Genomic DNA, 49181 nt, shown 5'->3' with positions numbered 1-49181 from the left:
TATAGGTGACTGGTGATCAGACTTGTGCTGTTCCTCTGACGGCCGGGGCGGGCCGCCGCGCCGCCCCCCTGGCCGGGGGGTTCGGCGCCGGCCGCGCCCGCGGCGGTGCCGTCGCCGAGCTCGGGCACCGGTTGGCCGCGGCCGACGGCCTGGTGCACGCGACGCCCGTCGGAATGGCCGAGCACCCCGGCCTCCCGCTGCCGGCGGCGATGCTGCGCCCGGAGCTCTGGGTCGCCGAGATCGTCTACCGGCCGTTGGAGACCCCGTTGCTGCGGGCCGCGCGGGCGCGCGGTTGCCGCACCCTCGACGGCGGCCGGATGGCCGTGCACCAGGCCGCGGAGGCGTTGCGGCTGTTCAGCGGCCGCGAGCCGGACCCGGCGCGGATGCTGCGCCACCTCGCCGAGCTGGTCGGCGCGGAGTCTGCGGGTCCGGCCGAGGGGGGTGCCGACCGTGTCGCGTGAGCCCCGGACCGCCATCGCCACGGTCTGTCTCTCCGGCGCGCTGGAGGACAAGCTGCCCGCCGCGGCGGCCGCCGGGTTCGACGGCGTCGAGGTCTTCGAGCCCGATCTGGTCGCCTCGCCGCTGCCGCCGGGCGAGGTGCGGCTGCGCTGCGCCGACCTCGGCCTGTCGATCGACCTCTACCAGCCCTTCCGCGACCTGGACTCGACCGACCCGGAGCGGTTCGCGGCGAACCTGCGGCGCGCGGAGCACAAGTTCGACGTGATGGAGGCGCTCGGCACCGACACGGTGCTCGTCTGCTCCTCGGCCGCGCCCGACGCCGTCGCCGACGTCGACCTCCTCGCCGAGCAGCTCCACGCCCTGGCCGAGCGCGCCGCCGCCCGCGGGCTGCGGATCGCGTACGAGGCGCTGGCCTGGGGCCGGCACGTGAACACCTACGACCGCTCGTGGGAGGCCGTCCACCGGGCGGACCACCCCGCGCTCGGCCTGTGCCTGGACAGCTTCCACATCCTGTCCCGCGGGTCGGACCCGGCCGCGATCGCCGACATCCCTGGCGACAAGCTGTTCTTCCTCCAGCTCGCCGACGCGCCGCACCTGTCGATGGACGTGCTGCAGTGGAGCCGCCACCACCGGCTCTTCCCCGGCCAGGGCGCGTTCGACCTCCCCGGCTTCCTCGCCCCGGTGCTCGCCGCCGGCTACGCGGGGCCGCTATCGCTCGAGGTGTTCAACGACGTCTTCCGGCAGGCCGACCCGGGCCGCGCGGCCGTGGACGCCCACCGGTCCCTGCTGGCGCTCGCCGAGGCCACCGCCGCGCGGGGCGAGGGCGCCGATCCCGTGGCGGAAGCGGCCCCCGAGCTGCACGGACACGCCTTCGTCGAGCTCTCGGCGGACGAGTCGCTGGCCCCGGTGCTGGCCGCGCTCGGGTTCGCCCGCACCGGCCTGCACCGCACCAAGCCGGTGGAGCGGTGGGAGCAGGGCGGGGCCCGGATCCTCGTCAACCGCTCCGGCGGCCCGGTCGCGGTCGCCGCGCTGGCCGTCGAGTCGGCCGACCCGCCCGCCGCCGCGCGGCGCGCGACCCGGCTGAGCGCACCCGTCCTGCCCCGGGAGCGCGGGCCGGCCGAGGCCGACCTCGCCGCCGTGACTGCGCCCGACGGCACGGCGCTCTTCTTCTGCCGCACCGGCGCCCGTGCCGTCGAGGGGGCGGACTGGACCGGCGACTTCGTGCCCACCGGCGAGACCGCGCCGGGGATCGGGGTGACCGGGATCGACCACGTCGGCCTGGCCCAGCCGTTCGACCACTTCGACGAGGCCGCGCTGTTCTACCGCACCGTGCTGGGCCTGGAACCGGACGCGACCGGTGAGTTCGCCGCACCGTTCGGCCTGGTCCGCAGCCGCGCCGTCGTCGACGCGCAGCGCCGGGTCCGGCTCGCGCTCACCGTGTCGCTGCTGCGGCGGGGCGAGTGGGCGCCGGGGGTGTCCGAGCCGCAGTACGTCGCCCTGGTCGTCGACGACGTCCTCGCCGCCGCCCGCGCCGCCCGCGCGGCCGGGGCGCCGCTCCTGGCGATCCCGGACAACTACTACGCCGACCTCGACGCGCGGCTCGCCCTGTCGAAGGACCGGCTGGCCGCCTATCGCGACCTCGGAGTGCTGCACGAGGAGACCGCCGGGGGCGCCTACCTGCAGGTCTGCACCGAGGTGCTGGGCGGGCGGGTGTTCCTCGCGCTGGTCCAGCGCGTCGGCGACCACGACGGCTACGGCTGGACCGACGCCCCGGTCCGGATGGCGGCGCACCGCCGCCGGCGGCTCGCTCGGGAGCGCGTGCGCGCCTGAGCGGGGCTGTGAGTGAATGGGGGCGTGCAGACCCGGGTCCTCGTCGTCGACGACGACCCGGCCATCGCCCGGGCCCTGCGGATCAACCTGACCGCGCAGGGCTACCACGTGACCCTCGCCGGCGACGGGGCCACGGCGCTGCGGGCGGCCGCGGACCGGCACCCGGACGTCGTCGTCCTCGACCTGGGCCTGCCCGACCTCGACGGCGCGGACGTCATCGCCGGCATCCGCGGCTGGAGCCCGGTCCCGATCATCGTGCTGTCCGCGCGGACCGACTCCGGGGAGAAGGTGGCCGCGCTCGACGCGGGCGCGGACGACTACGTCACCAAACCCTTCGGCATGGACGAGCTGCTGGCCCGGCTGCGCGCGGCCGTCCGGCGGGCGGGGGCGGCCGCGCCGACCGGTGAGCCCGTGCTGCGGCTGGGCGAGCTGACCGTGGACCTGCAGGCCAAGCGCGTCCACCGGGGCGACGCCGAGGTGCACCTGACGCCGACCGAGTGGGGCATCCTGGAGATGCTCGCCGGGCACCGCGGCAAGCTCGTCGGGCAGCGGGAGCTGCTGCGGCAGGTGTGGGGGCCGCACTACGAGGAGCGCACCAACTACCTGCGGGTGTACCTGGCACAGCTGCGGCGCAAGCTCGAACCCGACCCCGCGCACCCGCGGTACCTGATCACCGAGGCGGGGATGGGCTACCGGCTCGACGTCTGATTCCCGCCGGAACTCCGGCGTCGCCGCTGGTGGGGTGAAGGCATGGATCTCGCGGAGGAGCTCGACGGCACCGGTGTCGCGCACGTCCCGGGCGTGCTGTCGCCGGAGGAGTGCGCCGGGGTGGCGGCGCTGTTCGCGGACGACGCGCGCTTCCGCAGCACCGTCGTCATGGCCCGGCACGCGTTCGGCGAGGGGACCTACCGCTACTTCGCCGACCCGCTCCCGGACGTGGTGCAGCGGCTGCGCGAGGACTGGTACCCGCCGCTGGCGGAGATCGCGAACCGCTGGGCGGAGCGTCTCGGCGAGCGCACCTTCCCGCCGACGCTCGCCGGGCTGCGGGCGGAGTGCGCGGAGCGCGGCCAGCGCCGGCCCACCCCGCTGCTGCTGCGGTACGGGCCGGGTGGGCACAACCGGCTGCACCAGGACGTCTACGGCGACCTGACCTTCCCGCTGCAGCTGCTGGTGATGCTCAGCCGGCCCGACGTCGACTTCACCGGCGGCGAGAGCGTGTTCGTGGAACAGGTGCCGCGGCAGCAGTCGCGGCCGATCGTCGTGCGGCCGGGGCAGGGCGACGCCGTGGTGTTCCCGGTGCACCACCGCCCCGTCCGGGGTTCGCGCGGGGACCACCGCCGGCTGCTGCGGCACGGGGTCTCGGCGGTGCACACGGGGGAGCGGGTCGTGCTGGGGATCATCTTCCACGACGCGCCGTAGTGACCGCCCGGGAGTGACGACGGTCGTCACGCCGGCCGGACCGGGTGGGGCAGGGCCCCGCATGCGACGATCCGGTCCGTGGACCCGACCGCGACCGAGGACGCCCCCCGCTGGTTCCGGACCGCACTGGCCGAGCCGCCGGCGCACCGCGACACCGAGGTGGAGGGCGCCCGCGTGCACTACCGCGCCTGGGGCGAGGAGGGCCGGCCCGGGCTGGTCCTCGTGCACGGCGGTGCCGCGCACTCCGGCTGGTGGGACCACGTGGCGCCGTTCTTCTCGGCCGGCGCCCGGGTCCTCGCGCTCGACCTGACCGGCCACGGCGACAGCGACCACCGCGGCGCCTACGACCTGGACCTGTGGGCGCGCGAGGTCATGGCGGTGGCGGCCGCGGGCGGCATCGCCGGACCGCCGACCGTGATCGGTCACAGCATGGGCGGCTGGGTGACCGCGACCGTCGGCGCGCGGTTCGGCGCCGAGGTCGACGGCATCGTGATCGTCGACTCGCCGCTCAACGAGCAGCCGCCCGAGGAGGAGCGGCTGCGGCGCAAGACGCGCACGGCGAAGGTGTACGACGACCGCGAGACGATCCTCGGCCGGTTCACCACCATGCCGGCCCAGGAGATTCTGCTGCCGTACGTGCGCCGGCACATCGCCGAGGAGTCGGTGAAGGCGGTGGCGAACGGCTGGAGCTGGAAGTTCGACCCGAGCCTGTTCGCCGAGCGCGTGCTGCTGCGGGACCTGCTGCCGGAGCTGAAGTGCCGCGCCGGATTCCTGCGCTCCGAGTTCGGGCTGGTCCCGGACACGATGGCCGGCGAGATCGACGCCCTGCTCGGCCACCGCGTCCCGATCGTCGACCTCCCCGCCACGGGCCACCACCCCATGCTCGACCAGCCGCTGGTGCTGGTCACCGCGCTGCGCGCCCTCCTCCGGCAGTGGGCGGTGGACTCGCTCCCCGACTGAGGTTCGTGGGGCCCGATGGGGCGAGGGCGGCGAGGGCGCTCATCAGGGAGGTGCCGGGGTCGCCGACGGGGTCGGCCGAGCCGATCCGCTCGACGATCCGGGCCCCGATCTCCGTGGTGCTCGCGCCCATCGCCGGGCCGGCGAGGGCGGGCAACGACGCCAGCACCGCGGCCGTCGCGCCCTCGACCGCCAGGGCCGCCTCCCGTTCGCCGAGCGCCGCGAGGCACAGGGCGGCGGAGAGGGCGGCCGCGGCGGGGTTGGCGAGCCCCTTGCCCGCGATGTCCGGGGCCGAGCCGTGGACCGGCTCGAACATGCTGGGCGCGGTGCCGAGCGGGTTGTGGTTCGCGCTCGCCGCGAGGCCCAGCCCGCCCTGCACCGTGGCGCCGAGGTCGCTGATGATGTCGCCGAAGAGGTTGTCGGTGACCACGACGTCGAACCGGCCGGGGTCCAGCGGCAGGTGCAGGCACATCGCGTCGACGTGCACGTAGTCCCGCTCGACGTCCGGGAAGTCCTCGCCCACCTCCGCGACGACCTCCTCCCACAGCCGGCCGGCGTGGGTGAGGATGTTCGTCTTGTGGCACAACGTGAACCGCTTCCGGCGGGCGCACGCCAACCGGAACCCGAACTCCACGATCTCCCGGGTCGCCGGGACCGTGGACACCGAGTGCTGCAGGGCCACCGCCTCGGCGGTGCCGGCGTGCACGGTCTCGCCGCCGCCGGTGTAGAGCCCTTCGGTGTTCTCCCGCAGGATCACCAGGTCGCAGTTCTCCGGCGTGACGCCGCGGACCGGGGACTCGACGCCCGGGTAGAGCCGGACCGGCCGCACGTTCACGGACTGCCGCAACGCGATCCGCAGCGCGACGATGAGCCCGCGCTCCAGCACGCCCGGCGGCACCCGTGGGTCGCCGACCGCGCCGAGCAGGATCGCGTCGTGCCGGCGGAGGGCCTCGCGGGTCTCGCCGGGCAGCACGATCCCGGTGCGCAGGTAGGGCTCGGCGCCGAGGTCGTAGTCGGTGGTCGAGGCGGTGAAGCCGAACCGGGCGGCCGCCGCGCGGACACAGTCCACCGCGACGGCCGTGACGTCCGGCCCGATCCCGTCCCCGCCGACGACGGCCAGGTCGTACATCCGCTGGGCCGATGATTCGCTCACGCGCGGCCCCCGGCCAGCGCGAAGTCGCGCCAGTCCTTGCCGCCCACCGGTTCCGTGTCCACCCACAGCGCGGTGATGCACTCCGGGCAGACGTAGGCGACGGTCGCCAGGTCGGCGTGCACGTCCACCCGCGACCCCAGGTCCTCCGGCCCGAGCACGACCCGGCCGACGATCGCCTCCCAGCCGTCGCCGAGGGGCCCGAGGACGGTGTCGCAGTGCCGGCACGCCGCGTGCCGCGTCCCCGCGTCGTCGGCGAAGGTGACCAGTGAGGCGCCCCAGATCCCTCGTGAGTGACGATCACCGCTATGGCGACCCTCGGCACTCACAAGCGCAACCATTCGCGCCCGCCGAGCATCCCGGATCGACGCACGCAGGGACTCGGTGCCGGCCGGGTCGACCACTCCCGACGAGGAGAAGGCCACGCCGTACAACCGCGCCGCCGCGTCCAGCGACACCGCCCCGGCCTCCACGTCCGCGGCGACCCGCGCCGGGTCGCGGAGCAGCGGGTCGCCGTAGCCCCCGCCGTTCTGGACCGTGCACTCGAAGACGTCCCCGTGGGCGATCCGCGCGGCGGGGGAGACACCCGGCAGCACCTGGTGCTCGCCCGCCAACTCGGTCAAGGCGCCCACCGGACGCCCGGAACCGAGGTGGTCCAGCACCCCGGAGCCGGTGACCCGCTCGAACCGCGCGCACGAGCCCGGCAGCCCGCCGAACAGGCCGGTGCGGTTCGGCACGGCGACGCCGTGCGTGCCCAGCACGCCCGTCACCTCGGTGGTGTCGATCGGGGTCAGGGCGAACTGGATGCCGTTGCCGCCGCGGAACGTGCCGGCGCCGCCGGAGTCCGGGACCTGCCGCCGCCACAGGTAGAGCAGCGGGTGCCGCATCTCCTGCTGCTCGACGTCCGTGGCCCCGCCGGCGAGGATCACCATCGCCCCGCCGGCGTCGACCCCGTCGCGGAAGGAGAACGCCGGCCCGCCCCACAGCAGCGAGTCCATGTACATCGAGGCGAACGGCTCGCCGTGCTGGTCGATCCCGCCGAACTGGTTGAGCTGCCACGAGCCGTCCGACGGGCCGAACGCGTGGTTCTCGTACTTCTCGCTGAACGACAGCATCTTCGCGATCGTGCCGCCCGCCGAACAGGTGGCGGTCCAGTTCGCGCCCGCCGCGCCGCCGGACACCGGCATCGGCTCGACGGCGGTGACGCACAGCCCGTCCGGCGCCACGACCTCGACCGGCCGCATCAGCCCGTGGTTCCACGCGATGTCGGACCCGAAGGTGCACAGCATGAGCGTGGCGACGGCGCCGAGCAGGCCGCCGCGCGTCGTCATGCCGTAGGCGGGGGACTGGGGGCTGGAGTCGGAGAAGTCGAAGACGATGCGGTCGCCCGTCTTCGTCATCCGGCACGGGACCTGCAGCAGCTCGATGTCCCCGTCGGCGGTCCCGGCCGGCCGGTCCAGGTAGGACGTGTGCTCGTACACCCCGTCCGGCAGCTCGCGCAGCATCGCCCGCAGCTCGGCCTCGGAGTTGTCCAGCGTGCGCTCCATGGTGGCCCTGACCTGCGCGGCGCCGTAGCGGTCGCACAGCTCGTGGAAGCGCTGCTCGGCCACCCGCAGGCCCGCCAGGAAGGCGCGGAAGTCGTTGGCGACCGTGTCGTGCATGCGGGAGTTGAGGACGATCGTGTCCCACAGCTCCTGGTTGAGCACCTCCCGGCGCACGATCCGGCCCGGCGGGATCCGGATGCCCTCCTGGAACACGTCCGTCGCCGTGGTGCACCAGCTGCCCGGGTCCATGCCGCCCAGGTCCACCTGGTGCGCCATGCAGCCCAGCCACGCCACGATCTCGCCGTCCCGGAAGACCGGCTTGCAGAACTGGACGTCGTTCTGGTGCATGGCCGCGAGGTACGGGTCGTTGATGATGAAGACGTCGCCCGGCTCGATGTCGTCGTAGCGGTCGAGGAAGACCTCGATCGCCATGGCGCCCGTGTAGATGGGCGTGAGCAGGTACGTCCCGATGATCGCCATCTCGCCGGCGGCGGTGTAGATGCCGAAGTTGTAGTCCGTGGCGTGCACGACCGGTGAGCCGGAGACGTGCTCGACCGTCGTGGCGCCCTCGGAGTTGATGGACCAGAGCTTGTGCCGGATGACCTCGTAGGTGACCGGGTCGACTGCGGTTGTCATTCTCGTTCTCCCTCAGCGGTTCCGGACGACTCAGCGGTTCCGGATGACGATGTCGCCGGAGCCGTCCACCTCGGCGTCCTGGCCCGGGCCGATCACGACCGTGGTGTCCCGCAGCTCCACGATCGCCAGCCCCTCGATGTGCAGCCCGTCGTGCAGGTGCTCGGCGCGGTAGACCGTGGCGTCGCGCCACTCACCGCCGGAGAACACCCGGCGTAGGCCGGGCTCACCGGCCTTCGCGCCCAACGCCCCCGTGTCGAAGTCCGCCTTGGGCACCGGGCTCGTGGCCACCACCCGGAAGGTCGTGATCTCCACGCCGCCCTCCAGGAACGCGGCGCCCTTGCCGAACCGGCCCTCGTAGACCTCGACGAAGCGCTCGACCATGCCGTTCACGTCCGCCGCGGTGAGCACGTCGGACTCGAACGGAACCGTGAGCACGTGGATCTGCGCGCGGAAGCGGATCTCCACCGAGCGCACGTAGCGGATGGAGTCCTCGGCGGCGCCCGCCGCCACGAGGTCCCGGCGGGCGCGGGCCGCGAGCTCGTCGAACGTCGCGTCGAGCTCGGCCGGCGGGAGCGCGGACGCGTGGTCAGTCGTGCCGGGCGGGGTCTGCATCGGCTTGGACAGCTCCTCGACCATGGTCAGGTCGGAGCAGCCGATCCCGAACGCCGAGTGCACGGACGCGGTGATCGGCACGACGATCTGCGGACAGCCCAGCTCGGCGCCGTAGGAGAAGGCGTGCAGCGGGCCCGCGCCGCCGTAGGCGAACACGGCGAAGTCCGTGGGGTCGTACCCCTGCTCGACGGTCACCTGCCGCACCAGGTCCGCCATGCGGGCGTCGACGATCGTCTTGATGCCCTCCGCGGCCTGCTCGACGGTGAGTCCGGTGGGTTTCGCGACGTGCTCGTCGATCGCGGCACGGGCCTTGTCGACGTCGAGGGTGAGCCTGCCGCCGAGGAAGTTGTCCGGGTTGAGGTAGCCGAGCACGAGGTCGGCGTCCGCGACCGTGGGCAGGGTGCCACCACGGCCGTAGCAGGCGGGACCGGGGCGTGCGCCCGCCGACTCGGGGCCGACCTGCAGCACGCCGCCCCGCACCGAGGCGATCGAGCCCGCGCCCGCGCCGATCGCCCGCACCGCCACCGAGGGCAGGGCGAGCTCGTCGCGCCCGATCAGGGTGGTGTTGGACATGACCGGGCGGCCGTCGAGCACCAGGCCGACGTCGAAGCTGGTGCCGCCCATGTCCGTGGTCACCACGTTGCGGTGGCCGGACCGCGCGCCGAGGAACTGCGAGGCGACGACCCCGCCGACCGGCCCGGACATCACCGTCGCGGCCGCGCGCTTCTCCACCTCCGCGAAGGTGGCCAGGCCGCCGTTGGACTGCATGAGCAGCGGGTCCGCGCGCAGCCCGGCCGTCGCCAGCGTCGACTCGAAGGAGTCCAGCGAGGTCTTGAGGACGGGGCGCAGGCTGGCGTTCACCGCCGTCGTCAGCGTGCGCTCGTACTCGCCGATGCGGGGCAGGAACTCCGACGACAGCGTGACGCTCGCGCCCGGCACCTCCTCGGCGATGATCTCCGCGACCCGGCGCTCGTGGGCCCCGTTCGCGAAGGACCAGAGCAGCGAGACCGCGAAGACCTCGGCGCCGGCCTCACGGAGCTCGGCGACCGCGCGCCGGACGTCCGCCTCGTCCAGCGGGGAGACCACGCGCCCGGCGTAGTCGATCCGCTCGGTGACCTCGGCGGTCAGCCGGCGGGGGACGGCCGCGGGCTGCTTGACGAGCGTGCGGAAGCGCTTGACCTCCTCCTCGTCCAGCCCGATCCCCTTGAACCCCCGCATGATCGTGAGGGTGTCGCCGAAGCCGCGGGTCTGGATCAGGCCCACCTTCTTCGTGCGGCCCTCCAGCATCGCGTTGGTGGCGATGGTGGTGCCGTGGGCGAACACCTCCACCGCGCCGAGCAGCTCCGCGAGCGGGACGCCGCGCTCCTCGGCCGCGAGCTCGAGGGTGTCCAGGACGCCCTGGGCCGGGTTGTCCGGCACGGTGGAGGACTTGTAGCGGCCGACGCTTCCCGTCCCGTCGATCACCACCGTGTCGGTGAAGGTGCCGCCGATGTCGGAGGCGACGTAGTAGGTGGGCATCTCACTCCCTTGGTCGGGCCCGGAGTTCGGCGATCGTGGCCTCGATGTGCGCGCGGGCCAGGCGCTCGGCCGCGGGGCCGTCGCCGGCCTCGATCGCGCCGACGATGGCGGTGTGCTCGGCGACCGCCCGAACCGCGCTGTCCCGCTCGACGAGCGCGACGGGTGCGAACACCTGCGCGGTCATCCGCAGGACGGGGGTCTGGGCGACGACGAACTCGTTGCCGGACAGGTGGACCACGTCCTCGTGGAACGCGACGTCGAGCGCCGTGTAGGTCTGCGGCTCCCACGGGTCCAGTGCCGCCCGCTGCCGCGCGACGACGGCGTACAGCTCCCGCACCCGGCTCGCCGGGGCCGGGCGCTCGGCGGCGAGCCGCGCGGCCAGCCCGTCCACCACCGCGCGCAGCTCGTACGCGGCGAGCAGGGTGGGCAGGTCCCCGGTGACGACGCGGGCGCCCTGGCCGGGGATGAGCCGGACCAGCCCGTCCTGCTCGAGGGCGCGGAGGGCCTCGCGCAGCGGGGTGCGGCTGACGCCCAGCTCCGCGGCCAGCTGCTCCTGTCGCAGCCAGGTGCCGGGCGGGTACCGACGGGCGTAGATGCGCTCGCGCAGCAGGGACGCGAGCTCGTCGACGAGGGGGACGACGGTGGCCACCGAGACCTCCCTCCGTCGTTGGATACAGCGATCCGACCCTGGCCGATCGGCGACGGTCACGTCAAGGCATGCCCATGAATGCACCCGTTGAGCTGGGGTTCTTGACGTCGTCGAGGCGCGACGGGCATGCTGCGGCCCCGGCAGCTGGTCGGACCAGCTCGCCGGAGCACCGCCGTCGCCAGTGTTGTCGCAAGGGAGCCGCCCCATGCTCGAGAGCCCAGCCGGACTGCCGATCGGAACGGAATGGCGCACCGACCTCGACACCGCGCCGGTCGTCTTCCCGTACGACGGCTCGGTGGTCGCGCAGGCCCCCGTCGGGACCGTCGAGCACGCCCGGGCGGCCCTCGAGGCCGGTGTCGCGGCGGTGCGGCCCGTCGGCAAGCTGAGCTCCGCGGTGCGCCGGCAGATCCTCCTCGACGTCGAGCGGGAGATCGCCGCGCACCAGGACGAGCTGGTCGACCTGCTGATCCTCGAGACCGGCAAGACCCGCGCGGACTGCGTCGTCGAGGTCACCCGGACGCTGTTCACCTGGTCCGCGGCCGCCGAGGAGGTCTCGCACCTGCACGGCGAGACCGTGCCGCTGGACATGCAGGCCTCCGGCGCCGGGATGGTCGGGTTCTGGCAGCGCAAGCCGATCGGGCTGGTCATCGGGGTCGCCGGGTTCAACGGGCCGTTCCTGCTGGCCAGCCACAAGATCGCGCCCTCGGTGGCGGCGGGCTGCCCGGTGATCTGCAAGCCCGCGCCCGCCACCCCGTTGGCCACCCTCTGGCTGGCGGACGTCGTGCGCCGCGCCGCCGTCGCGAACGGCGCGCCCGCCGAGATCTGCCAGGTCGTGACGGGGGACGCCGAGGTCGGGCGCACCCTGGTGACCGACCCGCGGGTCGGGGCGGTGTCGTTCACCGGCTCCGCCGCCGTCGGGCACCAGATCGCGCGGGACGCGGCGCCGCGGAAGACGTTGCTGGAGCTGGGGTCCAACGCCGCGCTCGTCGTGGACGTCGACGCCGACCTCGACGCCGCGGCGGCCGCCGTGCTGCGCGGCGGCTTCTACTTCAACGGCCAGGCCTGCATCGCGGTGCAGCGGATACTGGTGTGCGAGCCCGTGCTGGACGCGTTCGTCGGGAAGCTCACCGCCCGCATCGGCGAGCTGACCGTGGGGGACCCGCGGGACCCCGCCACCCGCGTCGCGCCCTTGATCAACCAGGCCGCGACCGACCGCGTGCTGGAGTGGCTCGCCGAGGCCGAGCAGGCCGGGGCCAAGGTGCTGCACGGCGGGCGCGTCGTGGACCGCACCGTCGAGCCGACGATCCTGCTCGACGTCCCCGAGACCGCGAACGCCTGGTGCGAGGAGATCTTCGCGCCGGTCGTGGCGATCCGCTCGGTGCCGGACCTGGAGAGCGCCCTGGAGGCGGTGAACCGCTCGCGGTACGGCCTGCACGCCAGCGTGTTCACCCGGTCCTTGGCCACCGCGTTCGCCGCGATCGAGGAGCTCGAGGTGGGCGGCGTCGTGATCAACGAGGTGCCCGGCTTCCGGTCGGACATCATGCCCTACGGCGGGGTGAAGGACTCCGGGATCGGCCGCGAGGGCCCGCGGTTCGCGATCGAGGAGCTGACCGTGACCCGGATGGCGATCATCCGGCCGTCCTGAGAGGACTGTTCATGGACTACGGCAACCTGTTCCGGCTCGACGGCAAGCGCGCGCTGCTGATCGGCTCCGGCGGGATCGGGCGCGAGGCGGCGCTCGCGCTCGCCGCGCACGGCGCGCAGGTGATCTGCGCGGACCGCGACCCCGCCGCGGCGAAGGCGACCGCCGACGCGGTGTCCGGCGAGTCCCTCGAACTGGACATCACCGACCCCGAGGCGGTCTCGCGGACGGCGGACCAGCTCGGCGACCTCGACGTCGTCGTGCTCACCGCGGCGACGAACGTGCGCAAGCGGATCCTGGACTACAGCCCGGAGGAGTTCGACCGGGTCGTCGACCTCAACCTGCGCGGCACGTTCTCCGTGTTCCGGGCCTTCGGCGCGAAGATGGTGGCGCGGGGGAGCGGCAGCATCATCGGCTTCTCGTCCATCCGCGGGCGGACCGTGGAGCCGGGGCAGTCCGTCTACGCCGCGACCAAGGCGGGGCTGGAGATGCTGGTGCGCACCGCCGCCGTCGAGTTCGGGGAGGCGGGGGTGCGGGTCAACGCGATCGCGCCCGGCGTCGTCGAGACGCCGTTGACGCAACAGATCAAGAACGACCCGGGCTGGTACCAGGCGTACGCCACGAAGGGCGCGCTCGGCCGCTGGTCGAAGCCCTCGGAGCTGGCGGGGGCCGTGGTCTACCTGGCGTCGGACGCGTCGAGCTTCGTCACCGGCTCCACGCTCGCCGTGGACGGCGGGTGGACCGCCGTGGACGGCCGCTTCACGCCCCCCACCTGAGAAGTGCCGACCTGACAGACTCCTCGCCGTGACGCTGCCGCAGACCCGCGCCTTCCAGAAGGTCGTGGACTACGTCGAACACGCGATCGCCGGCGGCGAGCTCGCGCCCGGCGACCGGCTGCCCAGCGAGCGGGAGCTGGTGGAGCGCTTCGGGATCGCGCGGTCCTCGGTGCGCGAGGCGTTGCGTGTGCTGGAGAGCATGGAGCTGGTGCGCTCGCAGCCGCGGGACCCGCGCGGGCCGCTGGTGCTGCCCGCGTCCACCGGGCCGATCCGGCGCACGTTGGCGATGCTCACCGCCACCAACGCGGTGAGCCTGCCCGAGCTCGTCCAGTTCCGGATGGTGGCCGACGCCGCGGCGAACCTGATGGCCGCCACCCGCCGCACGGACGCGCAGCTGCTCGGGCTGGAACGGAACATGGCGCGGATGCGGGAGTCGATCCCGCTGGGCTACAGCGCCTTCAGCCGGCTCGACCTGGAGTTCCACGAGCTCATCGCGCAGGCGGGCGGGAACACGCTGGTGCGGCTGTACGGGGACGTCACGCGGGAGTCGGTGCTCACGCTGATCCAGCAGACGATCCTCGACGCCGGCGACCGGGAGGCGCTGATGCGCCGCTCGGTCCGCCATCACGCCTCGGTCTACGCGGCGATCGCGGACCGGGACGGCCCCCGCGCCTCCCGCCTGGCCCGCGAGACGCTCTACGCCTACTACGCGGACCACGTGGACGAGGCCGACCGGGCGGTCATGGCCGACCTCGTCCGGGAGTGCGGCGGCACCGTTCCGTCCTGACCGCTCGTGAGTGGCAATAGTCGCTATAGCAGCTATTGCCACTCACAGCTTCGCGACGGAGGGCCTGACCAGGCCGAGATGATCTCGCAACGTCCGCCCGGTGTACTCGCGCCGGAACAGACCGCGGGCCTGCAGCTCCGGGACCACGAGCCTCGTGAAGTCGTCGACGGAGCCGGGGGCGAAGGCGGGCATGATCACGAACCCGTCCGCGCCGCCCGCGGAGTACCAGCGCTCCATCTCGTCCGCGACCGTCGTCGCGGACCCGACGAGCATCGGGAAGGACAGGCTCGCGGCGTACTCCACGGCCAGCTCGCCCAGCGTGATCCCGCGCTCGATGGCGTGCCCGATGACGTACTCGAAGCGGCCCTTCGAGCCACGCAGCTCCGAGCGCACGTCCGGCACCGGGCCGTCGACGGGGTGCTCGGCCAGGTCGTAGTTCATGGAGGCCGACATGAACGTCAGGCCCGCCACCGGGTGGACGAGCGACCGCAGCTCGCGCTCGACCGCCTGCGCCTCGGCGTCCGTGTCGGCGACGATCGGCACGATCCCCGGCAGCACCTTCGCGGAGTCCGGATCCCGGCCGGCCGCGGAGACGGCGGCGCGGAACTGCGCGCGGAAGTCCTGCGCCCGCTCCAGGGTCGGCGCCACCGCGAACACCACCTCGGCGGTGCGGGCGGCGACCTCCTGGAACGTCCCCGACGCCCCGGCCTGCACGATCACCGGCCTGCCCTGCGGCGAGCGCGGCAGGGTCAGCGGCCCGGCCACCCGGAACCAGTCACCGGAGTGGTCGGCGCGGCGAACCCGGGTGGGATCCACGTAGGTCGCGCCGGCGCGGTCGAGGACCACGGCGTCGTCGTCCCAGGTGTCCCACAGGGCCAGCACGGCGTCGAGGAACTCCGCCGCCCGGTCGTAGCGCGTGGAGTGGTCGAGGTGGGCGTCCCGGCTGAAGTTGCGGGCCTCGCCGTCGGACACCGACGTCACGGCGTTCCAGGCGGCGCGCCCGCCGCTGACGTGGTCGATCGTGGAGAACATCCGGGCGACGTGGAAGGGCTCGGAGTACGTCGTCGACGCCGTCGCGGCCAGCCCGATCCGCGAGGTCGCCCCGGCGAGGGCCGTGAGCAGCACGACCGGGTCCCGGTGCACGTTCACGCGGGTGCGGAGGACCTCGTCCGGGGTGCCGCCGTAGACGTCGTCCACGGCGAGCTTGTCCGCGAGGAACGCCAGGTCGAAGCAGGCCTCCTCCGCGGTCCGCGCCAGCCGCCGGAACAGCTCGACGTTGGCGCCGGTGTCCATCCCCGAGCGGGGGTGCCGCCAGCCACCGGCGTGCACCCCCGACTCGGACAGGTAGAGCGCGAGGTGCATCAGGAGACGGCCGCGGGCGACAGGTCCTGCACCGCCTCGGAGACCTCGACCTTCTTGCGCAGCACGCCGAACGCCTCGTAGTTGTCCGCGACCGTCTGGATCTCGCCGACCAGCGCCTGGTCGAGCGGGACCAGGGAGCGGTTGGCGCGCTGCGACATCAGGTCCGCGACCGCGGCGGGCCGCTGGGTCAGCTTCGTGTAGATCGCGGCGTTCTCGGCCGGGTGGTCGGCGGCCCACTGCACGGCCTTGCCGTAGCGGGAGATGAAGTCCTGCATGGCCTGCTTCTTGCCGGCGTCCTCGAGTGCGTCGGTGTTGGCGTCGAGGAAGGTCAGCCCGGGGGCGAGCCCGTCGGGCCCGCGCAGCACACGCGCGCCCTGCTCCTGCTCGGCGACCGCGGTGTACGGGTCCCAGGTCGACCAGGCGTCGATCGCGCCCGACGACATCGCCGCGGCGGCGTCGACCGGCTGCAGGAAGGAGATGGTGACGTCGGAGTCCGTCAGCCCGGCCTCCTTCAGCGCCTGCAGGAGCAGGTAGTGGCCGACCGAGCCCTGGGTGGTCGGGGAGACCGTCCTGCCCTTGAGGTCCGCCACCGACCGGATGGGCGAGTCCTTCGGCACGATGACGGACAGGCCGTACTGCTGCGGGACCTTGGTCGCCGCGACGATCTTGATGTCGTCCGTGGAGGACAGCGCGGTCAGGGTCGGGGCGTCGCCGGCCACGCCGATGTCGACGGCCTTGCCGCGCAACGCCTCCAGCACCGGGGCGGCCGCGGGGAACTGCGCCCACTCGACCTTGTAGGGCGCGCCCTGCAGCGCGCCGGAGGCCTCGACCAACGCCTGCTGGATCCCGGCCTGGTCCCCGACCTTGAGGGTGACGGTGGACAGGTCCACCGGCCCGTCGTCCGCGGCGGAGCCGCCGGAGCCACAGGCCGCCAGCGCCAGGGTGGCGGTGGCCAGTACAGCGGTGAGCAGACGCTTCACGAAGGGTTCTCTTTCAGGGGGTAGAGGGCGGGGAGGTTCACGACGATCCCCTCCTGGGTGCTGCGGGAGATGACGACCACGGCCGGGTTCTCCGGGTCGGGGTTCTCCTCGCGGTGGGGGACGAACGGCGGCACGAAGATGTAGTCGCCGGGCTCGGTCTGCAGGGCGACCTCGCCGGTGCCGTCGTGGAAGACGAACCGCGGGTTCCCGCTGACGATGTAGATCGAGGTCTCGGCCTCGCCGTGGTGGTGGTCGCCGGAGTTGGTGGCGGGCGCGACGTGCGTCTCGCCGGTCCACAGCTTCTCCGAACCGACGGTCTTGCCGCTGACCGCCTCGCGGCGGGTCATGCCCGTGGTCTGCATGGTGTCGCCGGTCAGGTCGGCGTTCTTGATCAGATGCACCCGGGCGCGGTCGGGCAGCTGGGCCTGGGCAGCGGTGAAGTCGGGGTGGAACGCGTCAGCCATGGTTGCTCCCGGTGGTCAGTTCGAGGACGGAACGTTCCTCGAGATACTCGCGCACGGTGCGCTCGAGGTCGCCCCACGGTGCGCCGGCCGGGACGGTGGCGATGGCGCCCTCGGTGGCCCGGACGACGTCCGCGAGGGTGATCTCGGCGGCGTCCCGGGCCAGCTGATAGCCGCCCTCGCACCCGCGCCGGCTGATCACCAGGCCGGCCTTGCGGAGCTGGATCATGATGTTCACCAGCGAGTTCAGCGGGATCTCGCGGGTGCGGGCGATGTGCTCGCAGCGGACCGGGCCGGCGTCGTCCACGATCAGCTCGGCGATGGCGCGCAGGGCGTAGTCCAGCCGCGCCGAGACGTGCAGCGGCGCGGCCTTGCGAGACCTGGTCGCCTCGCGCGCGGCGGGCTCGACGAACCCGGCACCCTTGGCGGCGCCCTCCAGGAAGGTGATGACGCGGGCGGCGACGATCCGGTGGAACTGGTCGTTGAGCACGTCGTGCACCCCGTCCCGGACGACCGCGACGTCCGGGGTCAGCGCGCGCACGGCCTCGACCGGGGCGATCGGGTCGGCCTCGCCGTGCAGCACCAGCGTCGGCACGTCCGGCAGCGCCTCCGGGTGCTCCGGCAGGGCGCCGGTGAGCTCGCCCCAGTGGAAGTCCGGGTCGGCGTCGAGGACCTGCCGGTGGATCGGGCAAGCGGTGCGGGCGGCGATCTCGGCCTCGTGGTCCGCAGGGACGTCCCCGTCGCCGAGGGGGAGGGCCGCGAGGACGAGCGCGTCGGGCGCGTTCTGCGCCGCGATGCTCCACGCGCGCAGGGCGCCGGCGTCGGAGCCGAGCAGGACCCGGGCCCCCTCGCCCTCGGCGAGGGCGGCGGTGACCTCGGCGTCCGTCGCGTCCGCGTGCGGGACGACGACGGTGTAGCCGTCGAAGGCGAGGCGCCTGCCGAAGCGCGCGTAGACGCCCGGGTTCTCGCCGCGGCCGACGAGGACCACGACGGTCCCGCGGACCGCGGCGGCGGGGGTGAAGACGGTGGGGGCAGGAGCGGTGTCGTTCGTCGGCAGGGTGGTCACGCGGGCACCTTCTGCGAGCTGTTCTGACCACGCCGGGCCACCTCGGCCCGGACCAGGGGGAGCAGGTCGCGGCCGTACGCGGCCGCGTCGGAGATCGGGTCGTAGCCGCGGATCAGCAGCGTGGTCACGCCGATGTCGACGTAGTCCAGCAGGGCCTGGGCCACGGTCTCGGGGGTGCCGACGAGCGCGGTCGAGTTGCCCGCCGCGCCCGACGCCGCCGCGGTGGCGGTCCACAGGCAGCGGTCGTGGAGCTCGCCCTTCTCGGCGGCGGCCAGCAGCCGCTGCGAGCCGACGTTCGACGGCCCACCCGTCTCCCGCATCCGGCTGCCGGTGAAGGACGCGTGCCCGCCCCTCGCGGCCACGATCCGGTCGCGGATCGCGTGGGCGCGCGCCCAGGCCTGCTCCTCGGTGGCACCCAGGATCGGGCGGAAGGACACGCTGATCCGGGGGAGCTCGGTGCGGCCGGCCGCGCGGGCTGCGGCGTGCACCTTCTCGATCTGCTCGGCGGTCTCGGCGAGCGGCTCGCCCCAGAGCGCGAAGACGTCCGCGTGCTTGCCGCCGACCCGGTACGCCGCCTCCGACGAGCCGCCGAAGTAGATCGGGATCCGGCTGCTCAGCGGGCGGATCTCCTGCTGCACCCCGGCGACCCGGTAGTGCTCCCCGGAGTGGTCGAACGCCTCGGGCTCGTACCAGGCGCGGCGGACCACGTCGAGGTACTCGTCCGTGCGGGCGTAGCGCTGCTCCTTGTCGAGCCAGTCGCCGTCCCGGCGCTGGTCGACATCGCTGCCGCCGGAGATCACGTGCATCGCGACGCGGCCGCCGCCGGAGAAGTGGTCCAGCGTGGCGTACTGCCGCGCGGCGAGCGTGGGCGCGGTGAAGCCCGGGCGGTGCGCGACCAGGAAGCCCAGCCGCTCGGAGTGCGCGGCGCCGTACGCGGCGACCTGCAGCCCGTCCGGGGTGGACGACGAGTGGCCGACCAGCACCTTGTCGAAGCCGCCCTCCTCGTGGGCGGACACGAAGCGGCGCACCGTGTCCCGGTCCACGACCGGACCGGCGGCGGGGTGGATCTCCGAGACCTCCTGGGTCCCGATCATGCCGATGAACTCGACCGTCATGGTCGTCCTCCTGAAGTGCGGATCGAGTCAGTGCACGCCGAGGCGCGCGAGCAGCTCGCCGCGCAGGCGCTGGAACTCGGGATCGGTGACGTCGCGGGGCCGGTCGAGCTCGACGGGGGCGTCGTAGCCGATCTTCCCGTCCTGCATGACCAGCACGCGGTCGGCCAGCGCGAGGGCCTCCTCGACGTCGTGCGTGACGAGCAGGACCGCGCAGCCGTGCCGCTGCCACACCTCGTCCACCAGCCCGCGGGCGGTGATCCGGGTGAGCGCGTCGAGGGCGGAGAAGGGCTCGTCGAGCAGCAGGAGGTCCGGCTCGCGGACCAGGGCGCGGGCCAGCGCGGCGCGCTGCGCCTCGCCGCCGGAGAGCACCTTCGGCCACACGTCGACGCGGTGTGCGAGGCCCACCTCGGTCAGCGCCGCGACGGCCCGCTCCTTGTCGGGCTTGCCGGGCAGGCCCAGGACGACGTTGCGCCACACCTTCTTCCACGGCATCAGCCGCGGGGCCTGGAAGCCGACGGCCCGCTTGCGAGGCACGGTGACCTCGCCGGAGACGTCGCGGTCCAGGTCCGCGAGGATCCGCAGGAGGGTGGACTTGCCGCAGCCCGAGGCGCCGAGCAGCGCCACGAACTGGCCGGGCGCGATGTCGAGGTCGAGGTCGTCGATGACCGCCCTGGAATCGGCACCGTCGTCGAACCTGCGGGTGAGACCGCGGACGGAGACTGCCTTCACTTCCCGCTGAACGCCGGTCGCCACGACAGCAGCCCCCTCTCGAGACCACGCACGATCATGTCCGCGACCAGGCCGAGGATCGCGTAGAGCACGAGGCAGACGATGATCACGTCCGTCGCGAAGAACTCGCGGGCCTTGTTCATCTCGTAGCCGATGCCGGACGTCGCGTTGATCGTCTCGCCGAAGACCAGCGCCAACCAGGCGGTGCCCAGCGCGTAGCGCAGGCCGATCAGGAACTGCGGCATCGCCGACGGCAGGATCACGTGCCGGACCTGGCCGAACCAGCCGAGCCCGAGCGTCCGGGCGGCCTCGATCAGCGAGGAGTCGACGTTGCGGATGCCGCCGTAGAGGTTCATGTACAGCGGGAAGGTCACCGCGAGCCCGACCAGGATGATCTTGGGTTCCTCGTTGATCCCGAACCAGATGATGAGCAGCGGGATCAGGCCGATCACCGGCACCGTGCGCAGCATCTGCATGGGCGCGTCGATGATGTCCTCGCCCCGGCGGAACAGCCCGGCGAGCGTGGCCAGCACGACGGCGGCGACGAGGCCGACACCGAGGCCGGCGAGCACCCGGACCACCGAGGTGATCACGGCGCTCTGCAGCGAGCCGTCCTCCCACATGCCCGCGGCGGTCTGCACGACGGTCAGCGGCGAGGCGAGGGTGTCGTCCTCGAGGATCCCGACGCTCGACAGCACCTGCCAGAGCACCACGAGGACGATCGGCGAGACGGTCTTGAGGACCCAGCGCGGGACGCGGCCGGGCCTGCGGTCGGCCTCGGAGACGAGGGTGACGGTGTCCACCGGGGTCCGCTCGGCGGCCGGCGGCGGTTGCACGCGCGTCCGTTCCGGGGTCGTGGTCATGGGTGTCCCTACGGGGGCGAACGGGCACCCGGGAGCCAGAACACGCCGGGCGCCCTGGATGGATCGCCGCCCGGCGGTGTCGGTGGGGCGGCGCGGTCCGACGAGGGCGTCAGCGCGGACAGAGGGCGGACGCCACCCGCTGGAGGTCGATGTGACCCCGCGTGGTGAGGAACGTCGTGCCGGTCATGAGGCGACCGTAACCCGGTCGGGGCCGATACCCAACCTCGGAGGTTGGGATTGCGAAGCCGGTCACAACAGACGTTCTGCCTGGTGGGACGGCGTCCGATCGGTCCGGACATTAGAGGGGTTGCGGATGACCGCGCGGCGCGGTGCCGCGCGATCACCCGGACGGGGTCAGACCTCCGGGACGGCGTCGAGGGTGGAGTCGGCGTCCAGGTCCAGCTCCCGCCGCAGGATCTGGGCGGGGACGGAGACGCTGGTGCGCGGGCGCCGCATCGGCGTGCGCAGGGCGATCGTGAGTTCGTGTGCGAGGTCGTAGCCGTAGTCGCTGTGCGGATCCTGATCGCCCGACATCGTCGTCTCCTTGCTGCCGCCGGGATCGTGCTGACGCTCCGTCACGGGCCGTGCCCGTTGGGTGCACGAGAATCATCCCCCGGTCGGTCATCCCCGGGCAAGGAAAGTCCACCGACCGGAGTCGACTCTCCACGGTCGGGGGACGGGCGGTGGCGTGTCCGGGATCTGCTGTCTTGTGAGGACAAAGTCTTGACAGCTCGGCGCGCGATCCCGACCATTGGTCGCTGTTGGAGCGCTCCAATTCCTGCGCTCCGCCGGCTGACGACGAGGTGGTCGACGACATGGGTAGGGAACGGCTCGAGCGCTACGACCTGACCGGCCCCGAGAACCGTGCCGCGGTGGAGGCCGGGCTCGCCGGCGCCCTGTGGTTCCGCAGCGCCGTCCCGCGCAAGCGGATGAAGGAGCTGATGCGCCGGACGGACGGGCCGGCGATCCGCGACACGGCCATCTGGATCGGGCTCATGCTCGGGTGCGCCGGGGCCGGCATCGCGCTCTGGGGCACGTGGTGGGCGGTGCCGTTCTTCCTGGTCTACGGCGTGCTGTACGGCTCGGCCTCGGACTCCCGCTGGCACGAGGCCGGGCACGGGACGGCCTTCAGGAGCCGCCGGCTCGACGAGGCGGTCTACCAGCTCGCGTCGTTCATGATGATGCGCGACCCCACCACCTGGCGGTGGAGCCACACCCGCCACCACACCGACACCCTGATCGTGGGGCGCGACCCGGAGATCCAGGCGATGCGGCCGGCGCGGCTGGCGAAGCTGCTGGCCAACTTCGTCGGGCTCGTCGACGTCCCGCTGGCCTTCCGCACGATGGCGATCCACGCCGCCGGGCGGCTCACCGCGGAGGAGGCGGACTACGTCCCCGAGTCCGAGCGCCCGAAGGTGTACCGCACGGCGCGGATCTCGCTGGCGATCTACGCCGTGACGATCGCCGCGGCGATCGGCTTCGGCACGTGGCTGCCCGTCGTCCTGATCGGCGGCCCGCGCGTCTACGGCACCTTCATGCACATCGTCTACGGGCTGACCCAGCACGCCGGCATGGGCGAGAACGTGCTGGACCACCGGCTCAACACCCGCACCGTGCGGATGTGCCGGGTCAACCGCTTCCTCTACTGGAACATGAACTTCCACGTGGAGCACCACATGTTCCCGATGGTCCCGTACCACCGGCTGCCGGAGCTGCACGAGGAGATCAAGCACGACTGCGCGCCCGTGTACCCGTCGCTGTGGGCCGCCTACAAGGAGATCGTCCCCGCGGTCCTGCGGCAGATGAAGGACCAGGACCACCACGTGAAGCGCGAGCTCCTGCCCGGCGCCACGCCCTTCCACGTCCCGAACGAGCTGACCGACGGCCGGGCGCGCCCGCTCGCCGCCGCCGTGGCCGACCCGACCGCCGCCTGACCCACCACAGGAGACCCCGCATGACCCAGTGGATCCCCGCCTGCGGGACCGACGACGTCGACCCCGAGGACGTCATCCCGTTCGAGCACGCCGGCAACGCCTACGCCGTGTACCGCTCGCCCGACGACGCCTTCTTCGCCACCGACGGCCACTGCACCCACGAGCGCGAGCTGCTGTGCGACGGGCTCGTGCTGGGCGGCACGATCGAGTGCCCCAAGCACAACGGCCGCTTCGACTACACCAGCGGCAAGGCGCTCGGCGCCCCGGTGCTGGTCGACGTGCGCACCTACGCGACGAAGGTCGAGGACGGCACCGTCTACGTCGAGGTCCCGTGACCGCGCCCGGCGGCATGGTGGTCGTCGGGGCCGGCGAGTGCGGCACCCGGGCGGCGCTGGCCCTGCGTGAGGAGGGGTACGCGGGGCCGGTCACGCTCGTCGGCGGCGAGCCCGGGCACCCGTACGAGCGCCCGCCGCTGTCGAAGGCGGTGCTGTCCGGCGCCGCGGGCCTCACCCCGCTGTGCCCGCCGGAGCGGCTCGCCGACGCCGGCGTCACCCACCTCGCCGGGGTCGCGGCGACGGCCCTCGACGTCCGGGCGCACGAGCTCACCCTCGCCGACGGCCGGGTGCTCGGCTACGAGCGCCTGCTCCTCGCGACCGGCGCCCGGGCCCGCCCGTTGCCCGGCGCCCGCGTGCTGCGCAGCCACGCCGACGCCGTCGTCCTGCGGGAGCGGCTCGTGCCGGGGACCCGCGTCGGGATCGTCGGCGGCGGCTTCATCGGCCTCGAGGTGGCGGCGACGGCGGCGAGTCTCGGCTGCGCCGTGACCGTCGTCGAGGCGGCGCCACGGCTGATGGGCCGGGCGGTGCCCGAGCGCCTCGCCGCCCGCGCGGCCGCCCGCCATGTCGAGGCCGGGGTCGACGTCCGGTGCGGGAGTGCGGTCGCGCGCCTCGAGCCGGGCCGGATCGTCCTCGGTGACGGAGGAGCGGTCGAGGTCGACGTCGTCGTGGCCGGGATCGGCTCGGCGCCCGAGATCGCGCTGGCCGAGGCCGCCGGGATCGCCGTCGGGAACGGGATCGTGGTCGACGGGAGCTTCGCCACCTCGGCGGCGGACGTGTTCGCGGCGGGCGACTGCTGCGCCTTCCCGCACCCGCTCTACGACGACCGTCCGGTGCGGCTCGAGTCGTGGCGAGCGGCGCAGGAGCAGGGCGCGCACGCCGCCCGGGCGCTGCTCGGGACGGCCGAGCCCTATGCGGCGGTGCCCTGGTTCTGGAGCGACCAGTACGACCTGTCGCTGCAGGTCGCGGGCCTGCCCGGGGTGGCGACCGAGGAGGTGGTCCGGGTCCGCCCGGACGGCGCCGAGCTGTGGTTCGGCCTCGACGCCGGCCGCCTGGTGGCCGTCGCCGGGATCGGGCAGGGCACCGCCGTCGCCAAGGACGTCCGCATCGGCGAGATGCTGATCGCCCGCCGGGCCGCCCCGGACCCCGCGGCCCTGGCGGATCCGGCGGTCGCGCTCAAGCCGCTGCTCCGCGCGCCGTCGCCCGTCGGGTGAGATCCGGCGCGATACCGTGCCGGCGCTGCCGTCCCGGGAGGCACGTGTGGGAATCCGCGAGACCGGCCGGCCGACCCTGGAGACGGTCGCCGCGCGGGCGGGCGTGTCGAAGTCGCTGGTCTCGCTCGTGCTGCGGGACTCGCCGAAGGTGAGCCCGGCCCGCCGCGCGGCGGTGCTCGCCGCGATCGCCGAGCTCGGGTACCGCCCCAACGCCGCGGCCCGGCGGCTGGCCGAGCGCCGCTCGCACAGCGTCGGCGTGCTGCTCAACGACCTGCACCAGCCGTGGTTCGCCGACGTCCTCGACGGGGTCGGGCCCGTGCTGCACGCCGAGGGCAAGCACATGCTGCTCGGCGACGGCCGGCTCGACCGGATGATGGACGACACGCTGACCTGGTCGTTCCTGGAGCTCGGCGTCGACGGGCTGATCGTCGCCGGCTCCGGTCCGCCCTCGGCCGCGCTGGTCGACGTGGCCCGCCGGATCCCGACCGTGGCCGTCGGCGGGCGGGACCTGGACGACGACGGCGACCTGCCGACCGTCGACGTCGTGGCGTACGACGACCGCGCCGGCGCCGCCCTCGCCGTCGGGCACCTCGCCGGCCTGGGACACCGCCGCATCGCCCACCTCGCCGGGCCGCCCGGTAGCGCGGGGCGGGACCGGACCCAGGGGTACGAGGAGGCGATGCGGGCCGCAGGGCTGGGTGCCGAGGTCCGGGTCACGGCGAGCGACGTGAGCGAGGAGAGCGCCCGCCGTGCCGCGTTCGAGCTGCTGCGGGGGCCGGACCGACCCACCGCCGTCTTCGCCTACAACGACATGGTCGCCATGGGCGTGTCCTCGGCGGCGATCCGGCTGGGGTTGCGCGTGCCCGGGGACGTCTCGCTCGTCGGCTTCGACAACTCAGGGCTAGCCCGGCTCCCCGCCGTGTGGCTGACCAGCGTCGACGGTGCGGGTGAGCGCATCGGCACGCAGGCCGCCCGGATGCTGCTGACGCGGATGGCCGACCCCGGACGCGGGCGCGAGGTGCGGCTGGTCGCGCCGACGCTGGAGGTGCGAGGGTCCACCGGTCCGCCGGCGGGGGTGTCCGCGGGCCAGGGTGCGCTCTAGGGTGTTCTGGTAGAGCGTTCGTTCAGTTCGGGCGCAGGCGAGAACGCAGTGGGAGGAAACGTGTCGGACGAGGTCCTCGTCGAGCGCCGCGGTGCGGTGCAGGTCATCACGATCAACCGGCCGGAGGCGAAGAACGCGCTGAACCTCGGGGTGGCGCAGGGGATCGCGGCGGCCGTCGACGAGCTCGACGCGTCGGACGAGCTGCGGGTCGGCGTGCTCACCGGCGCCGGTGGCGTGTTCTCGGCGGGGATGGACCTCAAGGCGTTCCTGCGCGGGGAGAGCCCCTCGATCGAGGGCCGGGGGCTGTGCGGGATCACCCAGGCCCCGCCGCGCAAGCCGCTGATCGGTGCCGTCGAGGGGTGGGCGCTGGCCGGCGGGTTCGAGCTGCTGCTGGCGTGCGATCTCGTGGTCGCCGCGAAGACCGCGCGGTTCGGGGTGCCCGAGGTGAAGCGCTCGCTGGTCGCCGCCGGCGGGGCGGCCCTGCACCTGTCGCGGCGGCTGCCGCAGGCGATCGCGCTGGAGCTGCTGCTCACCGGCGAGCCGATCTCCGCGGAGCGGGCCGCCGCCGTGGGGCTGGTCAACCGGGTGACGGACGAGGGTGGCGCGCTCGACGGGGCGGTGGCGCTCGGCGAGACGATCGCCGCGAACGGCCCGCTCGCCGTGGCCGCGACCAAGGAGGTCGCGCGGCAGACCGTGGACTGGACGCTAGCCGACATGTGGGCGAAGCAGGAGCCGATCATCCGCCCGGTGTTCTCCTCGGAGGACGCGAAGGAGGGCGCCACGGCGTTCGCCGAGAAGCGTGCGCCGGTGTGGAAGGGCCGCTGAGCCGGCGCTGATCCGGCGCTGATCCGGCGCTGATCCGGCGCTGATCCGGCGCTGATCGGGCGCTGACCAGCGTGAACGAGGGCGCTCTCGTTCACATCATGAGCGAGGGCGCCGTTCGTGTCTCCCGAGCGGCGTGGCGCGGGCCACCGGGACGGTTTCGCCGGGTGCCCGACGGGAACACCTCCCCGTCGGACACCCGTCGAGAGGAGACTCCCCGTGACCGGCTTCTTCGGGCCCGGATCAGGCTTCCCGAACATGGGTCCCGGCGATCCGCGGGGCCCGGTGCACCGGATCGACCTGACGCGCCTCATGAGCCAGGGCGCGAAGGAGATCATGGCCGCCGCCGCCCAGGAGGCGATCGACCGCGGCGACGCCGATCTCGACGCCACGCACCTGCTGCTCGCCAGCACCCGCTTCGAGCCGACCCGCAAGTGGCTCGCGCGGGCGGGCGCCGACCCCGACACCGTCGCCCGCGCGCTGGAGGAGGGGCTGCCCCGCGGCGAGCAGACCGGTCGTGCACCGGCGCTCACCCCGGCCGCGAAGCGCGCGCTGCTCGACGGGCACCAGATCTCCCGGTCGTTCGGGTCCACCTACATCGGGCCCGAGCACCTGCTGCTCGCGTTGGCCGCGAACGAGGAGTCCGCGGCCGGGCGGCTGCTGGCCGAGGCCCGGTTCGCGCCGAACCAGGCCGCGCAGGCCCGGCCCGGCACGCCGGCGCCCGACGCGCCCGCCAACTCGTCGACCCCGACGCTGGACCAGTACGGCCAGGACCTCACGGAGGCCGCCCGCAACGGCCGGCTCGACCCGGTCATCGGCCGGGCGGACGAGATCGAGCAGACCATCGAGGTCCTCTCGCGGCGCACGAAGAACAACCCCGTGCTGATCGGCGAGGCCGGCGTCGGCAAGACCGCCGTGGTCGAGGGCATCGCGCAACGGATCGCCGACGGCGAGGTCCCCGACACCCTGCAGGGGCGGCGCGTCGTGCAGCTCGACCTGTCCGGGGTCGTCGCCGGCACGCGCTACCGCGGCGACTTCGAGGAGCGGATGCGGTCGGTCATCGAGGAGATCCGTGCCAACTCGAAGGAACTCGTCGTCTTCATCGACGAGCTCCACACCATGGTCGGCGCGGGAACCGGCGGCGGGGGCGACGGCGGCGGCTCCATGGACGCGGGAAACCTGCTCAAGCCCGCGCTCGCCCGCGGTGAGCTGCACGTCATCGGCGCCACCACACTCGACGAGTACCGCCGCTACATCGAGTCCGACGCCGCGCTGGCCCGCCGGTTCCAGGCCGTGTACGTGCCAGAGCCGTCCGTCGAGGACACCTACGCCATCCTCTGCGGCCTGCGTGACCGGTACGAGGCCCACCACCAGGTCCGCTACACCGAGGAGGCGCTGAGGGGCGCGGCGGAGCTCTCCTGCCGCTACATCACCGACCGGTTCCTGCCGGACAAGGCGATCGACCTGGTCGACCAGGCCGGGGCCCGCGTGCGGCTGCGCACCCGGACGCCGAGCGTCGACCGTCGCGACCTGGAGCACCGCCTGGAGCAGCTGACCCGGGACAAGGACCAGGCCGTGGCCGACGAGCAGTTCGAACGCGCCGTCGAGCTCCGCGACGAGATCGCCGAGGTGCGGGGCCAGATCGCGGCCAGCCGGGGTAGCGGCCCGGGTGGGGTGCCCGAGGTCGGTGTCGAGGACATCGCCGAGGTCGTCTCCCGCTCCACCGGCATCCCGATCGCGCAGCTCACCGAGTCCGAGCGCACGCGGCTGCTGCGCCTGGAGGAGGAGCTGCACCAGCGCGTCGTCGGGCAGGACGAGGCCGTGCAGGCGGTCGCCGAGGCGATCCGCCGCTCGCGCACCGGGCTGGGCGACCCCGATCGGCCCGTCGGCAGCTTCCTGTTCCTCGGCCCGACCGGCGTCGGCAAGACCGAGCTGGCCAAGGCGCTGGCCGTCGCGCTGTTCGGCGAGGAGGACCGGATGGTCCGCCTCGACATGAGCGAGTACGGCGAGCGCCACACGGTCGCGCGGATGGTCGGCGCGCCCCCCGGCTACGTCGGCTACGGCGAGTCGGGCGAGCTCACCGAGGCCGTCCGCCGCCGCCCCTACTCGGTGCTGCTGCTCGACGAGATCGAGAAGGCCCACCCGGACGTCTTCAACACGCTGCTGCAGGTCCTCGACGACGGCCGGCTCACCGACGGCCAGGGCCGCACAGTCGACTTCCGCAACACGGTGATCATCATGACGTCGAACGTCGGGTCGGAGCTGATCACCAGCCGCGGGGCGACCCTGGGCTTCGGCTCCACGGCCGAGCGGAGCTCGGACTCGCCGGAGGACGCGGTGCTGCGGGAGCGGCTGATGCCGCGGCTGCGCGAGGTCTTCCGGCCGGAGTTCCTCAACCGGATCGACGAGACCATCGTCTTCCGCCGGCTCGAGCCCGAGCAGCTCGAGGAGATCACCGGGCACCTGCTGCACGAGGTGGAGGAGCGGCTGTCCGAGCGGCACATCGCGCTCGACGTCGACGCTGAGGCGGTGCGCTGGCTCTCCGAGCACGGCTACCAGCCGGAGTTCGGCGCCCGGCCGCTGCGCCGCACCATCCGCCGCGAGCTGGAGAACCGGCTCGCCGGGCTGCTCCTCGCCGAGGAGATCGACGAGGGCGCGCGGGTGCGCGTGGGGGTCAAGGACGACCGTCTCGACCTCGCCGTCGTGAAGGAACCGCAGCCGACCGGGTGAGTTCCTGCACGAACGGCACCCTCGCTCACTCCTACTGAACGACGGTGCCGTTCGCTCCGGGTCGGCGGGCGTAGCGCGCGATCAGCAGCGGTGCGGCCACGGCCAGGACCGCCGAGGCCACCAGGGTGACGCGGAAGATCGCGGAGAAGGCGCCCGCGTCGGCCGCGGGCCCGGCCACGGCGGTGCCGGCCGCGCTGCCGAGGAACAGGGTCGCGGCGAACAGCGCGATCGTGGTCGCGCGCTCCTGCGGCACCACCGACGTGGCCCAGTTCTGCAGGGTCGAGTGGAGGAAGGCCCAGGCGCCGCCGAGCAGCAGGCCGCCCACGACCGCCGTCGGCAGGGTGACCGCGGCCGCGGGAACGCCCCATCCGGCGACCAGCAGGACGCCGCCGACGGTGGCGAGCGCCGTCGTCGACAAGCGGCCGACGAGCGGGCGTACGGAGCGCGAGAACAGCACGACGCCCACGCCGTAGCCCGCCGCCGCGATGCCGGAGACCGTGGGCGAGAAGCCGAGGGACTCGATCGCCGGCGCGACGTAGGTGAGCACGCCGATCACCAGGGCACCCTCGCCGAACACCAGGACCAGCACGACGACGGCCCAGCGCTCGCGCAGCACCGTGCGCAGCGCGTGCAGCGGACCCGAGGGCACCTTGCGCGGCGGCTCGGGCAGCCGCCGCAGCACGACGCCGAGCGTCAGCGCGACCGTCGCGGTGACCGCCAGCACCACGCGCCAGCCGGCCCAGTCCCCGAGGGCCCCGGCGCCGGCCGTCGCGACGGCGACGCCGAACGACGTCGCCGCGGCCAGGTCGACCAGCGCCCGCTGCCGGACCGACATGGGCCAGGTGTCGCCGACGTAGACCAGCCCCGCCGGGTTGACCGCGCCGAAGCAGCCGCCCGTGATCGTCCGCAGCAGGGCCAGGACCAGCACCGACGGTGCGAACGCCGAGGCGACGCCGGCGATCCCGGCGATCACGAGCGCGATCCGCATGACCCGGACCAGACCGATCCGGTCGCCGAGCATGCCCCACAGCGGCTGCAGCAGGCCGTAGGCCAGGAAGTACGCCGACGCGACCGCCGCGGACTGGGCCAGCGACGCACCCAGCTCGGTGCCGATCGCCAGCAGCAGCGGGGAGATGGCGAACCGGTCGAGGCTGCTGGTCGCGACCGCGGCCTGCAGCAGGCGGAGCGCGCCGCGGCCGCCGGGCGGTTCCGTGGTCGTGCTCATCCCAGCCAGGTGTACGCGGTCTGCCGCGAGATCCCGAGGGCCTTCGCCATGGGGCTGATCTCCAGGCCGCGCTCGCGGCCCTCGAGCAGCAGCCGCCGCTGCTCGGCGCGCAGCTCCTCCATCCGCGCGGCGACGCCGCTCATCTCGGCGAGCAGGGCCTGCGCCTCGTCCCCCGCGCCCGCGCGGGAGCGGCCGGCGCCGGGGCGCGGGAAGGCGCGGACCTCGTCGGCGGACCAGCGGCGGGGGCCGTCCCCGGGCAGCGGGGCGGGCGCCTGGCCGCGGGAGACGTAGCTCGCCCAGGTCCCGGGCCGCACGCCCCACGCCTCCGCGCACTGCGCGGCCGTCCAGGTGTCCACGACCGCGATCCTAGGTTCCGCGGGTCAGTGGCCGTGGCCGTGCCCGTGGCCGTGCCCGTGGTCGTGCCCGTGGTCGTGCCCCGGTACGCGGCCGGCCAGGGTGGCGGCCCGCGCGCCGACGTCGTCGGACAGGGAGAGGACGTCCTCGAGCGCGCCGAGCCAGTGCGCGTAGTAGCTCCACCCGCCCTCCGGCGCCGCCTCCCAGGCCGCGATCCGCACGATCAACGCCTGCTGGAAGTCCGGCCAGGCGAAGGCGCCGGCCTCGTACAGCGCCACCGCCATCCCGAAGGCCCGCGACTCCCAGGGGGCGGTGAACAGCAGCTCGCCGTTCGCGCGCGGGGGAGCGGCGGGACCGTCGACGGCGAGTGGGGCGGTCACGGCGAGTCGACCTTCGCGACGCCGACCATCGCGTCCCGGGTGACCAGGGCCGCGAGCTCCTCCTCGGTGAGGTCCTCGGTGCCGGCGGGGCGCTCGGGCAGGACCAGCCAGCGCACCTCGGCGCTGGAGTCGTGGACCTCGATCGCGACCTCCGGCGGCAGCTCCAGGCCCATCTCGGCCAGCACGGTCCGCGGCTCGCGCACCACCCGGGCGCGGTAGGCCGGGTCCTTGTACCAGGAGGGCGGCAGCCCGAGGACCGGCCAGGGGTAGCAGGAGCACAGCGTGCAGACGACGACGTGGTGCAGCTCGGGGGTGTTCTCGACGACCACGATGTGCTCGCCGTTCGCCCCGCCGCCCCAGGCCACCTCCTTGATCGCCGGGGTGGCGTCGGCCAGCAGGCGCGCCTTGTACCCCGGGTCGACCCATGCCCGCGCGACGACCCTGGCCCCGTTGAGCGGCCCGACGTCGGACTCGTACCTGGCCACGAACCCGTCGATCGCGTCGGTCGGCACCAGGCCGCGCTCGGTGAGCAGCTGCTCCAGGGCCTCGGCGCGGAGGGCGGGGGAGGTCGGGTCGGTCACGCGTGCTCCAGGTAGGTCTCGAACAGCTCGACGGTCACGACGAACTCGTCCCCGTCGTCCCACAGCTCGCGGGCGGAGAACCGGACGGTGTAGACGTGCTGCGGGTTCTCGCCCGCGAACACCGCGTGGGTGTCGGGCAGGACGTGCGCGGGCTGGACCCGCGCGACGGTCCCGACGCGGCCGCGGGCGTACCCGGGCACGCGGGCGCCGTCCCGGACCCGGACGCGGTCGCCGACCGCGAAGGCCGGTGCGGCCTCGACCTCGCGCACCGAGCCCGGGGCGGTCGCGGCGTAGTCGGGCTTCGTGGTCCCGGCAGGGGCTGGAGGCTCCTCGACGGTCTCGCCGGCCAGCCGCCTGGCCCGCGCGTCGATCGCGCCGGGGGCCAGGATCGCGGACGCCACGAGCATCGCCTCGGCGGCGTGCAGCCAGCGGCCGTAGTAGCCGGAGTCGTGGTACTCGGCCGGGGTGAGCCGGTCCAGGGTGTCCCGGAAGGCCTCCAGGTTGCGGCCGGAGATCCGGCCGATGGTGAACGCCGTCAGGGCGAAGGCGCGGCCCTGCCAGCGCTCGCCGAAGACCGGCTCCGCCGGGTCGGGCGCCGGGACGGGACCGTGACCGGGGGCGCCGCCCAGGTCGGACACGCGGGCCATCGCGACCTCCACGATAGGTGACGAGCGATCACCTTAGTGGACGTCGGGCCGGGCGACCCGGTGTGGTCGCGGCGGCGGTCACCGTGATGGTCGGGCGGGCCGCCCGCGCTCACCATCGCCCGCGGTGGTTGGGCAGCCGTGCGGCCGCGACCGCCGCCGCGGTCAGCAGGCCGGCCAGCACGACGAAGCAGATCGCGGCCGCGAGGCCGGGGTCGTCCGAGGCGGTGACCGCCGCCGTCGTCACCGAGACCGCCGCGATCCCGCCGATCTGGCGGAACATGATCCGCAGCCCCGAGACGGCCGTGACGTCGTCGCGCACCAGGTGCATCCCGGCGTTGTTGGCGGCCGGGCCCGCGAGGCCCATCCCGAGCCCGGTCACGGCCGCGGCGGCGGTCAGCCAGACCGTGGGCGAGACCCCTGCGGGCGGCAGCGCGCCCAGGACCAGGCCGGCCACGATCCCGCCCAGCCCGACCAGCAGCAACGGCCGGTGCCCCACTCGGCGCAGCAGGGCGACGGACACCCCCGACGAGGCGATAGTGCCGATCGCCCGGGCGGTCAGCAGGACGCCGGCGGCCAGCGGGAGCAGGGCGTAGCGGACCTGCGCGTAGAGCGGCAGGAGCGCGGAGAAGCCGATGATCGCCGCCCCGAACAGGACGTTCGTGGCGTTCATGATCCCGAGTCCGCCGCCGCTGAGCAGTCGCGCCGGCACGACGGCGTCGGCGTGGCGGCGGGCATGCCGCAGGAAGGACCAGCCCGCCGCGAGAGCCACGACCCCGGCCACGACGACGCCGACGGGGCCCGCGACGCCGTCGCCGATCGAGCCGACCCGGGTGATCGCGACCATCGTGGCGAGCAGCGCGACGGTCAGCAGCGCGATGCCGGCGACGTCGACGCGCTCGACACGGGTGCGCGGGGGATCCCGGATGAGGAGCGCCCCGGCGACCACGAGCAGGCCGCCGATCGGCAGGTTGACCAGGAAGATGCCGCGCCACGACCAGACGGTGAGGATCACGCCGCCGACGAGCGGCCCGAGGATCGCCCCGATCGGGAACACGCTGGTGAACAGCGCCAGCGCGCGGTCGCGGTCCCGGCCGAAGGCGTGCGCGACGATGCCGTTGGCCGCGGGCAGCATCAGCCCGCCCGCCAGGCCCTGCACGAACCGGCACGCGATCAGCTGGCCGATGTCCGTGGTCGCGGCGCAGGCGCACGACACCGCCGTGAAGGTCGCGACCGCCCACAGGAACACCCGGCGCCGGCCGAACTGCTCGCCGAGCCGCCCGCCCAGCGGCAGGGCGAGGATCTGACCGACCGCGTAGATCGTGACCGTCCAGCTCACCCACGCCAGCGTGGCGCCCAGGTCCCGCTCGAGCGTCGTCAGCGCCGTGGCCACCGAGGTCTGGTCCAGGGAGAACATCAGCAGGGCCACCCCGACGACCGTGAACACCGCGCGCCGACGGGGGAGTGGGGTTAGATCCGGCCCGTCCGCGATCGGGAGCTCCTCGGGTGCCCTGCCGCGGACGGTTTCCGACACGAGGGCGCCACCTGCTTTCCCGGGAGTTACCGGGCACAGTAGTTTGCTTGACACAAGCAAAGCAAGTGCAGGGTGTGCCACTGGGCAGGAGCGGGTGTGCCCGCCCCTCAGCCCTCAGCTCTCAAGTCTCCTTCTGCCGCTCCGCTCAGCCCTCGTCGGTGTCCAGGATCTCCTGGTGCACCGCGAAAGGGGCGCCGAAGGGGTCGGTGAGCACCGCCATCCGCCCGAACGGCGTGTCCTGCACGGCCATCATCACCGTCCCGCCGCGCTCGGTGGCGGCGGCGACGGAGGCGTCGACCGACTCGACGCCGAAGTAGACGAGCCAGTGACTGGGCGTGCCCTCGGGCGCCCCCATGGTTCCGCCCATCCCGCCGAGCGGCTCGTCGCCCAGGCCGAAGGTGCCGTACTCCTCGAGCGGCAGGCCCGGGACCTCGGCGAACCGGTACGGGAACAGCCCGGAGTAGAACTCGCGGCCGCGCGCGACGTCCGTGAGCCGCGCGTCCTCCCACACCAGCGAGCCCGGCTGGTTGAACACCTCGATCCCGACCTGACCGGCCGCCTGCCACAGCCCGAACACGCCGCCGGTCGCGTCGGCGCACACCGCCATCCGGCCCGTGTCCGGGATGTCCATCGGACCGGCGAGCACCGACCCGCCGCCGTCCGTGACGAGCTTGGTGGTGGCGTCGACATCGTCCGTCGCCAGGTAGAGGGTCCAGAAGCTGGGCTGGCCCTCCTGCATGACCGGCCCGATGCCCGCGGCGGCCCGGCCCTCGGTCTGGCAGATGGCGAAGTGGCCGTAGTCCTCGCCCGTGTCGACGAACGACCAGCCGATCACGGCGCCGTAGAAACCGAGCGCCGCGGGGAGGTCGGGTACCGCGATGTCCGCCCAGCAAGGCGCGCCGTCGGGCCACGGGGTGTCGGTGAAGGGCATGGCGATCTCCTCCGGAGCAGCGGATGCCGGTGCGCAGCGGAGCGTCCCACCGGGCACCGACGATTTCGGGGAACCGTGCGCCAAGCGGTCGTCCGCCCGGGAGGGGTCGCCGCCGCCCGGCCGGCGTTACCCGCTCACTCCACGAACTCCGCCCGCACCCCGAGCAGCCGGACCGCCCGGTCCCGCCGGAACCAGCCGGCGACCTCGAGGGCGGCGGCCCCGAGGACCGCGGGGTCGCGGGTGGGGGCGGGGAGGGTGAGGCTGCGGGTCCGGGTGAGGAAGGGGGCGTAGCGCACCTTGACCCCGACCCGGGCGACGTCGCGGCCCTCGGCGGCGACGTCGTCGGCCACCCGCGCGGACAGGGCGGAGATCTCGGCGAGCACGGCCGCCCAGTCCTCGAGGTTGGCCGGGAAGGTCGTCTCGCGGCTGCGCGAGCGCGGGACGTACGGCGAGGCCTCCATCTCGGTGCGGCCCATGCCCCGGCCCAGCGAGACGTAGTACGGGCCCATGCGCGGCCCGAGCCGCTCGCCGACGGCTGTGGGCGAGGCCTCGGCGAGCTGGGTGACGGTGTGGATGCCCAGCTCGGCGAGCTTGCGGGCGGTCTTCGTGCCGATGCCGTGCAGGGCCTCGGTGGGCCGGTCGCCGAGCGTGGCGAACCAGTTGTGGGCGGTGATCCGATGGACGCCGCCGGGCTTGGCGAAGCCGGTGGCCATCTTGGCGCGCAACGTGTTGTCGCCGATGCCGACCGCACAGGACAGCCGGGTGCGGGCGCGGACCTCGGCCTGGATCCCGCGGGCGAGGGTCTCCGGGTCGTCGCCGTCCCACTGCAGGAAGGCCTCGTCCCAGCCGATCACCTCGACGACCACCGGGAACTCCCGCAGCACCCCCATGACCTCCTCCGACGCCGCCTCGTACGCCGGGTTGTCGGCGGGGAGGAAGACGGCGTCGGGGCACTTCCGCGCGGCCAGCCGCATCGGCATGCCGGAGTGCACGCCGAACTCCCGCGCCTCGTACGACGCGGTCGCCACCACGGTCCGCGCGGCCGGGTCGCCGTTGCCGCCGACGATCACCGGGCGCCCGGCCAGCTCGGGGTGCCGCAGCTGCTCGACGGCGGCCAGGAACTGGTCCAGGTCGACGTGCAGCACCCAGCGGGTCACCCCGCGAGTGTGCCCGTGGCGGGTGGCCGGTCGCGCGGGAACGGGGAGGGGCGTCGTCCCGCGGGCGCGACGACGACGGGGCGGACCGGGGTCGAGGCGGCGTCGAGGGCGCCGGCGACCAGCCGCAAGGTCTGCCGGTCGACGCACGTCGCGAGCAGCTCGGCCTGCTCGACGGCGTCGGGGCAGGTGGGGGAGACGGCCTGGTGGGCCAGGCAGAGCGCGTCGAGGTCGACGAGCGGTTCCCCGGGCACCGGGCGGACCGGCCGGGGCACCCCGAGAGCCACGGTGAGCAGCCGGAACGCACCGAACCCGACGACGTAGAGCCCGCTCGGGAGCGCCTCGCCGGCCGGGGGAGCCCCCGTGGGCGTCCACCGTGCGACGGCCACGACGCCGCCGTCGGCCACGGCCCAGGCCTCGACCGCGGGGGCGTGGGGGTCCCGCGTCCACGCCGTCGCGACCTCCTGGGCAGCGAGCCACTCGCGGACCCGCGGCCGGGCGCCGGGGGCGACCTCGAAGACGGTCGGCGCAAGCGAAGACCGGCCGAACAGTCCTGTCCACTCGCCCGTCCCCGCCGCCATGGCACCTCCTCCGAGTGGCAGGAGCATAGAAGCAGCGGCGGTCCGGCTGCAGCGCTGTGCACCGATCCGGGTACGCAGAGTCGTCATGCCGGCGAGCGACGTGCTACTCACGGTGATCGAACCTCGGATTCGACACGATCGTGGGACACCGCGGTCGACGGGTAACGGGGCAGGATGGCTCCCACGATCCAGGAAGCGACGAGCGTTCCACTGGCGACGGACAGTTGGAGGACGAGATGAGCGGCGAGCAGGAGCACGGCACCCCCGGCGCCACCGGCGGGTCCGAGGGCGTGCGGCCGTTCGTCCCGCACCAGGCTCCGTCGCCCTCGGACCTCGCGCGGGTCCGCCGCCTCACTCCGCACCCGCGGGTGTCCCCGGAGGCCGGGGAGCGCGAGCCGATGGAGCCGCGGGGTCGGGTCCGCGACCTGGACCGCGCCCGGATCCTGCTGCGCTACGCGCGGTTGATGAGCACCGGCCGCCCGATCTTCTGCAAGCCGAGCCGCGCGGAGCTCGCCGGCACGGCGCCGCGCCGCCAGGGCGTCGGTGCGGACGGCAAGGTCATCTACCCGGACCGCGAGTCCGCCGAGGCGGCCGCCCGCGAGCTGGAGGAGCTGGGTGCCCGGGCGCAGCGGGCCTACGTCTGCAAGCGCTCGCGGCACGGGCACTACCACCTCACCACCGACCTGGTGCGCGAGCGCCGGCGCACTGCCGTCGACGCCCCGGAGCTGGCCACCGACAGCCCGCTCGACGCGCGTGCCGCGGCGGCGCTGGCCACGATCCCGCACCAGCGGGACCGTCGCTCCGCCTGATCCGGACGCCTTTCCTCCCCGTACCGGGTCGGGTTCGCGCTCCGCCTTCCGGACCGGTCCGACGTGGGCTACGGTCGCGTGTGTCGGCGATCACAGAGTGATCGTCACCACCCGTCCACCACCGGGGAGGACCGCCCGTGAACCCGTACCGCCTGCAGGAGCGTCTCGACTCCGTGCCCGATTCGCTCGACGCCGGCCAGCGGGCCCGCCTCGCCGCCCATCGCAGTGCCGTCGAGGAGTGCCGCGAGCGGATCGTCGAGCTCCGCGGCGAGCTGCGTCGTGCGTTGTCCGGCATCGACGGGCCCCGCCCGACGCTGGAGATCATGACCGAGCTCGACTCGCTCGAGCGCGTGCAGCAGCGCCTGGACTCGCGCCTTTCCGACCTCTGCGACGAGCTGACGGGCCAGGCCCCCGCGGTGCGCTACGGCGACGACGCCCCGCTGACCTGAGCTCTGGGATGCAGGCATAGATACAAGCTTGCATCTGACTTGCTAGGGTCCGGGGCATGTCCTCGGCTCCCGACGTCTCCGACCCCGCGCCCGCGGCCGACCGCGCCTACGCGCTGACCAAGGAACTGGTGCTCACCGGCGAGCTGCCCGGCGGGCACCTGTTCAGCGAGGGCGACATCGCGGCGCGGCTCGGCGTGAGCCGCACCCCGGTGCGGGAGGCGTTCCTCCGCCTGCAGGCCGAGGACCTGCTCACGCTGATCCCGAAACGAGGCGCGGTCGTCGTGCCCGTGCCGCCGGGGGAGGCCGAGGACGTGCTCGACGCCCGCGAGGCCGTCGAGACCGCCGCCGTCCGCCGGTTGCTGCGCCGCCCCGAGCAGGTCCCGGCGGCCGTCGCCGAGCTGCGCGCGGCGCTGGAGGTGCAGCGCGGGCACGCCGAGCGCGGCGATCTGCCCGCCTTCGCCGAGGCCGACGAGGCCTTCCACCGCACGCTCGTCGCGGCCGGGCGCAACGCGCTGACCATGCGGTTCTACGCCTCCCTCGCCGATCGCCAGCGCCGGATGAGCGTGCACGCGCTGGGTCCCGTGCCGGAGGAGCTCCCGAGGGTGCTGCGCGAGCACGAGGAGCTGATCGGGGTCGTCGAGGCGCGGGACGAGGCGGCGTTCGCCGTCGCGCTGCGCGCCCACCTGGACGGGACGCACCGGCGGTGAATCCAGCCCTGAGGGAGCAGAACCTCTGGCGCGCCGCCGCGGCCGCCGTCTTCGCGTGCGGCTGGGGCGGCAACCAGTTCACCCCGCTGCTGGTCATGTACCGCGAGTCCGGGCTCTCGATCCTGACCGTCGACGCCCTGCTGGGCGCGTACGTCGTGGGGCTCGTGCCCGGGCTCCTGACGGTCGGGGCGCTGTCCGAGCGGTACGGCCGCAAGCCGGTGATGCTCGCCGGCACCGCGGCCTCGCTGGTCGCGAGCGTGTTCCTGGCGTTCGGGAGCGTCGGCTGGATCGCGGCGGGCCGGTTCGTGACGGGCGTCGGCGTGGCCGTGGCGATGGCCGTCGGCTCGACGTGGGTGACCGAGCTGTCCGTGCGCGGCGGCGCCGAACGCGCCACCGGCACCCGGCGCGGCGCGCTCTGGCTGACCCTCGGTTTCGGGCTCGGCGCGGGCATCGCGGGGGTGCTCGCGCAGACCTTGATCTCCTTGGGGGCACCGTTCCCGATGGAGCTGCCGTACGTCGTGCACGCGGTCCTCGCCGCGGGCGCGCTCCTCGCGATCGTCCGGCTGCCCGAGACGCGCGTCGCTCGGGCTGCGCGCACCACCGGGCGGTTCGCCGGCACCCGGCACCCGCGGTTCCGGCGGGTGATCACCCCGATGGCGCCGTGGATCTTCGGCTCGGCCGGTGTGGCCTACGCGATCATGCCGCAGCTGGTGGGGGACCGGTTGGGGACGTGGGGGCTGGCCTACTCGACGTTGCTCACCGTCTGCACGCTCGGCGCCGGTGCGCTGGTCCAGCCGCTGGCCAAGCGCCTCGACCGGACGACGAGTGCGCGCGGCGTCGTGGTCTCGATGATCGTGATGTCCGCGGGGCTGGCGGTGAGCGCGGTCGCCGCGGTCGTCCGGTCGCCGGTGGTCGCGCTGGTCGCGGCGATCGTGCTCGGCGCCGCGTACGGGATCGCCCTGGTCTCCGGGCTGCTGGAGCTGCAGCGCCTGGCCCGCCCGGACGAGCTGGCCGCCCTCACCGGCGTCTACTACGCGCTGGCCTACGTCGGGTTCCTGTTGCCGTCGATCCTCGCCGTGCTCAGCGGGGTGGCGAGCTACCCGGTCCTGCTCGGTTGCCTGGTGCTGGTCGCGCTGGGTGGGACCGCGGTGATCCTGAGGCACTCCCGCCGCCACCTCCCGGTCCCCGCATAGCTCCCGACTCGCGGTGCCGGAAGTCCCGACTCGCGGTGCTGGAAGTCCCGACTCGCGGGGGTCAGGAGGGTTGCAGCTCGTCCGACAGCTCGTCGGGACGGTCGTCGTAGCGGTCCCCGTCCGGCCCGCCCCGCAGCCGCTTGGCCTCCGCCAGGCCGGACGGCCCGGTGCGCGCCAGCGCGTGCAGGGCCAGGTCGCGGTGCACCGGGTCGTCCGTGCGGGCGAGGAAGCGGCCGATCTCCCGCGCCGCCTCGGCGGGGGTGCGGGCGGCGACCCAGGCGTCGAGCTCGGCCTCGGCGACCGCGCTGCGCACCTCGGACATCCGCACGCACACGTACTCGAGGTCCTCGTCGGCCAGCTCGCCGGGCAGCGGCGCGTGCAGGCCCTGGTCGATCAGGGTCTCGTGCACCGCCCACAGCCCCATCGGGGTGAGCGAGACGATCGTGGGGTCCGGGTCGTCCCGGCCCGCGAGCTCGACCAGCCCGTCGAGCTCCTCGGCGTCGAGCAGCTCGCCGAGCTCGACCGCGCCCAGCAGCTCCAGCGCGTCGAGCAGGGCGGTGACGTCCCGTCGCCAGAGCCGTCCCTCGGCGTCGCCGGCGAGGTCGTCGACCACGCAGCCGCACTCCTCGTTGACGGCCTCGCGCACCAGCCGGTGGAACAGCTCGACCGGGACCGGCCCGCCGCCCGCGGCGTAGAGCTCGAGCCAGAGGATCGGGAAGGCGTCGGCCAGGGACATGCCGAACAGCGACGGCGCCCCGAACACGTCCGTGCCGCCGAGGTGGTCGCCGATCCGCCCGACGGCCGAGAACACCCGCCGCCACAGCTCGATCGGCCGGTGCAGGTCCTTCGCCGCGCTCTTCACCGGGACCAGCCGGCCCTGCAGCGGGCGGACCAGGCGGGCGGCCTTGGCCCAGTGCAGCAGCATCGAGGTCTCGGGCAGGTCCGTGCTGCTGCGGGCGCTGTCCCGGTAGAGCTGGTCGAGGCCGAGCAGGTCGGCGAGGGACAGCGCGTCGGCCAGGCCGAGCGTGCCGTCGCGGGTGAGCCGGCGCCCCGCCCGTACCCACACCGTGAGCTTCCGGAGCAGGTCGAGCGCGCTGCTCTCCTGCGCGGCGGTGACCATCTCGGCCGCGCTGGGCAGCAGCACCGGCGGCAGCTCGGGCGCCGGTGCCGGGTCGCGCGGAGTCTCCTCCTCGCGCCGGGTGATCTCGGCGAGCGCGGCCCGGTCGATGTGGACCTCGCCGGAGCGGGCGCGGTCGAGGAAGCGCTGCACCGCACGGGGATCGGCGGGATCGACGCCGTGCCGGCGCAGCTGGACGCCCCAGAACTTGCCGAGGTCGTAGTTGCGCTCGTCGGCGATGCCGTCGAGCAGCGCCGGCGTGGAGTCGCGCACCTGGGCGTGGAGCTCCGCGCGCGAGGCCGAGCGGTGGTCGAGCCCGTCGGCGTCGGCCAGGAAGTCGATCAGCGCGTGGAAGGCCTCGGGGACCTCCTCGGCGTCGAGCACCGTGACGTGCCGCGGGAACCACATGCCGAGCGCGTCGGCGACGTGGGCCCGGGTCCAGCGGCCGAGCCTGCGGTCCAGCGCGTACTTGTAGTCGAGCGCGGCGGCGACCAGGAAGACGTCCGCCGAGACCCGGCGCCGGCGGGCCCACGTCAGGAAGGCCTCCAGCAGCCGGTCCCGGGCTCCGGCGTATCCCTGGTCGTCACCGGGGGCGAACACGAGACGCATCGAGATCCACCTTCTCAGCCCGGCCGGCCCGTGTGGGACAGGGGGTCCGGCGCCCGGCGGGGGCCGATGGGGTAGGGGCGTCCGGACGCGACGGAGCCCCCGGCACATGGCCGGGGGCTCCGTCGTCCGAGTGGGTCAGGCCTTGCGCGGCGGCTGTGGCTCGCCCGGCAGGATGGTGCCCCCGCCGTGCTTCCGCGCCTCCTTGGCGCCGTCGGCCATGCTCAGCGGCTTGACGTTGAGGATGAAGTCGCCGTCGTGGGCCTTCATCCCGTAGTCGACGGCCTGTTCGACGGCCTCGCCCGCCTTGTCCTCGCGACGGATCAACGGGTCGTCGTGCAGGTCCTTGTAGAGGGACACGCAGAGCAGCACCATGACGATCACGAACGGCAGCGCCATGATGATCGTGATGTTCTGGATGCCGGACAGCGCGTCGGAGCCGCCGACCAGCAGCATGATCGCCGCGATGGCGCCCATCACCGCGCCCCAGAAGATGACGATGCCGCGGCTGGGCTCGATGGAGCCCTTCTGCGAGATCGTGCCCATCACGACCGAGGCCGCGTCGGCGCCGGAGACGAAGAAGATCGCCACCAGCAGCATCGCGACCACGGCCAGCACGGCGCCGAGCGGGTAGGACTGCAGCAGCCCGAAGAGCTGGCCCTCGGTGCTCGCCGAGGCGAGGTCGTTGCCGGCCTGCTGCTGCGAGATCGCCGCGCCGCCGAAGATGGCGAACCAGACCAGGGAGACCACGCTGGGGATCAGGATGACGCCGGCGATGAACTGCTTGATCGACCGGCCGCGGCTGATCCGGGCGATGAACATGCCGACGAACGGGGTCCAGGAGATCCACCAGGCCCAGTAGAAGACCGTCCAGCTCTGCAGCCACTCGGCGGTCTCGGGGCCGTCGGCGCCGGTGCGGGCGGCCATCGACGCGAGGTCGGCGAGGTAGTGGCCGACCGCTCCGGGCAGCAGGTTGAGGATCAGCACGGTCGGGCCGACGACGAACACGAAGAACGCCAGGATCGCCGCCAGCACCATGTTGATGTTGCTCAGGTACTGGATGCCCTTGGCCACGCCGGTGACCGCCGACGCGATGAAGGCGACGGTGAGCACGGCGATGATCCCGACGAGCAGGCCGGTGCCGGGGTTGTCCATCCAGCCGAGCGCGGTGATGCCGCCGCCGATCTGCAGGGCGCCGAGGCCGAGCGAGGCGGCCGAGCCGAACAACGTCGCGAAGATGGCGAAGATGTCGATGGCCTTGCCGAGGCCGCCCTCGGTGCGCCGGGTGCCCAGCAGCGGGGCGAACGCGGCGGAGATCAGCTGGCTGCGGCCCTTGCGGAACGTGCCGTAGGCGATCGCGAGGCCGACCACGGCGTAGATCGACCAGGGGTGCAGGGTCCAGTGGAAGAGCGTGGTCGCCATCGCCGCGTCGAGGGCCTGCGGGCTGCCTGCGAGGGCGCCGCTGCCCGGGGGTGGCGAGGTGAAGAAGGCCAGCGGCTCGGCCACGCCGTAGAACATCAGGCCGATGCCCATGCCCGCGGAGAACATCATCGCGACCCAGGAGCTGGTGCGGAACTCCGGCCGCTCGTCGTCCCGGCCGAGCGGGATCTTGCCGTAGCGGCTCAGCGCGATCCAGATCGCGAAGACCACGAAGCCCGAGGCGGTGAGGATGAAGAACCAGCCGCCCGCGCTCATGATGCCGCCGAGCACCGCGCTCGCGACGCTCGACAGGTTGTCCGTGGCCACGATGCCCCAGACGATGAACGCGACGACCAGCGCCGCGGAGACGCCGAAGACGACCTTGTCGGTCGGCTTGCGCTGATCGGCGGCACCGCCGCCCGCGGGCACCGGCGACGTGTCGGCGGGCGAGGTGCCCTCGGGGCCCGGGCTCGAGGCGGGGCCACCCGTGGTGGGTTCCTTGACTGTCATACGACGTGTCCCCGACAGAGCGGGGTCCCCCTCTCCTGAGTCGGTCCGGTCCATGTGCGTCCGTCACCATCGATCCCCGGACGGGCGGAGTCAACCGTCCCGTCCCTTCCCGTTCCGTGTGGCGCTGCTCGTTGCGCAGCGTGCGGACCAGCACGAAACGGCCGCGGTCCCTGCGAGAACGGGCGAACGGGCAATTCGTATCGTTACCCGAACGTCACGGCGTCAACCATCCCGAAGCAGACACACCGCCCGGCACGGGCGCGGCCGGGTCGTACGGCGTGCGCGTGAGGACGAACGTGGCGAGGTTCAGCGCGACCGGGTCGAGCCGCAGCGTCTCGCCCGCGAAGTAGCCGTCGAGCCCGCCCCAGGTGCCGTCGGCGCGCGGCCGGAACCGGGAGGAGCGGCCCGGTCGGCCGAGCCCGCCGAGGTGCAGCAGCCCGCCCGGCACCGCACGCAGCACGTACGGCGACGGGCCCCAGTACCAGGGCCCGAGCAGCGCGACCGGCACCGGCGACGGGGCGGGCGACCAGGCGTCGACGACGGTCGGCTCGGCCGCGCGGAGGTCGGCCAGCAGCCGTGCGGGAAGGGCGCCGTCGAGCCCGGAGGTGACGTTGGCCAGGGCGAGCGCGGCCGTGCCCTCCTCGCGGTCGGCCCACAGCCCGGCGAGGAAGCCCGGCATCGAGCCGCCGTGCCCGACCAGGGTGCGGTCCTCGTGCCGCTGCACCTGCACCCCCAGCCCGTACGACGACCAGGTCGGGCCGGAGAAGTCGACGCCGGCCGGGATGGTCATCTCCTCCACGGTGGCGGGGGAGAGGACGTCGCCCGTGTCGCCCAGCAGGAACGCCCCGAGCCGCCCGAGGTCCGCGGCGGTGGACCACAGCTGCCCGGCCGCGGCCATCACGCCCGCGTGGTGCTCGGGCTCGGCCAGCAGCTCGTCCGACCACGGGTGCACGGCGTAGCCCTGGGCCGCGCGCCCGTCCGGGCGCGGGGTGGTGCGGCGCATCCCGAGCGGGAGCAGCACCTCGTCCCGGGCCACCTCGTCCCACGCACGCCCGCGCACGCGGGCGACCAGCTCGCCCAGCAGCCCGAAGCCGAGGTTGGAGTAGTGGAACCGGCGCCCGCCGGGGAGGACGCGGTGCTCCTCGCCCAGGTCGAGGTCGTCGAGCGTGCCGCCGGGTGTGCGCTCCCACCATTGCCCGGGGCTCTCCGCGGTCGCGCCGGCGGTGTGCGAGAGCAACTGGGTCAGCGTGCGGTCGCCGAGCGGGGTGCCGGGGACGTGCTTCTCGAACGGGTCGTCGAGGTCGAGCAGGCCCTCGTCGCGCAGCCGCAGCACGGTGACCGCGCAGACGGTCTTGGAGATCGAGCCGAGCCGGTACTGGACGTCGGCGTGCGGCTCGTCGACGGCGCCGCGGCCCGCGGACCAGGCCAGGGTCCCGTCGCGCACCACGCCGGCGACGAGCGAGGGGCAGCGCCCGTCGCGCTGCGCCCGGGCGACGCGGGCGAGCAGGGTGCGTTCGGTGGACGGCAGCAGGGAGCTCATGATCGGACGCTAGCGAACGGCCCGGACCAGCCCCCACGAGCGGCACCCCCGCTCATACCTGGTGAGTGGACGCGCCGCTCGCTCATCGGGTCCCGGTGGCGAGCCGCTCCACCAGGGCCGTGAGCCGGTGGTCCACCAGGCGCCGCATGACGAGCGCGGTGGTGGTCCGCTCCACGCCGTCGATCGCGAGCAGCAGGCCGGCGATGCGGTAGAGGTCGTCCGCGTCGCGCGCGACGGCCTGCACCAGCAGGTCGCCCTCGCCGGTCATGCCGAGGACCTCGATGACCTCCGGCACCGCGGCGAGCGCGTCGGCGACCGGGTCGAGCTTGCGCTGCACCACCGTGACGGTCACGTAGGCCGTGAGCGGGTAGCCGAGCGCCGCCGGGTCGATCCGCCGCTCGACGCTGCCCAGCACCCCGCTCTCCTCGAGCCGGGTGAGCCGGGCCTGCACCGTGTTGCGGGACAGCCCCGCACGCTCGGCGAGCGCCAGCGCCGTGCCGCGCGGGTTCTCGGCGAGGGCGAGCAGCAGGCGGGCGTCGATGGCGTCGATCGGGGCAGGTCTGACGGTGTGCACGGTGCTCGCCTCCTCGCGGTGTCGGGCCGCCGTCGTGTGCAGGATGCACGCGTTCGAGGCCTCGACTTGTGCAGGGAGCGTATCGGTGGTGCGCTCGTGGGGCACCGTGCACGAGCCCGGCGCACGAGAGGAGCCCACCGATGACCGCCGTCTCCGACTCCCGACCCGCCGGCACCGACCGGCTCGCGGTACTGGGGGAGATCGAGCAGCGGGTGCGCTGGCTCTCCACCGCGATCATCGACCACGCCAACCGCGTCCGGCCCAACCCGACGGGGTTGAAGGTGGGCGGGCACCAGGCGTCGTCGGCGTCGATGACCACGCTGATGACGGCGCTGTGGTTCGAGCACCTGCGCTCCGGCGACCGGGTCTCGGTGAAGCCGCACGCCTCGCCGGTGCTGCACGCGATCAACTACCTGCTCGGCGAGCTCGACGAGTCCTACCTCACCACGCTGCGCGCGTTCGGCGGGCTGCAGAGCTACCCGTCGCGGTCGAAGGACCCGGACCCGGTCGACTACTCGACGGGCTCGGTGGGCATCGGCGCCACGGCCCCGATCTGGGGCGCGCTGGCCCGCCGCTACATCACGACCCTGGGCGAGCAGGCCGGCGCCGGGCGGCAGTACTCGCTGGTCGGCGACGCCGAGCTCGACGAGGGCGCGGTCTGGGAGGCGATCCTCGACCCGATGGTCGCCGAGCTGGGCGAGGTCGTGTGGATCGTCGACCTGAACCGGCAGAGCCTGGACCGGGTGGTGCCGAACATCGGCGCGCCGCGGCTGCAGGGGATGTTCGCCGCCGCCGGCTGGCAGGTCCTCACGGTCAAGTACGGGCGGCTGCTCCACGAGCTGTTCGAGCGGCCGGGCGGCGAGGCGCTGCGGCGTCGGATCGACGAGATGTCCAACCCGGAGTACCAGCGGCTGCTCCGCTGCACCCCGGCCCAGCTGCGGGAGCGGCTGCCGGACTCGCCCGAGCTGGAGCAGCTCGTCGGCACGCTCGACGACGTCACGCTGCACGCCGCGATCCGCAACCTGGGCGGGCACGACCTGCAGGCCGTCGGCGACGCCTTCGCCCAGATCGACGACACCCGCCCGACCGTCGTGTTCGCCTACACGGTCAAGGGCTTCGGGCTGGCCAGCGAGGGACACCCGCAGAACCACTCGTCGTTGCTCTCGGCGGAGCAGATCGGCGAGCTGGCGGAGCGCTCGGGCATGACGCTCGACGCCCCGTGGCAGCGCTTCGGGCCGGACAGCCCCGCGGGCCGGCTCTGCGCCGAGACCGCCGAGCGGCTGCGCCGTGGTCCGGTCGAGGGGGTCGACGCACCCGCGCTGCCCACGGACATCGGCCGCACGCCGTCGGGCAGGGCGACCACGCAGGCCGCGCTGGGTCGGGCGCTGCTGGACCTGACCCGGGAGGCGCCCGAGGCGGCCCGGCGGGTGGTCACGCTGTGCCCGGACGTCAGCTCGTCGACCAACCTCGGCGGCTGGGTGAACAAGGTCGGGGTCTGGTCGCCGGCCGAGCGCAAGGACTGGTTCGACGACGACCCGGAGACGATCCTGCACTGGCGGGAGCGGCCCACCGGGCAGCACATCGAGCTGGGCATCGCCGAGGGGAACCTGGTCGGCGCGCTCGGCGAGCTCGGCGCGACCTGGTCCCGGTGGGGGCAGCCGCTGCTGCCGATCGGGGTGCTCTACGACCCGTTCGTCGAGCGGGCGCTCGAGCCGTGGTCGTTCGGGATCTACGCGGGCGGGCAGTCGATCCTGGTCGGCACGCCGTCCGGGGTCTCGCTCGCGCCGGAGGGCGGGGCGCACCAGTCGATCACCACGCCGTCGGTGGGGCTGGAGCAGCCGGGGTGCATCACCTACGAGCCGGCCTTCGCGATCGACGTCGAGTGGACCCTGCTGGCATCGCTGGCCCGGCTCGGCCGCCCGGACGGGACCAGCGCCTACCTGCGGCTGTCCACCCGGCCCGTCGACCAGTCGCTGGCCGCGGTGCCCGCCGACCCGGCGGCCCGGGAGCGGCGCCGCCGGCAGGTCGTGGCGGGCGCCTACCCGCTGCGGACCAGCGAGCAGCCCGCGGTCACGATCGCGGCGATGGGCGCGATGGTGCCCGAGGCGCTGGCCGCGGCCGAGCGCCTGGAGACGCTGGGCACGGCCGTCGACGTGGTCGTGGTGACGAGTCCGGGGCTCCTGTTCGACGCCGTCCAGGCCCGGGCCGGGCACGGTGCCCGGTTCGGCACGGCGGACACCTGGGTCCTCGACGCCGCCTTCCCGGCCCGTCGTGCCACCCCGCTGGTGACCCTGCTCGACGGGCACCCGCACACGCTGGCCTTCCTCGCCGGGATCAACCAGGTCCGGGCCACGCACCTCGGCGTAACCCGGTTCGGGCAGTCCGGCGACCTCGACAGCGTGTACCGCTACCACGGGATCGACGCCGACAGCGTGGTCGCCGCGGCCCTGGACCTGCTCTGACGCGAAGGACAGGCTAACCTCATCCGCCGTGACGCGGTGGATGATCGTGAGCCTGGCCTGCCTGTTCGCCCTGGTCGCCTGCGGGCGCCCGGCCGAGGCCCCACCGGAGGCGCCCGCGGGCGCCGGCTTCCCGGTCACCGTGACCGGGAAGCTCGGTGCGGCGACGATCCCCGCGCAGCCGGTCCGGGTCGTCGCCACGGACTGGACCAGTGCGGACATCGCGCTCGCGCTCGGCGTCGTGCCGGTGGCGGCGCAGCGGGTCCGGCTCGGCACCGACACCGGGATCCAGCCGTGGGCGCAGGAGAAGCTGGCCGGCGCCCCGGCCCCGGAGTTGTTCGGCACGGACCAGGGCGATCCGATCGAGACGATCGCGGCCGCGCGGCCGGACGTCATCCTGGCGACCAAGGACTACAACCTCGACACCGACTACGCGGCCCTGTCCGGGATAGCGCCCGTGGTGCACTACACGCAGGCGCCCAACGCCGACTCCTGGCAGGACACCACCCGGGCCATCGCGAAGGCGCTCGGCAAGGTCGACGAGGGCGAGCAGCTGATCACGGACACCCAGGACCGGATCGCGGCGGCGCGGGACGGCAACGCGGCGCTGAGCGGCAAGACCTTCTCGTTCCTCGTCGGGCCGACGGACACCGGTGTCTACGCCGTGAACTCCGCCGACGACGTCTCGGCCCGGTTCCTCACCGAGCTCGGCCTCACCCTGTCCCCGGCGACGACCGGCCTGCCCACCTCGTCGATCCCGGGCCGCGCGCAGCTGTCGTACGAGGAGATCGGGCGCACGGACGCCGACCTCGTGGTGGCCACCGGCTCCGCCGCCGCGCTCGGCACGCTGACCGCGCAGCCGGGCTTCGCCGCCCTGCCGGCCGTCACCGGGGGCCGCTACGTCCCGCTGTCGCCGACCGAGGCGCAGGCCATCGCCTTCCCCTCGCCGCCGAGCCTCGACTGGGCGGTGGCGCGGGTCGTGCCGCGGCTCGCGGAGGCGGCGGGCCGGTGACCCCGGCGCGCAGCTAGCGCGCCGCCCACTCGTCCGGCAGCGGGACCACGGTCGCCGACGCGTTGTCCCGGCTGCCCGTGGCGAGCGCGGCGTCGACGAGCTCGCGCGCGGCGCGGGCGGGTGCGCCGGCCCGGCGGACGAGGAAGGCGATCGTCTCCTCGTCGAGCGTGCGGTGCACGCCGTCGCTGACCAGTACGAGCGTGCCCGGTCCGGCAGGGCCCCGCGCGTGGCCGACGGTGTCGGGGCCGACGCTGCCGACCGTCGTCATGACGATGTTCTCCCAGGCCGGGACGATGTCCGCGGCGTCCTCACCGGCCTGGCGGCGGTCGCGGAGCCACTGGGCAACGGTGTGGTCGTGGGTGAGCAGCTCGGTGCCGCGGTCGGTGACGAGCAGGGCCCGGCAGTCGCCGACCCAGGACACCGTCCAGCCGCCGCCGGCCAGCCCGGCCGCGACCACCATGACCGCGTCGTCCGCGCCCGGCTCCAGCCGCACCGCGTCGCGCGCGGCGAGCAGCGCGTGCATCGACCCGATCCGCGGGGCCGCGGCGACCGCCACGTCGGCGGCGACCCGGGCGGCCAGCGCGGCGGCGGCGGAGTCACCGACCCCGTCGGCGACCGCAAGGGCGAGCCCGGCGCCGGCGCCCCGCACGGCGGTGGCGTCGGCGGCTCCTGCGCCTCCGGCACGCTGTTCGCCGTCGGCAGCGGCCAGAGCG

General features: G+C 74.1%; 46 protein-coding genes and 1 pseudogene. 20 read left to right on the top strand and 27 right to left on the bottom strand.

Going from position 1 to position 49181, the window contains the following annotated elements:
• Window positions 1-131 precede the first annotated feature (131 nt).
• The 5 genes and pseudogenes from AB0B41_RS24200 to AB0B41_RS24180 all read left to right on the top strand — a co-directional run.
• Window positions 132-461: pseudogene (locus AB0B41_RS24200) on the top strand (shikimate dehydrogenase); the annotation flags it as partial.
• A complete protein-coding gene (locus AB0B41_RS24195; RefSeq protein WP_358207013.1) occupies window positions 451-2289 on the top strand; it encodes a TIM barrel protein in 1839 nt (612 codons plus the stop codon). The pseudogene AB0B41_RS24200 and the gene AB0B41_RS24195, both read left to right, overlap by 11 nt.
• 24 nt (window positions 2290-2313) lie before the next feature.
• On the top strand, window positions 2314-2997 hold the full coding sequence (locus AB0B41_RS24190; protein WP_358207011.1) for a response regulator: 684 nt from the start codon (window positions 2314-2316) through the stop codon (window positions 2995-2997).
• A 42-nt stretch (window positions 2998-3039) separates the two neighbouring features.
• Window positions 3040-3708, top strand: a complete 669-nt coding sequence (locus tag AB0B41_RS24185) for a 2OG-Fe(II) oxygenase (RefSeq protein ID WP_358207008.1) — start codon at window positions 3040-3042, stop codon at window positions 3706-3708.
• 78 nt (window positions 3709-3786) lie between these two features.
• Window positions 3787-4668 (top strand): alpha/beta hydrolase, encoded by an 882-nt coding sequence (locus AB0B41_RS24180; RefSeq protein WP_358207006.1) that lies wholly within the window; start codon window positions 3787-3789, stop codon window positions 4666-4668.
• Here AB0B41_RS24180 and AB0B41_RS24175 read toward each other — a convergent pair.
• From AB0B41_RS24175 to AB0B41_RS24160, 4 genes are read right to left on the bottom strand one after another with little or no spacing between them, the layout of a single operon-like run.
• A complete protein-coding gene (locus tag AB0B41_RS24175) occupies window positions 4613-5818 on the bottom strand; it encodes a 3-isopropylmalate dehydrogenase (protein ID WP_358207004.1) in 1206 nt (401 codons plus the stop codon). The two genes, AB0B41_RS24180 and AB0B41_RS24175, sit on opposite strands and share 56 nt — an antisense overlap.
• Window positions 5815-7995 carry a hydantoinase B/oxoprolinase family protein gene (locus tag AB0B41_RS24170; RefSeq protein ID WP_358207002.1) on the bottom strand — a complete coding sequence of 727 codons (2181 nt, stop codon included), beginning with the start codon at window positions 7993-7995 and terminating at the stop codon, window positions 5815-5817. Before AB0B41_RS24170 ends, AB0B41_RS24175 begins: the two co-directional genes overlap by 4 nt.
• A 30-nt stretch (window positions 7996-8025) precedes the next feature.
• Window positions 8026-10125: a hydantoinase/oxoprolinase family protein gene (locus tag AB0B41_RS24165; protein WP_358207001.1), complete on the bottom strand. Its 2100-nt coding sequence runs from the start codon at window positions 10123-10125 to the stop codon at window positions 8026-8028.
• A gap of 1 nt (window position 10126) precedes the next feature.
• Entirely contained in the window at window positions 10127-10774 is a 648-nt protein-coding gene (locus AB0B41_RS24160) for a GntR family transcriptional regulator (protein ID WP_358206999.1), read from the bottom strand.
• A 205-nt stretch (window positions 10775-10979) separates the two neighbouring features.
• Here AB0B41_RS24160 and AB0B41_RS24155 point away from each other — a divergent pair, with 205 nt between their 5' ends.
• Genes AB0B41_RS24155 through AB0B41_RS24145 form a run of 3 tightly spaced genes read left to right on the top strand, consistent with a single transcriptional unit; the run spans window position 10980 to window position 13979 of the window.
• Window positions 10980-12419 (top strand): aldehyde dehydrogenase family protein, encoded by a 1440-nt coding sequence (locus AB0B41_RS24155; protein WP_358206997.1) that lies wholly within the window; start codon window positions 10980-10982, stop codon window positions 12417-12419.
• A gap of 11 nt (window positions 12420-12430) precedes the next feature.
• On the top strand, window positions 12431-13192 hold the full coding sequence (locus AB0B41_RS24150) for an SDR family oxidoreductase (protein WP_358206995.1): 762 nt from the start codon (window positions 12431-12433) through the stop codon (window positions 13190-13192).
• A gap of 28 nt (window positions 13193-13220) precedes the next feature.
• Window positions 13221-13979, top strand: a complete 759-nt coding sequence (locus AB0B41_RS24145; RefSeq protein ID WP_358206993.1) for a GntR family transcriptional regulator — start codon at window positions 13221-13223, stop codon at window positions 13977-13979.
• Window positions 13980-14021: 42 nt separating this feature from the next.
• Here the strand turns inward: AB0B41_RS24145 and AB0B41_RS24140 are convergent, their stop codons facing one another.
• From AB0B41_RS24140 to AB0B41_RS24100, 9 genes are all read right to left on the bottom strand, one after another.
• Window positions 14022-15341: an LLM class flavin-dependent oxidoreductase gene (locus AB0B41_RS24140; protein WP_358206991.1), complete on the bottom strand. Its 1320-nt coding sequence runs from the start codon at window positions 15339-15341 to the stop codon at window positions 14022-14024.
• The gene (locus tag AB0B41_RS24135) at window positions 15341-16321 is read right to left on the bottom strand and encodes an ABC transporter substrate-binding protein (RefSeq protein WP_358206989.1); all 981 of its coding nucleotides are present in this window, start codon (window positions 16319-16321) and stop codon (window positions 15341-15343) included. Before AB0B41_RS24135 ends, AB0B41_RS24140 begins: the two co-directional genes overlap by 1 nt.
• On the bottom strand, window positions 16318-16785 hold the full coding sequence (locus AB0B41_RS24130; protein WP_358206987.1) for a cupin domain-containing protein: 468 nt from the start codon (window positions 16783-16785) through the stop codon (window positions 16318-16320). The genes AB0B41_RS24135 and AB0B41_RS24130 overlap by 4 nt, the downstream gene beginning before the upstream one ends.
• Complete coding sequence (locus AB0B41_RS24125; RefSeq protein WP_358206985.1) at window positions 16778-17848, bottom strand: Rrf2 family transcriptional regulator; 1071 nt, start codon at window positions 17846-17848, stop codon at window positions 16778-16780. Before AB0B41_RS24125 ends, AB0B41_RS24130 begins: the two co-directional genes overlap by 8 nt.
• Entirely contained in the window at window positions 17845-18963 is a 1119-nt protein-coding gene (locus AB0B41_RS24120; protein WP_358206983.1) for an LLM class flavin-dependent oxidoreductase, read from the bottom strand. The genes AB0B41_RS24125 and AB0B41_RS24120 overlap by 4 nt, the downstream gene beginning before the upstream one ends.
• A 27-nt stretch (window positions 18964-18990) precedes the next feature.
• Window positions 18991-19692, bottom strand: coding sequence for an ABC transporter ATP-binding protein (locus AB0B41_RS24115; RefSeq protein WP_358206981.1), 702 nt, complete (start codon window positions 19690-19692; stop codon window positions 18991-18993).
• A complete protein-coding gene (locus tag AB0B41_RS24110; protein ID WP_358206979.1) occupies window positions 19689-20555 on the bottom strand; it encodes an ABC transporter permease in 867 nt (288 codons plus the stop codon). Before AB0B41_RS24110 ends, AB0B41_RS24115 begins: the two co-directional genes overlap by 4 nt.
• 109 nt (window positions 20556-20664) lie before the next feature.
• On the bottom strand, window positions 20665-20742 hold the full coding sequence (locus AB0B41_RS24105; protein WP_358207017.1) for a putative leader peptide: 78 nt from the start codon (window positions 20740-20742) through the stop codon (window positions 20665-20667).
• 167 nt (window positions 20743-20909) lie between these two features.
• Window positions 20910-21089, bottom strand: a complete 180-nt coding sequence (locus AB0B41_RS24100; protein WP_358206977.1) for a hypothetical protein — start codon at window positions 21087-21089, stop codon at window positions 20910-20912.
• A gap of 281 nt (window positions 21090-21370) precedes the next feature.
• Between AB0B41_RS24100 and AB0B41_RS24095 the strand changes: the two genes are divergently transcribed.
• The 6 genes from AB0B41_RS24095 to AB0B41_RS24070 all read left to right on the top strand — a co-directional run bounded on the left by AB0B41_RS24095 (window position 21371) and on the right by AB0B41_RS24070 (window position 28689).
• Window positions 21371-22489, top strand: coding sequence for a fatty acid desaturase family protein (locus AB0B41_RS24095; RefSeq protein WP_358206975.1), 1119 nt, complete (start codon window positions 21371-21373; stop codon window positions 22487-22489).
• Window positions 22490-22509: 20 nt separating this feature from the next.
• The gene (locus tag AB0B41_RS24090) at window positions 22510-22824 is read left to right on the top strand and encodes a MocE family 2Fe-2S type ferredoxin (protein ID WP_358206971.1); all 315 of its coding nucleotides are present in this window, start codon (window positions 22510-22512) and stop codon (window positions 22822-22824) included.
• Complete coding sequence (locus AB0B41_RS24085; protein ID WP_358206969.1) at window positions 22821-24035, top strand: FAD-dependent oxidoreductase; 1215 nt, start codon at window positions 22821-22823, stop codon at window positions 24033-24035. The genes AB0B41_RS24090 and AB0B41_RS24085 overlap by 4 nt, the downstream gene beginning before the upstream one ends.
• Before the next feature lie 46 nt (window positions 24036-24081).
• Window positions 24082-25137, top strand: a complete 1056-nt coding sequence (locus AB0B41_RS24080; protein WP_358206967.1) for a LacI family DNA-binding transcriptional regulator — start codon at window positions 24082-24084, stop codon at window positions 25135-25137.
• Between the two features lie 60 nt (window positions 25138-25197).
• Window positions 25198-25962 carry a crotonase/enoyl-CoA hydratase family protein gene (locus AB0B41_RS24075; protein ID WP_358206965.1) on the top strand — a complete coding sequence of 255 codons (765 nt, stop codon included), beginning with the start codon at window positions 25198-25200 and terminating at the stop codon, window positions 25960-25962.
• A gap of 255 nt (window positions 25963-26217) precedes the next feature.
• Window positions 26218-28689 (top strand): ATP-dependent Clp protease ATP-binding subunit, encoded by a 2472-nt coding sequence (locus AB0B41_RS24070; RefSeq protein WP_358207015.1) that lies wholly within the window; start codon window positions 26218-26220, stop codon window positions 28687-28689.
• Between the two features lie 31 nt (window positions 28690-28720).
• Here the strand turns inward: AB0B41_RS24070 and AB0B41_RS24065 are convergent, their stop codons facing one another.
• The 9 genes from AB0B41_RS24065 to AB0B41_RS24025 all read right to left on the bottom strand — a co-directional run bounded on the left by AB0B41_RS24065 (window position 28721) and on the right by AB0B41_RS24025 (window position 36073).
• Window positions 28721-29914 (bottom strand): MFS transporter, encoded by a 1194-nt coding sequence (locus AB0B41_RS24065; RefSeq protein ID WP_358206963.1) that lies wholly within the window; start codon window positions 29912-29914, stop codon window positions 28721-28723.
• Window positions 29911-30270 (bottom strand): hypothetical protein, encoded by a 360-nt coding sequence (locus AB0B41_RS24060; protein WP_358206961.1) that lies wholly within the window; start codon window positions 30268-30270, stop codon window positions 29911-29913. The genes AB0B41_RS24065 and AB0B41_RS24060 overlap by 4 nt, the downstream gene beginning before the upstream one ends.
• A 24-nt stretch (window positions 30271-30294) precedes the next feature.
• Window positions 30295-30648 carry a nitrile hydratase accessory protein gene (locus tag AB0B41_RS24055; RefSeq protein ID WP_358206959.1) on the bottom strand — a complete coding sequence of 118 codons (354 nt, stop codon included), beginning with the start codon at window positions 30646-30648 and terminating at the stop codon, window positions 30295-30297.
• Entirely contained in the window at window positions 30645-31229 is a 585-nt protein-coding gene (nthA, locus tag AB0B41_RS24050; protein WP_358206957.1) for a nitrile hydratase subunit alpha, read from the bottom strand. The genes AB0B41_RS24055 and nthA overlap by 4 nt, the downstream gene beginning before the upstream one ends.
• Window positions 31226-31876, bottom strand: coding sequence for an SH3-like domain-containing protein (locus AB0B41_RS24045; protein ID WP_358206955.1), 651 nt, complete (start codon window positions 31874-31876; stop codon window positions 31226-31228). Before AB0B41_RS24045 ends, nthA begins: the two co-directional genes overlap by 4 nt.
• A gap of 109 nt (window positions 31877-31985) precedes the next feature.
• Entirely contained in the window at window positions 31986-33407 is a 1422-nt protein-coding gene (locus AB0B41_RS24040) for an MFS transporter (RefSeq protein WP_358206953.1), read from the bottom strand.
• Between the two features lie 145 nt (window positions 33408-33552).
• Window positions 33553-34338 (bottom strand): VOC family protein, encoded by a 786-nt coding sequence (locus AB0B41_RS24035; RefSeq protein WP_358206951.1) that lies wholly within the window; start codon window positions 34336-34338, stop codon window positions 33553-33555.
• Window positions 34339-34472: 134 nt separating this feature from the next.
• Complete coding sequence (locus AB0B41_RS24030) at window positions 34473-35495, bottom strand: DNA polymerase IV (protein ID WP_358206948.1); 1023 nt, start codon at window positions 35493-35495, stop codon at window positions 34473-34475.
• On the bottom strand, window positions 35492-36073 hold the full coding sequence (locus tag AB0B41_RS24025) for a hypothetical protein (protein ID WP_358206946.1): 582 nt from the start codon (window positions 36071-36073) through the stop codon (window positions 35492-35494). The genes AB0B41_RS24030 and AB0B41_RS24025 overlap by 4 nt, the downstream gene beginning before the upstream one ends.
• Before the next feature lie 236 nt (window positions 36074-36309).
• On the opposite strand from AB0B41_RS24025, the gene AB0B41_RS24020 reads away from it, so the two are divergent.
• From AB0B41_RS24020 to AB0B41_RS24005, 4 genes are all read left to right on the top strand, one after another.
• Window positions 36310-36882, top strand: coding sequence for a hypothetical protein (locus AB0B41_RS24020; protein ID WP_358206944.1), 573 nt, complete (start codon window positions 36310-36312; stop codon window positions 36880-36882).
• Between the two features lie 137 nt (window positions 36883-37019).
• Window positions 37020-37331, top strand: a complete 312-nt coding sequence (locus tag AB0B41_RS24015) for a hypothetical protein (RefSeq protein ID WP_358206942.1) — start codon at window positions 37020-37022, stop codon at window positions 37329-37331.
• 56 nt (window positions 37332-37387) lie between these two features.
• Window positions 37388-38038 carry a GntR family transcriptional regulator gene (locus AB0B41_RS24010; protein WP_358206940.1) on the top strand — a complete coding sequence of 217 codons (651 nt, stop codon included), beginning with the start codon at window positions 37388-37390 and terminating at the stop codon, window positions 38036-38038.
• The gene (locus tag AB0B41_RS24005) at window positions 38035-39231 is read left to right on the top strand and encodes an MFS transporter (RefSeq protein ID WP_358206937.1); all 1197 of its coding nucleotides are present in this window, start codon (window positions 38035-38037) and stop codon (window positions 39229-39231) included. The genes AB0B41_RS24010 and AB0B41_RS24005 overlap by 4 nt, the downstream gene beginning before the upstream one ends.
• Before the next feature lie 61 nt (window positions 39232-39292).
• Here AB0B41_RS24005 and AB0B41_RS24000 read toward each other — a convergent pair whose 3' ends face one another.
• The 4 genes from AB0B41_RS24000 to AB0B41_RS23985 all read right to left on the bottom strand — a co-directional run bounded on the left by AB0B41_RS24000 (window position 39293) and on the right by AB0B41_RS23985 (window position 44997).
• Window positions 39293-40957 (bottom strand): hypothetical protein, encoded by a 1665-nt coding sequence (locus tag AB0B41_RS24000; protein WP_358206935.1) that lies wholly within the window; start codon window positions 40955-40957, stop codon window positions 39293-39295.
• Between the two features lie 135 nt (window positions 40958-41092).
• A complete protein-coding gene (locus AB0B41_RS23995) occupies window positions 41093-42883 on the bottom strand; it encodes a BCCT family transporter (RefSeq protein WP_358206934.1) in 1791 nt (596 codons plus the stop codon).
• Window positions 42884-43097: 214 nt separating this feature from the next.
• Entirely contained in the window at window positions 43098-44423 is a 1326-nt protein-coding gene (locus AB0B41_RS23990) for a serine hydrolase domain-containing protein (protein ID WP_358206932.1), read from the bottom strand.
• Between the two features lie 82 nt (window positions 44424-44505).
• The gene (locus AB0B41_RS23985) at window positions 44506-44997 is read right to left on the bottom strand and encodes an Lrp/AsnC family transcriptional regulator (RefSeq protein WP_358206930.1); all 492 of its coding nucleotides are present in this window, start codon (window positions 44995-44997) and stop codon (window positions 44506-44508) included.
• A 140-nt stretch (window positions 44998-45137) separates the two neighbouring features.
• On the opposite strand from AB0B41_RS23985, the gene AB0B41_RS23980 reads away from it, so the two are divergent.
• Both AB0B41_RS23980 and AB0B41_RS23975 read left to right on the top strand, forming a co-directional pair.
• Window positions 45138-47459, top strand: a complete 2322-nt coding sequence (locus AB0B41_RS23980; RefSeq protein ID WP_358206928.1) for a pyruvate dehydrogenase — start codon at window positions 45138-45140, stop codon at window positions 47457-47459.
• A 28-nt stretch (window positions 47460-47487) separates the two neighbouring features.
• Window positions 47488-48468, top strand: a complete 981-nt coding sequence (locus AB0B41_RS23975) for an iron-siderophore ABC transporter substrate-binding protein (protein WP_358206925.1) — start codon at window positions 47488-47490, stop codon at window positions 48466-48468.
• 13 nt (window positions 48469-48481) lie between these two features.
• Here AB0B41_RS23975 and AB0B41_RS23970 read toward each other — a convergent pair.
• The coding region (locus AB0B41_RS23970; protein WP_358206923.1) for a serine/threonine protein phosphatase at window positions 48482-49181 on the bottom strand (700 nt) is incomplete at its 5' end.

This window comes from Pseudonocardia sp. NPDC049154 (assembly GCF_040648315.1).
Classification (GTDB): domain Bacteria; phylum Actinomycetota; class Actinomycetes; order Mycobacteriales; family Pseudonocardiaceae; genus Pseudonocardia.
This window is presented reverse-complemented; position numbering and strand designations above follow the sequence as displayed.

Bases quoted from the DNA above. Each gene is read 5' to 3' on its own strand.
- AB0B41_RS24185 (WP_358207008.1), top strand. From the start codon at position 3,040: ATGGATCTCGCGGAGGAGCTCGACGGCACCGGTGTCGCGCACGTCCCG.
- AB0B41_RS24170 (WP_358207002.1), bottom strand. From the start codon at position 7,995: ATGACAACCGCAGTCGACCCGGTCACCTACGAGGTCATCCGGCACAAG.
- AB0B41_RS24165 (WP_358207001.1), bottom strand. From the start codon at position 10,125: ATGCCCACCTACTACGTCGCCTCCGACATCGGCGGCACCTTCACCGAC.
- AB0B41_RS24155 (WP_358206997.1), top strand. From the start codon at position 10,980: ATGCTCGAGAGCCCAGCCGGACTGCCGATCGGAACGGAATGGCGCACC.
- AB0B41_RS24150 (WP_358206995.1), top strand. From the start codon at position 12,431: ATGGACTACGGCAACCTGTTCCGGCTCGACGGCAAGCGCGCGCTGCTG.
- AB0B41_RS24140 (WP_358206991.1), bottom strand. From the start codon at position 15,341: ATGCACCTCGCGCTCTACCTGTCCGAGTCGGGGGTGCACGCCGGTGGC.
- AB0B41_RS24130 (WP_358206987.1), bottom strand. From the start codon at position 16,785: ATGGCTGACGCGTTCCACCCCGACTTCACCGCTGCCCAGGCCCAGCTG.
- AB0B41_RS24120 (WP_358206983.1), bottom strand. From the start codon at position 18,963: ATGACGGTCGAGTTCATCGGCATGATCGGGACCCAGGAGGTCTCGGAG.
- AB0B41_RS24110 (WP_358206979.1), bottom strand. From the start codon at position 20,555: ATGACCACGACCCCGGAACGGACGCGCGTGCAACCGCCGCCGGCCGCC.
- AB0B41_RS24105 (WP_358207017.1), bottom strand. From the start codon at position 20,742: ATGACCGGCACGACGTTCCTCACCACGCGGGGTCACATCGACCTCCAG.
- AB0B41_RS24100 (WP_358206977.1), bottom strand. From the start codon at position 21,089: ATGTCGGGCGATCAGGATCCGCACAGCGACTACGGCTACGACCTCGCA.
- AB0B41_RS24095 (WP_358206975.1), top strand. From the start codon at position 21,371: ATGGGTAGGGAACGGCTCGAGCGCTACGACCTGACCGGCCCCGAGAAC.
- AB0B41_RS24090 (WP_358206971.1), top strand. From the start codon at position 22,510: ATGACCCAGTGGATCCCCGCCTGCGGGACCGACGACGTCGACCCCGAG.
- AB0B41_RS24070 (WP_358207015.1), top strand. From the start codon at position 26,218: ATGGGTCCCGGCGATCCGCGGGGCCCGGTGCACCGGATCGACCTGACG.
- AB0B41_RS24065 (WP_358206963.1), bottom strand. From the start codon at position 29,914: ATGAGCACGACCACGGAACCGCCCGGCGGCCGCGGCGCGCTCCGCCTG.
- AB0B41_RS24045 (WP_358206955.1), bottom strand. From the start codon at position 31,876: ATGGCCCGCGTGTCCGACCTGGGCGGCGCCCCCGGTCACGGTCCCGTC.
- AB0B41_RS24035 (WP_358206951.1), bottom strand. From the start codon at position 34,338: ATGCCCTTCACCGACACCCCGTGGCCCGACGGCGCGCCTTGCTGGGCG.
- AB0B41_RS24025 (WP_358206946.1), bottom strand. From the start codon at position 36,073: ATGGCGGCGGGGACGGGCGAGTGGACAGGACTGTTCGGCCGGTCTTCG.
- AB0B41_RS24020 (WP_358206944.1), top strand. From the start codon at position 36,310: ATGAGCGGCGAGCAGGAGCACGGCACCCCCGGCGCCACCGGCGGGTCC.
- AB0B41_RS24010 (WP_358206940.1), top strand. From the start codon at position 37,388: ATGTCCTCGGCTCCCGACGTCTCCGACCCCGCGCCCGCGGCCGACCGC.
- AB0B41_RS24000 (WP_358206935.1), bottom strand. From the start codon at position 40,957: ATGCGTCTCGTGTTCGCCCCCGGTGACGACCAGGGATACGCCGGAGCC.
- AB0B41_RS23995 (WP_358206934.1), bottom strand. From the start codon at position 42,883: ATGACAGTCAAGGAACCCACCACGGGTGGCCCCGCCTCGAGCCCGGGC.
- AB0B41_RS23990 (WP_358206932.1), bottom strand. From the start codon at position 44,423: ATGAGCTCCCTGCTGCCGTCCACCGAACGCACCCTGCTCGCCCGCGTC.
- AB0B41_RS23980 (WP_358206928.1), top strand. From the start codon at position 45,138: ATGACCGCCGTCTCCGACTCCCGACCCGCCGGCACCGACCGGCTCGCG.